At 70.3% G+C, this 55,830-nt stretch carries 54 protein-coding genes (1 of these 54 only partly in view); 27 read left to right on the top strand and 27 right to left on the bottom strand.

Going from position 1 to position 55,830, the window contains the following annotated elements; translation table 11 throughout:
• From KIK09_RS44605 to KIK09_RS44595, 3 genes are all read left to right on the top strand, one after another.
• Positions 1-22, top strand: the final stretch of a protein-coding gene (locus tag KIK09_RS44605) for a GNAT family N-acetyltransferase (RefSeq protein WP_214325605.1). The gene continues 470 nt to the left of window position 1, outside the view; 22 of the gene's 492 nt are visible here — the last part of the coding sequence; the start codon falls outside the window, past its left edge; it ends in the stop codon at positions 20-22.
• 468 nt (positions 23-490) lie between these two features.
• Complete coding sequence (locus KIK09_RS44600) at positions 491-1,693, top strand: DMT family transporter (RefSeq protein ID WP_214325604.1); 1,203 nt, start codon at positions 491-493, stop codon at positions 1,691-1,693.
• A gap of 273 nt (positions 1,694-1,966) precedes the next feature.
• A complete protein-coding gene (locus tag KIK09_RS44595) occupies positions 1,967-3,598 on the top strand; it encodes a tetratricopeptide repeat protein (RefSeq protein WP_214325603.1) in 1,632 nt (543 codons plus the stop codon).
• 132 nt (positions 3,599-3,730) lie between these two features.
• On the opposite strand, the gene KIK09_RS44590 is transcribed toward KIK09_RS44595, so the two are convergent.
• Genes KIK09_RS44590 through KIK09_RS44580 form a run of 3 tightly spaced genes read right to left on the bottom strand, consistent with a single transcriptional unit; the run spans position 3,731 to position 6,338 of the window.
• Positions 3,731-4,744, bottom strand: coding sequence for an ABC transporter ATP-binding protein (locus KIK09_RS44590; protein ID WP_214325602.1), 1,014 nt, complete (start codon positions 4,742-4,744; stop codon positions 3,731-3,733).
• The gene (locus tag KIK09_RS44585) at positions 4,741-5,559 is read right to left on the bottom strand and encodes an ABC transporter permease (RefSeq protein WP_214325601.1); all 819 of its coding nucleotides are present in this window, start codon (positions 5,557-5,559) and stop codon (positions 4,741-4,743) included. Before KIK09_RS44585 ends, KIK09_RS44590 begins: the two co-directional genes overlap by 4 nt.
• A complete protein-coding gene (locus KIK09_RS44580; protein WP_214325600.1) occupies positions 5,556-6,338 on the bottom strand; it encodes an ABC transporter permease subunit in 783 nt (260 codons plus the stop codon). The genes KIK09_RS44585 and KIK09_RS44580 overlap by 4 nt, the downstream gene beginning before the upstream one ends.
• 287 nt (positions 6,339-6,625) lie before the next feature.
• Between KIK09_RS44580 and KIK09_RS44575 the strand changes: the two genes are divergently transcribed.
• A complete protein-coding gene (locus KIK09_RS44575) occupies positions 6,626-7,819 on the top strand; it encodes an RNA-guided endonuclease InsQ/TnpB family protein (RefSeq protein ID WP_214325599.1) in 1,194 nt (397 codons plus the stop codon).
• 39 nt (positions 7,820-7,858) lie between these two features.
• On the opposite strand, the gene KIK09_RS44570 is transcribed toward KIK09_RS44575, so the two are convergent.
• Positions 7,859-8,938, bottom strand: coding sequence for an ABC transporter substrate-binding protein (locus KIK09_RS44570; RefSeq protein ID WP_214325598.1), 1,080 nt, complete (start codon positions 8,936-8,938; stop codon positions 7,859-7,861).
• A 290-nt stretch (positions 8,939-9,228) separates the two neighbouring features.
• On the opposite strand from KIK09_RS44570, the gene KIK09_RS44565 reads away from it, so the two are divergent.
• From KIK09_RS44565 to KIK09_RS44540, 6 genes are read left to right on the top strand one after another with little or no spacing between them, the layout of a single operon-like run.
• Positions 9,229-10,677: an aldehyde dehydrogenase family protein gene (locus KIK09_RS44565; protein WP_214325597.1), complete on the top strand. Its 1,449-nt coding sequence runs from the start codon at positions 9,229-9,231 to the stop codon at positions 10,675-10,677.
• A complete protein-coding gene (locus KIK09_RS44560) occupies positions 10,662-11,558 on the top strand; it encodes a CoA transferase subunit A (protein ID WP_214325596.1) in 897 nt (298 codons plus the stop codon). The genes KIK09_RS44565 and KIK09_RS44560 overlap by 16 nt, the downstream gene beginning before the upstream one ends.
• Positions 11,555-12,310, top strand: a complete 756-nt coding sequence (locus KIK09_RS44555) for a CoA-transferase subunit beta (RefSeq protein ID WP_214325595.1) — start codon at positions 11,555-11,557, stop codon at positions 12,308-12,310. Before KIK09_RS44560 ends, KIK09_RS44555 begins: the two co-directional genes overlap by 4 nt.
• The gene (locus tag KIK09_RS44550) at positions 12,307-13,122 is read left to right on the top strand and encodes a citrate/2-methylcitrate synthase (RefSeq protein ID WP_214325594.1); all 816 of its coding nucleotides are present in this window, start codon (positions 12,307-12,309) and stop codon (positions 13,120-13,122) included. The genes KIK09_RS44555 and KIK09_RS44550 overlap by 4 nt, the downstream gene beginning before the upstream one ends.
• A 51-nt stretch (positions 13,123-13,173) precedes the next feature.
• Positions 13,174-15,183 carry a WD40 repeat domain-containing protein gene (locus tag KIK09_RS60335; protein WP_214325593.1) on the top strand — a complete coding sequence of 670 codons (2,010 nt, stop codon included), beginning with the start codon at positions 13,174-13,176 and terminating at the stop codon, positions 15,181-15,183.
• Between the two features lie 51 nt (positions 15,184-15,234).
• The gene (locus tag KIK09_RS44540; protein ID WP_214325592.1) at positions 15,235-16,383 is read left to right on the top strand and encodes a pyridoxal phosphate-dependent aminotransferase; all 1,149 of its coding nucleotides are present in this window, start codon (positions 15,235-15,237) and stop codon (positions 16,381-16,383) included.
• On the opposite strand, the gene KIK09_RS60330 is transcribed toward KIK09_RS44540, so the two are convergent.
• Positions 16,337-16,864, bottom strand: coding sequence for an SET domain-containing protein (locus KIK09_RS60330; RefSeq protein ID WP_214325591.1), 528 nt, complete (start codon positions 16,862-16,864; stop codon positions 16,337-16,339). The genes KIK09_RS44540 and KIK09_RS60330 overlap by 47 nt on opposite strands.
• A 21-nt stretch (positions 16,865-16,885) precedes the next feature.
• Positions 16,886-17,818 (bottom strand): zinc-binding dehydrogenase, encoded by a 933-nt coding sequence (locus KIK09_RS44530; RefSeq protein ID WP_214325590.1) that lies wholly within the window; start codon positions 17,816-17,818, stop codon positions 16,886-16,888.
• A gap of 188 nt (positions 17,819-18,006) precedes the next feature.
• Here KIK09_RS44530 and KIK09_RS44525 point away from each other — a divergent pair, with 188 nt between their 5' ends.
• The gene (locus tag KIK09_RS44525) at positions 18,007-18,789 is read left to right on the top strand and encodes a hypothetical protein (protein ID WP_214325589.1); all 783 of its coding nucleotides are present in this window, start codon (positions 18,007-18,009) and stop codon (positions 18,787-18,789) included.
• 12 nt (positions 18,790-18,801) lie between these two features.
• Here the strand turns inward: KIK09_RS44525 and KIK09_RS44520 are convergent, their stop codons facing one another.
• Positions 18,802-19,221 carry a nuclear transport factor 2 family protein gene (locus KIK09_RS44520; protein WP_214325588.1) on the bottom strand — a complete coding sequence of 140 codons (420 nt, stop codon included), beginning with the start codon at positions 19,219-19,221 and terminating at the stop codon, positions 18,802-18,804.
• Positions 19,222-19,293: 72 nt separating this feature from the next.
• Here KIK09_RS44520 and KIK09_RS44515 point away from each other — a divergent pair, with 72 nt between their 5' ends.
• Genes KIK09_RS44515 through KIK09_RS44505 form a run of 3 tightly spaced genes read left to right on the top strand, consistent with a single transcriptional unit; the run spans position 19,294 to position 21,362 of the window.
• Complete coding sequence (locus KIK09_RS44515; protein ID WP_214325587.1) at positions 19,294-19,809, top strand: TetR/AcrR family transcriptional regulator; 516 nt, start codon at positions 19,294-19,296, stop codon at positions 19,807-19,809.
• Complete coding sequence (locus KIK09_RS44510) at positions 19,806-20,525, top strand: MBL fold metallo-hydrolase (protein WP_214325586.1); 720 nt, start codon at positions 19,806-19,808, stop codon at positions 20,523-20,525. The genes KIK09_RS44515 and KIK09_RS44510 overlap by 4 nt, the downstream gene beginning before the upstream one ends.
• Positions 20,526-21,362, top strand: coding sequence for an alpha/beta fold hydrolase (locus tag KIK09_RS44505; RefSeq protein WP_214325585.1), 837 nt, complete (start codon positions 20,526-20,528; stop codon positions 21,360-21,362). It begins immediately after the preceding gene.
• 94 nt (positions 21,363-21,456) lie between these two features.
• Here KIK09_RS44505 and KIK09_RS44500 read toward each other — a convergent pair whose 3' ends face one another.
• On the bottom strand, positions 21,457-21,693 hold the full coding sequence (locus KIK09_RS44500) for a DUF397 domain-containing protein (protein WP_214325584.1): 237 nt from the start codon (positions 21,691-21,693) through the stop codon (positions 21,457-21,459).
• Positions 21,690-22,508 carry a helix-turn-helix domain-containing protein gene (locus KIK09_RS44495; protein ID WP_275956498.1) on the bottom strand — a complete coding sequence of 273 codons (819 nt, stop codon included), beginning with the start codon at positions 22,506-22,508 and terminating at the stop codon, positions 21,690-21,692. The genes KIK09_RS44500 and KIK09_RS44495 overlap by 4 nt, the downstream gene beginning before the upstream one ends.
• Positions 22,509-22,663: 155 nt before the next feature.
• Between KIK09_RS44495 and KIK09_RS44490 the strand changes: the two genes are divergently transcribed.
• On the top strand, positions 22,664-22,963 hold the full coding sequence (locus KIK09_RS44490) for a hypothetical protein (RefSeq protein WP_214325582.1): 300 nt from the start codon (positions 22,664-22,666) through the stop codon (positions 22,961-22,963).
• Here KIK09_RS44490 and KIK09_RS44485 read toward each other — a convergent pair.
• Together KIK09_RS44485 and KIK09_RS44480 are read right to left on the bottom strand one after the other, a co-directional pair.
• On the bottom strand, positions 22,921-23,346 hold the full coding sequence (locus tag KIK09_RS44485; protein WP_308164685.1) for an NUDIX domain-containing protein: 426 nt from the start codon (positions 23,344-23,346) through the stop codon (positions 22,921-22,923). The two genes, KIK09_RS44490 and KIK09_RS44485, sit on opposite strands and share 43 nt — an antisense overlap.
• A 243-nt stretch (positions 23,347-23,589) precedes the next feature.
• A complete protein-coding gene (locus KIK09_RS44480; protein WP_214325580.1) occupies positions 23,590-23,937 on the bottom strand; it encodes an ArsR/SmtB family transcription factor in 348 nt (115 codons plus the stop codon).
• Positions 23,938-23,970: 33 nt separating this feature from the next.
• Between KIK09_RS44480 and KIK09_RS44475 the strand changes: the two genes are divergently transcribed.
• Positions 23,971-24,852 (top strand): LLM class F420-dependent oxidoreductase, encoded by an 882-nt coding sequence (locus tag KIK09_RS44475; RefSeq protein WP_214325579.1) that lies wholly within the window; start codon positions 23,971-23,973, stop codon positions 24,850-24,852.
• Between the two features lie 226 nt (positions 24,853-25,078).
• Here KIK09_RS44475 and KIK09_RS44470 read toward each other — a convergent pair whose 3' ends face one another.
• The 3 genes from KIK09_RS44470 to KIK09_RS44460 form a co-directional block, all read right to left on the bottom strand.
• Complete coding sequence (locus KIK09_RS44470) at positions 25,079-25,711, bottom strand: DUF47 domain-containing protein (RefSeq protein WP_214325578.1); 633 nt, start codon at positions 25,709-25,711, stop codon at positions 25,079-25,081.
• A 451-nt stretch (positions 25,712-26,162) separates the two neighbouring features.
• Positions 26,163-27,092 carry an inorganic phosphate transporter gene (locus tag KIK09_RS44465; RefSeq protein WP_372455776.1) on the bottom strand — a complete coding sequence of 310 codons (930 nt, stop codon included), beginning with the start codon at positions 27,090-27,092 and terminating at the stop codon, positions 26,163-26,165.
• Positions 27,093-27,251: 159 nt separating this feature from the next.
• A complete protein-coding gene (locus tag KIK09_RS44460) occupies positions 27,252-29,291 on the bottom strand; it encodes a phosphocholine-specific phospholipase C (protein WP_214325576.1) in 2,040 nt (679 codons plus the stop codon).
• 227 nt (positions 29,292-29,518) lie between these two features.
• On the opposite strand from KIK09_RS44460, the gene KIK09_RS44455 reads away from it, so the two are divergent.
• Genes KIK09_RS44455 through purU form a run of 4 tightly spaced genes read left to right on the top strand, consistent with a single transcriptional unit; the run spans position 29,519 to position 34,747 of the window.
• On the top strand, positions 29,519-30,619 hold the full coding sequence (locus KIK09_RS44455) for a pyridoxal-phosphate-dependent aminotransferase family protein (protein ID WP_214325575.1): 1,101 nt from the start codon (positions 29,519-29,521) through the stop codon (positions 30,617-30,619).
• Positions 30,620-30,624: 5 nt separating this feature from the next.
• Positions 30,625-31,542, top strand: a complete 918-nt coding sequence (locus KIK09_RS44450; RefSeq protein ID WP_214325574.1) for a LysR substrate-binding domain-containing protein — start codon at positions 30,625-30,627, stop codon at positions 31,540-31,542.
• Complete coding sequence (locus tag KIK09_RS44445) at positions 31,539-33,908, top strand: GcvT family protein (protein ID WP_214325573.1); 2,370 nt, start codon at positions 31,539-31,541, stop codon at positions 33,906-33,908. The genes KIK09_RS44450 and KIK09_RS44445 overlap by 4 nt, the downstream gene beginning before the upstream one ends.
• On the top strand, positions 33,905-34,747 hold the full coding sequence (gene purU, locus KIK09_RS44440) for a formyltetrahydrofolate deformylase (protein ID WP_214325572.1): 843 nt from the start codon (positions 33,905-33,907) through the stop codon (positions 34,745-34,747). The genes KIK09_RS44445 and purU overlap by 4 nt, the downstream gene beginning before the upstream one ends.
• Here purU and pip read toward each other — a convergent pair.
• From pip to KIK09_RS44420, 4 genes are all read right to left on the bottom strand, one after another.
• On the bottom strand, positions 34,744-35,694 hold the full coding sequence (gene pip / locus KIK09_RS44435) for a prolyl aminopeptidase (protein WP_214325571.1): 951 nt from the start codon (positions 35,692-35,694) through the stop codon (positions 34,744-34,746). The genes purU and pip overlap by 4 nt on opposite strands.
• A gap of 12 nt (positions 35,695-35,706) precedes the next feature.
• Entirely contained in the window at positions 35,707-36,039 is a 333-nt protein-coding gene (locus KIK09_RS44430) for an antibiotic biosynthesis monooxygenase family protein (RefSeq protein ID WP_214325570.1), read from the bottom strand.
• A gap of 25 nt (positions 36,040-36,064) precedes the next feature.
• Complete coding sequence (locus tag KIK09_RS44425) at positions 36,065-36,754, bottom strand: B3/B4 domain-containing protein (protein WP_214325569.1); 690 nt, start codon at positions 36,752-36,754, stop codon at positions 36,065-36,067.
• Between the two features lie 357 nt (positions 36,755-37,111).
• Positions 37,112-38,020, bottom strand: coding sequence for a LysR family transcriptional regulator (locus KIK09_RS44420; protein WP_214325568.1), 909 nt, complete (start codon positions 38,018-38,020; stop codon positions 37,112-37,114).
• A 76-nt stretch (positions 38,021-38,096) separates the two neighbouring features.
• Here KIK09_RS44420 and KIK09_RS44415 point away from each other — a divergent pair, with 76 nt between their 5' ends.
• Positions 38,097-38,906: an NmrA family NAD(P)-binding protein gene (locus KIK09_RS44415; protein WP_214325567.1), complete on the top strand. Its 810-nt coding sequence runs from the start codon at positions 38,097-38,099 to the stop codon at positions 38,904-38,906.
• Between the two features lie 2 nt (positions 38,907-38,908).
• The gene (locus KIK09_RS44410; protein WP_214325566.1) at positions 38,909-39,436 is read left to right on the top strand and encodes an anthrone oxygenase family protein; all 528 of its coding nucleotides are present in this window, start codon (positions 38,909-38,911) and stop codon (positions 39,434-39,436) included.
• On the opposite strand, the gene KIK09_RS44405 is transcribed toward KIK09_RS44410, so the two are convergent.
• Genes KIK09_RS44405 through KIK09_RS44390 form a run of 4 tightly spaced genes read right to left on the bottom strand, consistent with a single transcriptional unit; the run spans position 39,364 to position 42,968 of the window.
• On the bottom strand, positions 39,364-39,714 hold the full coding sequence (locus KIK09_RS44405) for a VOC family protein (RefSeq protein ID WP_214325565.1): 351 nt from the start codon (positions 39,712-39,714) through the stop codon (positions 39,364-39,366). The genes KIK09_RS44410 and KIK09_RS44405 overlap by 73 nt on opposite strands.
• A 4-nt stretch (positions 39,715-39,718) precedes the next feature.
• Positions 39,719-40,501, bottom strand: a complete 783-nt coding sequence (locus KIK09_RS44400; protein ID WP_214325564.1) for a helix-turn-helix domain-containing protein — start codon at positions 40,499-40,501, stop codon at positions 39,719-39,721.
• Between the two features lie 8 nt (positions 40,502-40,509).
• A complete protein-coding gene (locus KIK09_RS44395) occupies positions 40,510-40,923 on the bottom strand; it encodes an NUDIX hydrolase (RefSeq protein ID WP_214325563.1) in 414 nt (137 codons plus the stop codon).
• The gene (locus tag KIK09_RS44390) at positions 40,920-42,968 is read right to left on the bottom strand and encodes a prolyl oligopeptidase family serine peptidase (RefSeq protein ID WP_214325562.1); all 2,049 of its coding nucleotides are present in this window, start codon (positions 42,966-42,968) and stop codon (positions 40,920-40,922) included. The genes KIK09_RS44395 and KIK09_RS44390 overlap by 4 nt, the downstream gene beginning before the upstream one ends.
• Positions 42,969-43,260: 292 nt before the next feature.
• Here KIK09_RS44390 and KIK09_RS44385 point away from each other — a divergent pair, with 292 nt between their 5' ends.
• The 3 genes from KIK09_RS44385 to KIK09_RS44375 all read left to right on the top strand — a co-directional run bounded on the left by KIK09_RS44385 (position 43,261) and on the right by KIK09_RS44375 (position 44,872).
• Positions 43,261-43,767 carry an HNH endonuclease gene (locus KIK09_RS44385; RefSeq protein WP_214325797.1) on the top strand — a complete coding sequence of 169 codons (507 nt, stop codon included), beginning with the start codon at positions 43,261-43,263 and terminating at the stop codon, positions 43,765-43,767.
• A gap of 88 nt (positions 43,768-43,855) precedes the next feature.
• A complete protein-coding gene (locus KIK09_RS44380; protein ID WP_214325561.1) occupies positions 43,856-44,662 on the top strand; it encodes a GNAT family N-acetyltransferase in 807 nt (268 codons plus the stop codon).
• 9 nt (positions 44,663-44,671) lie between these two features.
• Positions 44,672-44,872, top strand: coding sequence for an FmdB family zinc ribbon protein (locus KIK09_RS44375; protein WP_214325560.1), 201 nt, complete (start codon positions 44,672-44,674; stop codon positions 44,870-44,872).
• 233 nt (positions 44,873-45,105) lie between these two features.
• Here the strand turns inward: KIK09_RS44375 and KIK09_RS44370 are convergent, their stop codons facing one another.
• From KIK09_RS44370 to KIK09_RS44355, 4 genes are all read right to left on the bottom strand, one after another.
• Positions 45,106-45,600 (bottom strand): helix-turn-helix transcriptional regulator, encoded by a 495-nt coding sequence (locus KIK09_RS44370; protein WP_214325559.1) that lies wholly within the window; start codon positions 45,598-45,600, stop codon positions 45,106-45,108.
• Between the two features lie 547 nt (positions 45,601-46,147).
• Entirely contained in the window at positions 46,148-49,525 is a 3,378-nt protein-coding gene (locus KIK09_RS44365; protein WP_214325558.1) for a S8 family serine peptidase, read from the bottom strand.
• A gap of 194 nt (positions 49,526-49,719) precedes the next feature.
• A complete protein-coding gene (ilvD, locus tag KIK09_RS44360; protein ID WP_214325557.1) occupies positions 49,720-51,558 on the bottom strand; it encodes a dihydroxy-acid dehydratase in 1,839 nt (612 codons plus the stop codon).
• A gap of 131 nt (positions 51,559-51,689) precedes the next feature.
• Complete coding sequence (locus tag KIK09_RS44355; RefSeq protein ID WP_250574771.1) at positions 51,690-52,472, bottom strand: thioesterase family protein; 783 nt, start codon at positions 52,470-52,472, stop codon at positions 51,690-51,692.
• 73 nt (positions 52,473-52,545) lie between these two features.
• On the opposite strand from KIK09_RS44355, the gene KIK09_RS44350 reads away from it, so the two are divergent.
• Positions 52,546-53,202: a TetR/AcrR family transcriptional regulator gene (locus tag KIK09_RS44350; RefSeq protein WP_214325555.1), complete on the top strand. Its 657-nt coding sequence runs from the start codon at positions 52,546-52,548 to the stop codon at positions 53,200-53,202.
• Between the two features lie 218 nt (positions 53,203-53,420).
• Here the strand turns inward: KIK09_RS44350 and KIK09_RS58525 are convergent, their stop codons facing one another.
• Positions 53,421-54,251: a nuclease-related domain-containing protein gene (locus tag KIK09_RS58525; RefSeq protein WP_214325554.1), complete on the bottom strand. Its 831-nt coding sequence runs from the start codon at positions 54,249-54,251 to the stop codon at positions 53,421-53,423.
• A 138-nt stretch (positions 54,252-54,389) separates the two neighbouring features.
• Between KIK09_RS58525 and KIK09_RS44340 the strand changes: the two genes are divergently transcribed.
• The gene (locus tag KIK09_RS44340; RefSeq protein ID WP_214325553.1) at positions 54,390-55,796 is read left to right on the top strand and encodes an amidase; all 1,407 of its coding nucleotides are present in this window, start codon (positions 54,390-54,392) and stop codon (positions 55,794-55,796) included.
• Positions 55,797-55,830: the final 34 nt, after the last annotated feature.

Genomic DNA, 55,830 nt, shown 5'->3' with positions numbered 1-55,830 from the left:
CCTCGCCCAGGACCTCAGATAGGGGCTTCTCCCGGTGGCGCCGGGAGAAAAATGCGGGCGCGGTCTTTTCCCCCGCCGAATCCACCGCGGTGACTTCTCGCTTTCGGACGGCGTCCGACCAATCCACGCCTCCACAAGTCGTAACGCTACGGCTGCCCCCTTCTCAGTAACGCACGACCGTTTTCCTGGGGCGGTAACACAATGTAGCGTTCATCCGATCACTCTCCGTGGTGCGATTCGGCGGGCGCCGGGCTTCCGGGTGGCGGTGCTCGGATCGGCAGGAAGCGCCAAGCGGCGGCGGGGGATATGTAGGGAATGGCCGATTCGGCGTTAACCGCGGATAGGGATGTTCGGACCTACGAGTGAGGCTCTTCACTCTGAGTGGTAGAGGAACATCACCGTGAGCTGGCTGTACACCAACGGCTGCTGATTGTAGTGAGATGCTTCCGCCATGGCAGTCGTGCCCGCTCCCCGACCCCTCCTGGGAGCCGTGCTTCTGTTGTTCGTCAGCGCCGCATGGGGGTCGGCGTTCCCGCTGATGAAGAATCTCATCCTCCGCATGCCGGTGGAGGACCTGCTCGCCGAGCGGTACCTGATCGCCGCGGTGACGCTGTTCCTCATCCGGCCGCAGAGCCTACGGGGGCTCAACCGCGAGACCTGGATCAACGGAATCGCCCTGGGGGTCATGTTCGGCATCGGGCAGAGCGCGCAGGCGGTGGCGCTCGACAGCCTGCCGTCGGCCGTGTCCGGCTTCGCCGTCGGGTGCAGCGTGGTGATCACGCCGATCCTGGCGCTGGTCCTGTTCCGGGTGAGGGTGCCGGGGCGGGTGTGGCTCGGGGTCGGGTTCGCGCTGCTGGGGATGACCGTCTTCACGCTGCTGAGGGGCATCAGCGGGCACGACTTCTCGCTGCTGGCGCTGGCGGCCACGCTGATGGCCGCGGGGCTGTACTCCGGGCACACGTTATTGCTGGCGCACCTGACCAGGGCGGGCCGGCGCTTCGACGCCTACGCGCTCACCGTGATCCAGCTGGGCACCATCGGGGTCCTGACCGGGGGAGTCGCGGTCCGCGACGGGATCGTCATCCCCGGCCAGGTGTCGGACTGGGCGATCCTCGCGCACCTGTCGGTGATCTCCTGCGCGCTGGGCTTCCTGGCCAGGTCCTACGGGCAGAAGCACGTGCCCGCGGTGCCCAGCGCCGTGCTCATGTCGTCGCAGCCGCTGTGGGTCACCGCGATCGCCGTCATCTGGTTCAACGAGCCGATCGGCTGGCCGATGGCCATCGGCGGCGGGCTGATGGCCGCCGCCATGCTGCTGGCCGTGCCGATGGGGGCTCCGCCACGGCGACCGCGAGCGCTGCCGCCGGCCGTACAGGTGTCGCGCAAGGCCTCCCGGGTCCTGGCCGATCTGCGGATCAAGCGCGACGACCCGCTCAAGTTCGAGGCGGCGCCGTTGCCGGTCGCCACGGGGAACGCCTGCGTCGACACCGAGTCCTGCCCGTGGAGCAATCGCGCGACCAAGGGCAACAGGGAGCCCAGCCTGGACCGCCTCATCGAGCGGGCCACGTCGATCGTCAGGGCGAAGAACCAGCCGGGTCCCGGCTGCTGCCAGTCGGTGACGCTGGTGGGGCGCTGCCTGTGCTCGCTGATGGAGGAATCAGACCAACAGCCGACGTCAGGCTGGTTTCGGGCCTGATAGGAACCTCGTCACCGGGTAAATACCAGCAGCTTATTATCCGTTAATCACGTACTTATTCAAGGCGAATCTTGATAATCGCTGGAGTGTCCGAATAATGGGTTCATTGTCCTCCAACGGAAGGTGCGCCATGAAGCGGATCGTCGTCCGAAAGCCCGGCACTGCCAAGCTCACCGGGACCTCCAGCGTCATACACAAGGGGTGACCGGGAAGGGATCCCACGTCAGGATTCAAGGCGCTCCACCTGGCCATTGGGAGAACATCCCGCTGCTGATGCCCGTGATCGACGGGCACCGCGGGCGGCACGGGCCCTACACCGTGGGGTCCGCGTTGGTGGAACACCTGCTCCCGATCACCTTGGAACGTTCCCGTGACCTGGCGGCCGCCCACGACATCGAGATCCGGGCGGCGGCACCCGGCGTCCGCGACCGGGTGCCGGCCAGGTATGAGGGCATCGAGCCCGGCCTGCCGGAGAACGAACGGATCCTGGTGCCCGCGCCCCGCCGCACGCTCAGGCTGGCCAACGGCCTGGCCGAGTTCGTCCGTACGGCGGTGCCGCCGGGCAGGGTGCTGGCCGTGTGCAACGTGGCCGAGGCCGATTTCACCGACGTCGAGCTGCTCGACGTCCTGATGCGCAGGATCCCGCCGGAGATCCTGCGCGTCGTCCTCTACAGCGACGGCCCGCCCGCGCCCCCCGACGACAGGGACGCGGGCGAGCTGTGGCAGGCCGTCGACCACTACGTGCGCGAGGGGTTCCTGCATGCCGTGGTCGAGCTGGGCGAGCGCGGCCTGGCGCTGGCCGAGCCCGGCGGCGACCTGTGGTGGCGCTTCGCGCAGCGCACCGCCACGGCGCTGGGCGCGCTCGGCCGTACGCGGGAGGCACGGGAGCTGTGGGAGCGGGTACGCAGGACCAGCCGGCTGCCCGCGGTGCACGCCGCCGCCGCGTACGGCACGGCCATGCTGGACGCCCGCCACCCGGATCCCGCCCAGCGGGACCTGGGCAGGGCCCGAGGCTGGATCAACCAGGCGATCGCGATCTCCACGCTGCTGCCAGATCCGCTCGAGCGCGCCTTCAAGCTGGGCTTCGACCGCAACGGCCTGGCCCTCGTCGAGCTGCGGCAGGGCCGGCCCGCGGCCGCGCTCGCGCTGGTGGAGTCGGCGCTGGCGCTGGCACGCGAGCTGGGCGAACACCACCCGGTGCACCGGATGGTGCTGCTGGCCAACCGGGCCCAGCTGCTCGGCGCGCTCGGGCACGTCAAGGAGGCGCTGGAGGACTACGCGGCGGCCATCGCGATCGACCCGTCCTTCCCCGACTACTACCTCGACCGGGGCAACCTGCACCTCAAGCTGGGCCTGCACGAGCAGGCGCTGGCCGACTACGAGCAGGCGATGCGGGTCAGCCCGCCGCTGCCCGAGGCCTACTACAACCGGGCCGAGCTGCGGATCGCCCGCGACGAGGCCGACGAGGCGCTGGCGGACCTGGGCTACGTGATCGAGCTCGACCCCGCCTACCTGGATGCCTACATCAACAGGGCCGGGCTGCTGGCCGGGCTGGAGCGCGACGCGGAGGCCCGCGCGGACGCGGAGGCCGGGCTGGCGCTGGCGCCCGGCAACCCGCACCTGCTGGCGGTGCTCGGCCAGCTGGAGACGTCCGCCGGGCGCTTCGACGCCGCCCGCGCCGCCTTCGACCAGGCCATCGAGACGGCTCCTACGCTGGCGGCCGCGTGGGCCAACCGCGGCATCCTGCGCTATTCGACCGGCGACCTGGAGGGAGCCGTCTCCGACCTCACCCAGGCGATCACCCTCGAACCACAACCGGATCTCTACGCCAACCGTGCCATCGCCCTCCGCGCGCTGGGGCGCGTTTCCGAGGCGCTCGCCGACGAACGCGCGGCTCTCCTCTGAAGTACGGCAAGCCACCCCACCGGCCGCCCGCCGCACTCCGGTCGAGGGCCCGCGGGCGGCGCTTGCGGCGAGTCGGTGATGGTGGCCCGCCGTCACGGCGCACGGATCCGGCCGAGGGGCCTGCCGTACGGGTCAAGCGGGAAATGTCTGGACGTGGTCGTCGGGGACGCGGATGTAGACCGCGTCCCCAGGGGAGAAGGCGGTGGCCGCGCGTGAGGGGATGTCGGCGAAGATGACGGCCTGGTCCGCCTGGGCGTACACGCGGGTGGTGGCGCCGAGGAAGACGGTGACGTCGACCGTGGCGCGAGCGCCGGGGCCCTCGGTGGAGAGCTCCACGTCCTCGGGGCGGAACATGCACAGCACCCGGTCCGAGGGCGCCGGCACGTCGAAGGCGCCGCCCGCGGTGACGCGGCCGCCGGTCGCCGACAGTTCCAGCGTGTTGCGGTTGCCGACGAAGCCGGCCGCGAAGCGGGTCGACGGCGCCGTGTAGATCTCCGCGGGCGGAGCGCACTGCTCGATGTCGCCGGAGTTCATCACCGCGACCCTGTCGGAGATCGCCAGCGCCTCCGCCTGGTCGTGGGTGACGAAGACGGTGGTGATCCCGATCTGGTGCTGGATGCGCCGCACCTCGTCGCGCAGGCGGTGCCGTACCTGGGCGTCCAGGGCCGACAGGGGCTCGTCGAGCAGCAGCACCTCGGGCCGCGGCGACAACGCGCGGGCCAGCGCGACGCGCTGCTGCTGCCCGCCGGACAGCTGGTTGGGCAGCCGGTCGCCCAGCTGCTCCAGTCCGACCAGCTCCAGCATCTCCTCCACCCGGTCCTTGACGTCGGGGGCCTTCCTGACCGTCAGCGGGAAGCCGATGTTGCCGCGCACGGTGAGGTTGGGGAACAGCGCGTAGGACTGGAAGACCATGCCGATGGGCCGCTTGCGCGCGGGCACGCCCGTCATGTCCGCCCCGCCGATCGTCAGCCGCCCGGTGTCGAAGCTGGTCAGCCCGGCGATGCAGCGCAGAAGTGTCGTCTTCCCGCAGCCCGAGGGCCCGAGCAGGGCGAGCATCTCGCCCTGCTCGACGCTGACGCACACCCCGTTGAGCGCGTTGTGTCCCGCGTAGCGCTTGGTGACGTGCTCGAGTACGACATGGCTCATGACGAGGCGTCCTTCGTGATGGCGGCCATGGACGCGCTCACCCGGCCGCGGCCGAGCCAGACGACCAGGGCGGACAGCGCGAACAGCAGGCCGAAGGTGAAGATGGTGACGACGGCGAGGGCGTTGGGGTCGCCGAGCGTGCGCGAGACGAACTGCCGCGCCGACCACAGCGGCAGCGTCTCGAAGCTGACCCCGACCAGGATCTTGGCCAGCGCGAACTCGTTCATGGCGGTCGCGATGACCAGCAGCGACCCGGACACCACGCCGTTGCGGATGACCGGGAAGATCACCCTGACCAGCGTCTGCGCCGGGTTCGCACCGCAGGTCGCCGCGGCCTCGCTGAGCTGTACAGCTCCCGCCGCGAGCAGCGAGCTCTCCACCGCGCGGTACATGAACGGGAAGGCGATCGCCGCGGTCGAGGCGGCCAGCAGCCAGAACGTGCCGAACAGCGCGGGCGCCACCGACTTGGTGACCAGCTGGATGCCGGCGCCCACGACCACCCACGGCACGGCGAACGGGATGACCGCGATCGTCTGCACCATCGAGCCGATCCGCGGGTTGTGCACCACCGACCAGTACGCCGCGGGCACCACCAGGAGCACGTCGATGGCCACCACGACCGCCGACAGCACCAGCGAGCGCCCGAGCGCGGCTACGACGTCGGGTTTGGTGAAGACGCTCACCCAGTGCGAGAGCGTGTAGCCGTCGGGCAGCGCGGTGTCGGTCCACCGGGTCGCCACCGAGTAGAGCAGCGCGGCGAGCAGCGGCAGCCCGAAGTAGACGGCCAGCAGGGCGAGGAAGACGCGACGGGTCACAGCCACCTCGCAGCGCGCTTGAGCGAGAGCCGGTAGAGCACGGTGGCCAGGACGGCCAGCAGCATCAGCAGTACCGACAGCACCGCGGCCCGGCCGAGCCCGAACACCGAGGTCTCCAGCGTGGTGCCGATCTGCAGCGTGATCAGCTTCATCGCGCTCGGCGAGGAGGCGACCGCGTAGGCCACCGCGTAGACGCCGATCGTCCAGGTGAACACCAGCAGCCACCCGGCCACGACGAACGGCGACAGCACCGGGATGCCGACGTGGCGCCAGAACTGCAGGCGGGTGGCGTGGCAGACCTCGGCGGCCTCCTGCCAGTCGTCCTTGAGCACGCTCAGCGCCGGCAGTGTGAGCAGCACGAACATCGGGACGTTGAAGTAGAGGTAGACCAGGTTCATCCCGCCGAACGAGCCGGTCGAGGGGAACGGGTTGCCGTCGATCCCGAGCAGCGCCCTGAGTATCAGGGTCAGCATGCCGGTCGAGCCGATCAGGGCCACGAACCCGAAGGCCAGCCCGATCCCGGCGAAGTTCGAGGCCACGTTCATCAGTGACAGCCAGAAGGCTCGCCCGCCCAGCCGCATCCGGGTGATCAGCCACGCGGCGGGGGCGCCGATCGCGGTGGCCAGCGTCGCCTGCACGAAGCCGAGCGCCAGCGAGGACCCGATGGCCTCCCGGTCGACGGGGTTCCGCACGACCTTGACGATGTGGTCGAACCCGTAGCCGCCGCCGGGCAGCGCGAACGTGTCGTGCAGGAGCCGCAGTGCCGGCAGCACCAGCATGACGAGCGTGAAGAGCAGCAGCGGCAGGGCAGGGCCCCAGGCCGCGAGGAATCCCCGGGTGGAGAATCTTCTCCCCGGAGTGGAGGTTGTTACGCCTGAGGTTGATGTTTCTTCTCCAGCGGATGCCGACTCCGGCACGGGCGCTGTGTCCCCTGCCAGCGGTTCCGGTGTGCGTGCAGTCATGAAATACCTACGGCTCGCATCGCCAAGCCTTCACTCGGGAAGAGTCCGTGGTGCGGCCACGAGCTCTCCGGGATTTGTCGGTGGGGTTGGATACTGTCTCCCGCGTGGCTCGCTACCGGCTTCAGCCGACACTCGCTCAGGAGAGTAAGTTGCTGGAGCACTGTGCACATGCGCGATATGTCTGGAACCTCGCAGTCGAGCAGCATCGGCACTGGCGACCCGGGCGGGCGAGCGCGCCGGGTTTTGCTGAGCAGTGTCGACAGCTCAGCGACGCGAGGCAGGAGACGCCCTGGCTGCGAGCCGGCTCGGTTGTCGTCCAGCAGCAGGCATTGCGGGATTTCGCGCAAGCCCTCGCTCGCTTCTTCATCGGATCCCAGGGCCGCCCGACGTGGCGGAAAGTAGGACGTAACGAGGGGTTCCGGATCGTCGCGATGCGTTCGACAGACGTGCGCCGGGTGTCCAGGCGAGTGGGCGAGCTGCGGATCCCCAAGGTGGGCTGGGTGCGCTTCCGTTGGTCGCGCCCTGTGCCCGAGGGAGTCAAGTCCTTCCGGGTCACACTCGATCGGGCGGGTCGCTGGCACGTGGGCTTTGCTGCCGTTCCGCAGGCGATTCGGGCTCCTGATACTGGAGAAGTCGTCGGACTCGACCGGGGGATCGTGGTGAGTGCGGCGCTGTCCACGGGAGAGTTGCTGACCACACCCCGGCCGCGTCCATGGGAGGTCAAACGACGTGCTCGACTGCAGCGTCGACTCGGTCGCGCCAAGCAGGGATCCAGGCGCCGGGCCGATGTCAGACAGGCCCGTGCCAGGCTGATGGCGCGTGGAGCCGACCGCCGTAAGGACTGGGTGGAGAAGACCAGCACAGATCTCGCCCGCCGATTCGATTTGATCGTTGTGGAGGATCTCGATGTCAGAGCCATGACTCGCGCGGTCAAGGGCACCCCGGAGGCCCCCGGCCGGAATGTCCGGCAGAAGGCCGGGCTGAACCGGGGCATCGCCGCCTCCGGTTGGGGGGCGCTCGTGGCGCGACTCGATGCGAAGGCGTCCGGGCGAGTGGTCCGGGTTGCCCCTCGATACACCTCGCAGACCTGCAATTCCTGCAAGCACGTCGCACGGGAGAATCGCAAGAGCCAAGCGCTCTTCTTGTGTGAGGTTTGCGGGCACCGCGACAACGCCGACGTGAACGCAGCGCGCAACATCAGGGACACGGCCGCCGGGCGGGCGGTTGCTGCGCGGGAAGGGCCTCGGGCTGCCGGGCCGGTGCACCGCGAACCTCAACCTGATCTCCTCGTCGTTTAGGAACGGGTTGAAATCCCTCGCCGAAGGCGGGGGAGGACGTCAAGCGAGAACCTTCGCCTCCCAGTCGGCGACGATCTGCTCCGGGTTGACCTTCGTGATCTCGATCTCCTTGACCGGCGCGTAGGCCGAGTCGGGCAGCCAGTTGGCCTTGGCGTCGGCGGGCAGCTGGAGGTCGCCGTTGAGCGCCCTGATGGGTCGGGCGCCGAACTTGGCGAACAGGTCCTGCGCCTGGTCCGACAGGACGAAGTCGAGGAAGCCCTTGAGGAAGTCGCCCTTGCTGGTGTTGTACTTGTTGATCATCAGGCCGGACGGCGACCAGATCGAGCCGTCACTGGGGATGATCACGTCGACGTTGACGTTCTTCTGCTTCAGCGCGGCCTTCTGCGCGATGCCGTTGAAGTCGTAGTTGATCTGGATCGGGGCCTCGCCCTTCTCCAGCGTCTCCTCGCTCATCTTGACGTCGCTGATGTTGCCGGTGTCCTTCAGCTTCTTGAAGTAGTCGAAGGCGGGGGCCAGGTTCTCCACCGAGCCGCCGTTGGCGACCGCCGCGGCCACGATCATCGCCTGGCCGGTGCCGGACGAGGTCGGGTTCTTGATGGCGATCTGGCCCTTGTACTCGGGCTTGAGCAGGTCCTGCCAGCTCTTGGGCGGGTTCTGCACCTTGTCGGTGTTCACCACGAAGGCGGGCGCGCCCACGAAGGTGGCGACCCAGCCCTTGCCTCGCTGCCAGTCCTTGAGCTTGCTCGCCGACGGCGGCCGGTAGTCGGGCACCACGCCCTTGGCCTCGGCGACCGGGCCCCACATCAGGCCGATGTCGCTGGCGGTGCCGATGGGGTTGTCCTTCTCCGCGTCGAACTTGACGATCTCCTCGGAGGAGGACATGTCGGTGTCCTTGTGCGCGCAGGTGGCGTTGTACTTGGCGCAGAACGCCTTGACGACCTCGCCGTAGTTGGCCCAGTCGGGGGCCAGGCCGTAGGTCGGCAGGTCCTTGCCCTGCTCAGCGATCTTGGCGGTGTCCGGTGCCTTCGACCAGTCGTAGTCCCCGGTGCCCGACCCGCCACACGCGGTGAGGACCAGAACAGACGACGCGGCGGCCACTCCTAAGCGGAGCTTTATCATCGTTTATGCCTTTCTGGGAGTTTCGTCACCGAACGATCGCGTATGTCGGATGTGCTAAACCGACGCGCAGGTGAATTCGGGGTGAACTCCGCGAACCGCCCGTGAGCAGGTCGCTTCCCGGCATGTCTAGTGCAGAGGTTCGGCCTGGCCAACGTGTGATTTGTCTATCGGCGCCATAGGCAGAGGCACATAGCGGCTGTCTATCGAAGGCATCGGCTTAATCCCTCTTGTCCGATAACTGCCGGTCAGTGAGGCTTTGCCGTACTAGAACATGACCGGAAAGGACCCCGATGGCGACGATCCCGAGTCGCTACCTGCTCAACCACATCGGTGGCGAATGGCGCGCCCCCGAGAGCGGGCAGACCCGGCCGAACATCAACCCCGGCGACCTCTCCGACCACCTCGGCGACTTCGCCGAGTCCGGCGGCGCGGACGTCGAGCTGGCCGTCGAGGCCGCCGATGCGGCGATGCCCGCGTGGAAGGCGCTGGGGCCGATCAAGCGGGCCGAGTACCTGCGGGCGGCCGAGCGGCTCATCGAGGAACGCGCCGAGGACTTCGCCCAGGCGATCACCCGCGAGCAGGGCAAACTGCTCAAGGAGGCGCGCGGCGAGGTCAAGCGGGCCCTGGCGATCCTCGACTTCACCGCCGGCGAGGGCAGGCGGCTGAAGGGCGAGACGCTGCCGGCCGAGGAGCCGCGCACGTTCTCCTACACCTTCCGCTCGCCGATCGGCGTCGTCGGGCTGATCACGCCGTGGAACTTCCCGCTGGCCATCCCGATGTGGAAGGTGGCGCCCGCGCTGCTGGCCGGGTGCGGCGCGGTGCTCAAGCCGTCGCCGTTCACGCCGCTGACCTCGGCGCTGCTGGTGGAGGCGTTCGTGGACGCGGGCGTGCCCGCCGGGGTGCTCAACCTCGTGCAGGGCGACATCGCCGCGGGTGAGGCGCTGGTCGGGCATCCACGGGTGGCCGGGATCAGCTTCACCGGCTCGCTGCCCGTGGGCCTGTCCATCCACACCGCGGGGGCGCCGCGGCTGCTGCGCACCCAGCTGGAGCTGGGCGGCAAGAACGCGGTGCTGGTGCTGGCCGACGCCGACCTGGACAAGGCGGCCAAGGCCGCCGCCTTCGGTGCCTTCGGTCAGTCCGGGCAGCGCTGCAGTGCCACCTCGCGGGTGGTGGTGGACAGGTCCGTCAAGGAAGCCTTCCTGGACAGGCTCGCCGGCGAGGTCTCGGCGCTCACGGTCGGCTACGGGTTCGACCCGGACGCGACGATCGGCCCGGTGATCAACGAGGCACGCATGCGGGCCTGCCTGGACGCGATCAAGTCCGCTCAGGAGATCGGGGCCAAGGTCGTCGTCGGCGGCGGGCGCGCCCCGGGCAACGGCTTCTACGTCGAGCCGACCGTGCTGCGCGACGTGCCGTGGGACAGCGAGATCGCCCAGGAGGAGATCTTCGGCCCGGTGCTGTCGGTGGTCGACTGCGACGGGTTCGACGACGCGATGCGCATCTCCAACTCCGTCAGGTACGGCATGAGTGGCACGATCTTCACGCAGGACCCGGCGACCATCTTCGAGGCGCTCGACCGGTTCGAGGCCGGGATGCTGCACGTCAACCGGCCCGGCGTGGGCGCCTACGCGCACCTGCCGCACATGGGCGCCAAGCTGTCGCAGTTCGGCCCGCCCGAGTGCTCGCCGCAGGTCTGGGACTTCTACACCGAGTGGCGGTCGGCGTGCATAAGTTACTGACCGCCGCCCAGGCCGTCACCCGGCATGTACGGCAGGGCGCCGTCGTGGGCATGGGAGGCCAGAACATCAACCGCTGCCCGATGGCGCTGGTGCACGAGGTGATCCGGCAGGGGATCGGCGGGCTCACCGTGGTGGGCTGCAACCTGTCGCTCCCGCTGGACATGCTGGTGGCCGCCGGGCTCGTGGTCAGGACCGAGCAGGGCACCGGCAACCTGGAGCGCTACGGCACGCTGTTCGCCTGGCGGCGGGCGGTCGAGCGGGGCGAGGTGAGCGTGGGCGACCACTCGCACCTGGCCATGGCCAGCCGGTTCGCCGCGGGAGCGCTCGGCCTGCCGTACCTGCCGACCAGGAGCCTGCTGGGCACGGACCTGCTCGGCGACCTGGTGTCTTCAGGGGTCGCGGTGGAGTCGGCCGATCCGTTCACCGGGAAGCCGGTGGTCCTGCTCAGGGCCATGACTCCCGACGTGGCCCTGATCCACGCGAACCGCGCCGACGCCTCCGGAAATGTCGTGATCGAAGGGGTCACCTCCCATGAGGTGGACATGGTGCGGGCCGCCCGGGTCGCCATCGTGTCGGCCGAGGAGGTGCTGCCCGCCGGGGCCTTCGCCGACCGGCCCGAGCAGGTGACGATCCCCGAGGCGTATGTCACGGCGGTGGTGGAGCAGCCCTGCGGGGCCTTTCCCACCTCCGTCTACCGGGCCTACGACTTCGCCGAGTCGGAGGTCAAGGAGTACCAGGCGCTCGGGCGGGCCGGGGACGGCGAGCTGCGGGAGTGGATCGCGGGCAATCTCGGCTCGTCCTTCGAGGACCACCTCAAGCTCCGCGATCCGGACGGCACGCTTCGCGCAGGGCTGGTGGAGCAGATGAGGAGGCTCGTATGAGCGGCGCTCTTCCACGGGAGATCCTCGTGGCCGAGGGGGCCAGGCAGATCCGTGACGGCGACCTGGTGATCGTCGGGACCGGGCTGCCGCTGCTCGCGGCCACGCTGGCGCAGCGGACGCACGCGCCGGACGCCAAGCTGGTCATCGAGTCGGGGGTGATCTTCCCGAAGGTCGTGCCGACTCCGGTGTCCGTGGTGGACCCGCGGCTCATGCACGGGGCGTCCAGGCACGGCTCGCTGTTCGAGGCCCTGGGCGGGCTCGTGCAGCGGGGGCTGGTGCGCACTGGGTTCCTGGGCGGAGCGCAGGTGGACGAGTTCGCCAACATCAACTCCACCTGGGTCTCCGGCAAGCGGCTGCCCGGCAGCGGCGGGGCCAACGACATCGCCAGCCACTGCTCGCAGGTCGTCATCCTGACAAATCATGAAAAAAGGCGCTTTCCAGCCCGATGTGACTACGTCACCAGCCCGGGGTTTCTGGGCGGTCCGGGGGAGCGGGCCAAGGTCGGGCTCGGGCCGCTGCACGTCAAGGTCGTCACCGATCTGTGCGTGATGGAGGCTTCCGACTCTGCCCTCGTGGTGACCGCCCTGATGCCGGGCGCCACCGCGGAAGCCGTACTGGAGAACACGGGCTTTGTCCCGAAATTTCGCGACGTATTGGACATCGTTGTGCCGCCGGATCCCGAGGAGCTGCGGCTCCTGCGCGAGGAGATCGATCCGGCGTGTGTGTACTTCCCTGAAAGGAAAAGTCGTTGACCGAGAAGAAGCCGTTCGCCTGGGAGACGGCGATCGCGTGGAAGAACAAGGACCGCATCGTCATCCGGGGCTACGACGTCAACGAGCTGACCGGCAACATCTCCTTCGCCGAGCACTTCCACCTGGTGCTCCGCGGCGAGTTGCCGACGCCCGAGGTCGGCAGGATGACCGACGCGATCATGGTGAACATGGCCGAGCACGCCATGTCGCCCTCCTCGGCCACCGTCCGCTTCGCGACGTCGGGCGGCGCCGAGCTCAACGCGGCGGTCGCGGCGGGCGTGGCCGGGATCGGCCGCCTGCATGGCACCGCCGACCGGCCCGCGGAGCTGTTCCTGAGCGTGGCCGAGCGGGCCGAGCGCGACGGGCTGAGCGATGAGGAGGCCGCCGCGAAGGTCGTCGCCGAGATGCGCGAGCGCCGCGAGCGGATGCCCGGATTCCACCACGCCCAGCACATCCGCGACCCGCGGACCGTCCGTCTGATGGAATTGGCGGATGAGCTGGGCATCACCGGGCGGTACGTCCGGATCGCCCGCGCCATGGAGGACGCCACCGAGGCGGTGTTCGGCCGCCGCGTCTGGATCAACGGGCCCGGCTCGATGGGCTGCATCGGCCTGGACATGGGCTACGAGCCGCTGCAGTTGAAGGCCTTGTTCATCGTCTGCCGCTCGCTGTCGCTGTGCGCGCACTCGATCGAGGAGATGACCAGGGAGAAGGGCTGGCGCGCCTCCGCCAACTCGGACATGGTCCAGCCGCTGTCGCTGGAGATGCAGGGACCCGACCACTACGACGGGCCCGCCGACCGCACTCTGTGAAAGCGGGGTCCGCAACCAGTTCCGGGACGCCGCCGTCCAATCGCGGTGAGAGTGATCAGACATTGGGCCCTGGTGTCCCTGTGCGCGGTGATCGCGGGCTGCTCCGGCGCGGCGGAGCCCGCGCCCGCGTGGGAGATCTCCAGGCCGTGCGCGACGCCCGGACGCGAGATCGAGCTCGCGGGTCCTGCCGAGCTGGACAGCGGCGGCCACACGGATGTCAACACTGTGGCGTTCGGCACTCTCGGCGGCGAACCGATCGCGGTCTCCGCGGGGGACGAGGGCAAGGTCAGGTTCTGGAGCCTGCCCGGGTTCCGTCCGGCGGCCGAACCGCTGGAGGGCACGGCTGCCACCTGGGTGGACCTGGGCGGCCACGGAGGGGTTCTCACCGAGGGCGCCTACGGCGGGCGGCTGTGGGATCTGAGCGGACGCAGGATCCTGATGCGGTTCCCGAAGAGCTCGAGGTACACCGTCGGAGCCTTTCGCGGGATTCAGGCGCTGTTCGTGAGCGATGGAGAGACAGTCCGCATCTGGAACCCGCGCACCCAGGCCCTCCTGGGCACGCTCCGTACCTACGGCGCGCAGACGATGGCCGTCGGGCAGCTCGACGGCCGTCCGATCATGGTGGCCTTCGAAGGAGCCGAGGGCACGCTCGATCTCTGGGACCTGGAGACCCGTCGCAGGCTTGATCGGACCCTCTACCTCGAGGACTGGGAGGAGGAGGATGCCTCGCCCGACGACATGGTCGTCCGGCAGATCGATGGCAGACCCTTCCTCTACGCCCTGCACGCGGGAGAGATCGTCGACCGCTGGGATCTGAGCGGCAAGCAGAAGCAGCAGACCATGACCCAGCATCCGGGGTACGGCGCCATCGCTGTCAGCGAGGTCGACGGCCGCCCGCTCCTCGCCGTGGGCGGAGCGGCGAGCGACGTCAACTCCACCACCAGCACCGTCCCGAACTCCATCGACCTGTTCGACGAGGCCAACGGGACACGGATCGCGGCAATGGAGGGCCACCAGGGAGCGATCACCGCTCTGGCCGCCGGTCTGCTCGACGGGCGGCCCGTGCTGATCAGCGGCAGCAGGGACAACACCGTCCGGCTGTGGGACCTCCAGACCCGTCGGCAGCTCGGCGGCCCCAGCCCGGCGGGTCCCGTCGACGGCGTCCAGACCGCGGCCACCGCCCAGGTCGACGGCAGGCCCGTGATCGTGACAGGCGAGGAGAAAGGCGCCGTGCGCATGTGGGACGCCGGCACGGGCAAGCTCGTGGGTGCCCCCATGCAGGACGGCCCGGGTGTCGGAACGCTGGCGACCACGGAGCTGGACGGCGTGCCAGTCGCGGTGGCCGGCGGGGCACGTGGCATCGGCATCTGGAATCTCAGGACTTCGGCCGAGGCGGGCCGCCTGGCCGTTCCCGGATCGCAGCCCGTGAACCGGCTGGTGCTCGTGCGGCGCGAGGCCCGGACGCTGGTCGTGGCCTCGACCGGCAGGATCGTGTACACCTGGGACCTCAGGACTCGCCGGTTGATCGACACGTTCGACCCCGGAGTCAGGGAGTCCGGGTCGTCGCTGTCACTGATCGATGACCGCGCCGTATTCGCCGCCTACGACAACTCGGGACATGTCCGGATCTGGGATGTCGCGGGGCGGCGACTGCTCTCCTCCTTCGCCGTCGCCTCACCGGGAGAGGACTTCTCCATCGGCCAGCTGGGGCAGTTCGCCTGCTCGCCCGCCGTCTTCACGATCCGCGGGCAGGACGTCCGGATCCTGGATGCGCGTACCGGTCGTGACCTCGTGACACCGCTCCCGGTCGAGGACCGCGACAGCTACTTCACGCCCTTCCTCCGTGACGGCCTGGTGGGGGAGGTCGGTGGCAGGACCGTGGCGCTCGTCGGCGCCACCGCCGAGGACGAGGGGGACTCCCGGCTGTGGGACCTGTCCGGGCGCAAGCCGATCTCGCCCCGCACCAAGGGCGTGCACGAGCCCGTGTTCGCGACGGACGGTCGGTTGATCCTGAACAGTGGGCCCGGGGAACGGCTGCAGCTGTGGCGCGTCGCGCCTTGACAGGGGGCAACGCCGCGGTGTTCCGTATATGGAACAACCCATGGAGGTGTCATGCGGCCCAACTCGCGATTCGCCGAGATCCAGTCCTTCGACATCGAAAAGGTCGCCGCGGCCGCCGGGGACGACCCCGACGTGCTGCGCATGGAGAACCTCGACACGGACGTACCGCCGCCGCGGGCCGCGGTGGAGGCCACGATGGCGGCGCTGGCCGCGGGCGAGGGCAACAGCTGGCTGCCGTTCACCGGGCTGCCCGTGCTGCGTGAGGCGATCGCGGCCGACCTGCGCGTGCGCACCGGGGTCGGCTACGACCCGATGCAACAGATCGTCGTCACCTCGGGCGGCACCTCGGCGGTCCTGCCGATGCTGCTGGCTGCCACCCAGCCTGGCGAGCGCGTCGTGCTCACCGACCCCACCTACGCCGGCCTGCTCCAGCGGGTACGGCTGGCGGGTGCGCAGCCGTGGCTCGTGCCGCTCCGGGTCGTCGACGGGTTCTGGCGGCTGGACAGGGAGGCGCTGTCGGCGGTGACGGAGGCGGCTGCGTTGCTCCTGATGAGCCCGTCGATGCCGTCGGGGATGATCCTCGACGCCGACGACTGGGCGGCGGTGGCCGAGGTCTGCGAGCGGACCGGCGCCCACCTGATCTACGACGCGGCCATGGAGCGGATCGTCTACGACGGTCAGCCACGGATCCACCCGTGCCACGTCGACGGGCTCGCCGACCGGACGATCGTGATCGGGTCGACGTCCAAGGAGTACCGGATGATCGGCTGGCGGATCGGGTGGATCGCCGGGCCGCCTGACATCATGCGGCTCGTGGGGGTGGCCACCACCTACAACACCACGGTCTCCAGCGGGTTCGCCCAGCTCGGGGCGGCCGCCGCGCTCACCGACCCGGCCGGCGGCGGGGTCGCGGAGGCGGCGGCCGAGTACCAGGCGCGCCACGACACCGTGATCGAGCAGCTGGCCGGGCTGCCGGTCGTGCGGGCGGGCGGCGGCTGGTCGTGCCTGGTCGACGCCGAGGCGCTCGGCCTTCCCGCGACGGAACTGTCGGCCCGGCTGCTGGAGCGCGGGCGGATCGCGGCTACGCCGATGACCGCCTGGGGCGGCGAGGTGGCCCGCCGCCACGTCCGCCTCGTCTACAGCAACGAGCCCGTCAAGCGTCTGTCGGACCTGCGGGCCCGCTTCGACGCCGCGCTCTGATCCGGTCGAGCAGCGGCGGGGTCCAGTGCTCGCCGTAGGCCTGCTGGAGGCCGGGGAGCCGCCAGTCGGCGCCCGTCACGCTGCCGCGGCAGGCCCGCGCGCCGCACGCGCACGGCATCGACCACGTCTCCACGCCGGTGTGGGTGGCGTAGTCGATGGTCAGCTCCTCGCCGGCGGGGATGTCGCGCCGCGCGACCAGGGTGACCGCGTCCTCGTGCCACAGGTTCGGCTCGCAGGAGTGGTTGCCGTACCTCGCCGGATGCGCGGGGTCGAGCAGCAGGTGCTCGCCCTCCGCCACGGTCAGGCTGCTGTAGGGCGGGGTCTGCGCGGCCAGCTCGGCGTCGCCGATCACGCGGCCGCCCAGGCGCAGGACGACCTCGCCCGCCCGGATGGGTTCGACGGCGAAGAGCCCCGTGCCCTCGATGGGCGAGGGGCGGGGCTCGGCGCTGGGGCTGAGGTGGCTCCGCGTGGGATAGGTCACGGATGATCAGCCTAAGGGCCGCTACGCGGGTGCGGGGAGCAGCAGGGATTTACCCGTGACCGTGCGGGCCTCCATCGCCGCGTGGGCGTCGGCGGCCCGCTCGAGCGGGAGGACCTGGCCGATCGTCGGGCGGAGACCGGCCTCGAGCGCCTCCTGGACCAGTTCCCGCAGGTCCGCCTGCGGGAAGCCGACCCTGGTGACGCGGTCGCCCGGCTCGGTCATGGGTCCGCCGGCCATGCCGTACACGCTGATCCTGCCGCCGTCGCGCAGCAGCGTCGCGGCGGCGGCGCCGATGTCGCCGCCCACGCCGTCGAAGACCACGTCAAGCCCGCCGGTCACCTCCCTGACCGTGTCCGCCCAGCCCGGGTCGGTGTAGTCGACGGTCAGCTCGGCGCCCAGGTCCGCGGCCCTGCGGCGTTTGTCCTGGCTGCTCGCCGCGCCGATCACCCGGGCTCCCGCGCGCACGGCCAACTGCACCAGCAGGCTCCCGACGCCGCCGCCCGCCGCCTCGACCAGCACCCATTCACCCGGCTTCGGAGCCGCCGCGCGCATCAGCCCCACCGCCGTGCGCCCGTCGGCCAGCAACGCCACCGCGTCCTCGAGTGACATGCCGTCGGGCGGCTCGACCAGGCCGGCCGCCTGGGCCACGGCCAGCTCGGCGTAGCCGCCCTTGCCGTCCAGCGAGCTGATCACCCGCCTGCCGACCAGAGCCTCGGGCACTCCCGCGCCCACGGCGACCACCGTGCCGCCCACACCGTTCCCCGGGACGTACGGCAGGCTCGGCCGGTGCGCGGGCACCGGCCCCTGCCCGGCCCGTGACTGCGTGTCCACGAACGTGATGGCGGCCACGCCCACCTCGATCAGCACCTGCCCGGGGCCGGGGACGGGGTCCGGGACCTCCTCGACGACCAGACGCTCGGGCCCGCCGAACTCCCTCACCACGACCACACGCATGTGCACTCCTTCGCTAATCGGAGCGAGTCGCTCCGGTATGAGGTCAAACCGTTCCGCGGGCGCGCTGATTCCTCGACCTTGGCGAGTCGATCCCCTGGGGCGATGGTTGGTGCCATCATGGCTGGTCAGAGTGCTCGCGCACGGGGAGGCGGGCGTTTGGGAGGCATTCGAACGGTTTGGGGGGTCGCATGAGTTTCGACGAGTTGCTGCGCCACCTGGAGCCGGGGGCCAGCGCCCAGGCGGCGGGCATCAGGCGCGGCTACGGCGGGCCGTCCGCCCGCACCGTCGGTGTGAGCTCCGGCCTGACCAGGCTGCGCTGCGCCTCCCTGCTCAAACCCCTGTACGCCTGGGTCACCGCGCCCCGCATCCCCGACGCGGAACGCTGGCGCCGCCACGCCCAGCCCGCCGTCGTCGTCTCCTCCAACGCCGACACGCTCAACCTGTGGCTGGCGGTCGGGCCCGCGGTCATCCTCGACGACCTCTGCCACCGCACGGGCGTCTCCTGGGCGGTCCCCAACGGCGACCCGTCGCGCTTCGGCTCGGTCGAGGTGGCGGCCACCGAGGTCGCCACCGCCTACGCGGCCCTGGCCCAGTCGGCCCTGGCGGGGGACCCCGTCGCCGAGACGATCATGGGCTGGATGCGGGAGGTGTCGGGGGAGCAGACCTTCGGCATCCGCGAGGCGGTCCGCGCGCCCAGCGCCGCCCTCAAGTGCGGCTGGTACGGCGGGGCGGACGAGACGTGCCTGCGTACCCACGCCGTCGCCATCCTCCCGCGCCGCGGCACGCGCACCACCGTGGCGGTCGCCATGACGGCCCAGCCGTACACGGACGAACGTGAACGCGAGATCTACCACGCCCGCGTGGCGGAAGGACTCCCGGTCGAAGCCGAGCACGAGAAGGTCGGCGGCGCCCTCCTCCGCGCGCTCCTCACCACCACCCTCACCGAACTCGGGCACAAACCCGGCCCCTAGGGGCCCGCCGTACTACCGCGAGAAGAGAGCTTTGGTCAGCTCTCCCGTGCGCGGTCCGAAGTAGTCGCGGAAGAGCACGATCTTCCCCTCGCGGATCCTGAACACCTGGATGTAGGGCAGGCGCAGCCGACCGGCAGGCGTGTCGACGTGCACCTCCGACTCGGCGATCAGCACCTCGGGATCGGTCGTCTCGTGGACGGTCAGCGAGGTGGCCGCCTCGTCGATGCGGATGTCGCCCGCCCGCGCGGTGTCGCCGATCAGGTCGAACATCGCCTCGATCTCCTGGCGCCCGGCGAAGCGCCGCTGCGATCCCTCCGGCGCGAACGGGAACTCGACCACCGCGTCGTCACCGAACAGCGCCGATCGGGCCGCGCGATCACCGTCGACGCCGGCGCGCAGGTAGCGCTGAAGGACGTCATGTTGCTCGGACATGGGTTGCCTCCCTAGAATCGGAGTCATGACTCCGGAAGAACGATACGGAGCGGCGACTCCGCTTGTCAATCGATGATCCGCGCCGACGCCGCCCGCAACCGGGCCAAGATCCTCGACGCCGCCGAGGCCGTGTTCGCCGAGCACGGCATCACCGCCTCCACCGAGGAGGTGGCCCGCATCGCGGGGGTCGGCATCGGCACCGTGTTCCGCCACTTCCCGACCAAGGAGTCGCTGGTCGAGGCGGTCTTCGCGGGCATCGTGCAGGGCTTCGTCGACCAGGCGCGCAGGCTGTGCGACGCGGAGGATCCCGGGCGGGCGCTGTTCGACTTCCTCGAGGGGATGGTCGAGGTGTCGGCCACCAAGGCGGCCTACGCCGATGCCGTCGCCGCCGCTGAAGACGCCCTCGCCGAGGGCCGCCGCGAGCTGCCGCGGGCGCTGGATACGCTGCTGACCCGGGCCCAGCAGGCCGGCGTGGTCAGGCGCGACGTCTCGATGCCCGAACTGCTCGCGCTCACCGCGGCCGTCGCCAGAACAGGCGAGCACGCGGCCACGTCCCTGCGAATCGTTATGGATGGACTCAAGGTATGAAACTCACGATTCTCGGCGGGTCGGGCGCCTGGCCGACCGCCACCCAGGCCTGCAGCGGCTACCTGGTGGAGCACGACGGCTACCGGGTCCTGATCGACCCCGGCTACGGCACGATGCAGGTGCTGCAGGAGTTCGCCGCTCCTGAGGACGTGGACGCCGTGGTGATCACCCACGGCCATCCCGACCACTGCGCCGACCTCAACCCGCTGCTGCGCGCCCGGGTGCTGGGGGAGCGGGGTCCCGCGCCGCTGGCCGTACACGCTCCCGAGGGCGCGCTCGACGCGGTGCTGAAGCTCGACAAACCCGCGATGCTGGCCGACGGCCTGACCTTCTCCGGGGAGCTCGGCCCCTTCAAGCTGGAGACCTGGCTGCTGCCGCATCACGTGCCCAACCACGGTGTACGGCTCAGCGCAGGCGGGACCGTGCTTGCCTACACCGGCGACACCGGGCCGACACCCGACCTGGTGGATCTGGCGCGCGACGCGGACGTCTTCCTGGCCGAGGCGACATATCCGGAAGAGGTCCCCGAAGAGGACGCGCCGTACCTGTCGACAGCCAGGCAGGCCGGGGCGAACGCGGCGCGAGCAGGAGTGGGGCGCCTGGTCCTGACGCATCCGTGGCCCGGGCTGCCGGTCGAGCGCTTCGTCACCGCCGCCGCCGAGGGCTTCTCCGGTACGATCGCCGTCGCATCCCCCCGCCTGGTCATGGAGCTCTGATTGCGCACGTTCTCCTCCTATGACGGCACCGAGCTGGCCTACCACGAGTACGGTCAGGGCGAGCCGCTGATCTGCCTGCCCGGTGGCCCCATGCGTGACTCGGCCTACCTGGGCGAGCTCGGCGGCCTGTCGGCGCACCGGCGGCTGATCGTGCTCGACCTGCGCGGCACTGGGCGGTCGGCCGTCCCTGAGGACCCGGCCACCTACCGCTGCAACCGGCTCGTCGACGACGTCGAGGCCCTGCGCGCCCACCTCGGGTTCGACCGGATGGACCTGCTCGGCCACTCGGCAGGCGCCAACCTCGCGGTCATGTACGCCGCCCGCCACCCCGGGCACGTCGCCAGGCTCGTCCTGGTCACGCCGGGCGCGGGGGCCGTCGGGATCGTCGTCACCGGGGAGGGCAGGCTCGAGGTCGCCCGCCTGCGCGCGGGCGAGCCGTGGTACCCGGAGGCGATGGCCGCCCTCGAGGCGATCGTGGCCGGCACCGGCACCGACTGGGACGCGATCGGGCCGTTCTTCCATGGCAGGTGGGACGAGGCGGCGCGGGCCCACCAGGCCGCCGACGGCCGGACACGCAACCACGAAGCGGCGGCGATCTTCGCGGGCGAGGGCGCCTTCGACCCCGGGGCGACCCGTGCCGCGCTCGCCAAGCTCGACGTGCCGGTGCTGCTCGTGGCGGGCGAGGTGGACGTCAACACGCTGCCGGGCGTGGCGGTCGAGTACGCCGGGTTCTTCCGTGACGCCGAGGTCGTCGTCCAGCAGGGGGCGGGACACTACCCGTGGCACGACGACGCCGACCGCTTCGCGACCACCGTCGCCACCTGGCTCGCCACGTGAAAAGCGCGGTGCCGGGGATTCCGGCACCGCGCTGGAACGATCTAGCGGACGAGGGACGACGAATCCCCCTGAGGCCGCGGCGACCCACCTCGCGCTAGGTCAGGTCGTCGAACTCGCCGTCCTTCATGCCGAGGCGGAATGCCTCCCACTCGGCAGGGGTGAAGAACAGCCGGGGCCCTTCCGGGTCCTTCGAGTCGCGCAGGACGTACAGCCTGTCGTGGCCGTGCTTGTGAACGGCGACATCCTCGGGTGCGGCGAGGACGGCCACTTCGACGCAGTCGCCGCCGTTGCTACCACTGCGACGGGCCTTGCGCCACTCAAGGTCGTTCATACGCTCTCCTCCACTGTTGACAGCAAATCTAGGCTCGCGTTGACAGGTAGGGCGAGAGACCGGATCACGTCGTATCTCTGAACGATCGATTCGATGTCGGCCGGTCGATCGGATACGTACCCCTCGCGAGCCGATTCCAGGTAAACGAGGTCGGGCTCTCCGGGGATTCTGGCGATCACGAACGCCCCCGTGAGCCCGGCGAGGGCCGGACTGCTCCTCGGGACCACCTGGATCGTGATGTTGGGCAGCTCGGCGCTCTCACGCAGGGCCCGGATCTGGCCCCGCATCGTGTCGGCCGATCCCACCGGGCGGTGCAGCACCCACTCGTCGAGCACCACCCAGTACATCGGCGGATCGGACCGCTGCAGGATCGCCTGCCTGGTCATGCGGGCGGCCACCGCCTCCTCCGCCTGCTCGGCGGTCGCCGCGGGCTCCTTGCGCAGCACCTCGCGCGCGTAGTCCTCGGTCTGCAGCAGGCCCGGCACCAGCAGCGGCTGCCACGTCTGCAGCGTGCGCGCCGTCTGCTCGATCTCCAGCCACGGGCGGAACCAGGCCGGGTAGGCGGCCTGCCGTACCAGGGGCCACAGTCGCGTCAGCGCGCCGCGCGTGTCGAGCACCTGATCGGCCCGCTCGGCGAAGTCGCGCGAGGGGGTCCGGTTGGCGAGCTCGACGGCGCACACGAGGGACAGCGAGTAGCTCAGGCGCTCGGCGAGCTGCTCTTGCGACAAACCCGCTCGAACGCGGTGTTCTCGCAGCTCGGAGCCGAAAAATGCGAGCGGACTTGAACCGGGTTCGAGTGCGCGAGCGGAAGGCATGATCCCTCCGTAGGAGAAACGTTCTACACGGGTTCTACAAACGACACCCGCTACGTACACAGTCGGCGTGTGCCACCGCTTGACGTACATAGAGTAGTCGCGCCAGTGCACTCTGATATCGGGGTGCAGAAATCCGGTAAAAGTAAGGACAAGTGGTGCCCATGTCCGCCCTGCACGCCGCACGAGTCCAGCAACTGTGTTGGGTTCAGGAACGGCTTGCCGCAGCAGGAATCCGCGCCATCCTGGTCAGCCGGGTCAGACTCACGCTCACGCAGAACACCTACCAGCCGCCGGTCAGCGACGACCCGGTGCTGGCGGCACGGCACGTGACGGTGAGCTACTCCGGTGACTACCTGGTCGAGCTGCCGGGCTGCCAGCCCGTCCGCTTCACCTCCGCCGAGGAGACCGCGTCCTACGTGAGCTCCCTGATCACCTCGGCCAGCTCCGGAGGCTGAACCCCTTCCGGTAGCACGTCGAACCACGCCGCGCCTTTGTACGAGTCGAGTTCCTCCCGGGTGACGGAACCGGGAGCAGCGACAGGCTCGACTTCGTCAAAGCAGGCCAGGTAGAACTGCTCGGTCTTGACGTAGTGGACGCCGAGCCACATGAAATCGCGGGGGACCGCGACAAAGCGGTCCTGTACGGCATCGCCCGGCAACCCCGTTTCCTCGGTCAATTCTCTTCTTGCGGCCTCCAGCGGGGTCTCTCCGGCAAGAAGCCCGCCTCCTGGCGGTTCCCAGAACGTCTCACCGCTCACGCGGTCGTGCCAGCGCAGCAGCAGCACCTTTCCCTCCCGATCCAGGCACACCACCCGTGCCGCGGGCCTGTCACTGCTCACGCGCCCACCTTCTCCTCCGTACGGCCTCGCCCGCCCCACAGCCAGGCGTTTCCCGGGTCCCATCCCAGCACTGCCTCCGTGGCACGGATCCCCCGCCCCACCCCCGGCGCCTTGGTCTCCGCCGTGCCACGTTGCGCGCCCTGCGTTTCCTGGTTCCGGGGCCTCGATCCGCGGTGCCATGTTGCGGCGCCCCCCGCGTACCCGGGTTCCGCGGTTGGGTGGGTTGGAGGGCGTGCCGTACCGCTAGTCCTGTTCGGTGAGGACGAGCTCGAGGAGGCCGGGGAAGCGTTCGGCGAACTCCTGTCTGCGCAGGCGGTTGAGGCGGCGGGAGCCTTCGTCGCGCTGCTCGAGGAGGCCGACGTTGCGCAGGACGCCGAAGTGGTGGCTGAGCGTCGACTTGGCCGTCAGGTGGGTGAACGTGCCGCACGGGCGCGTCCAGTCGGGCACCTCGGCCAACTCCCTGACGATGCGGCGGCGCACGGGGTCGCCGAGCGCGTCGAGGGCGGCCTGGAGCGTCACCTCGCAGGGGGAGGCGTGGGTCAGCGAGCGCGTCCTGTTCGACGACGGTCGAACATTGCTGTAGTGTTCCATCTCGATCGAACAGCTTACCCGGAAGGAGCAGCCATGGACACCGGACAGATAGGCGTGTGGCACCCGGCGATCGGCAAGGCCCCTGCCGCCGTGGCGCGCAGGGCGGCCGTCGAGATCGAGAAGCTCGGCTACGCCTCCGTGTGGGTGAACGAGGGGCCGGGGTCCAGGGACCCGTTCGTGGCGGCCAGCCTGCTGCTGTCGGCCACCAGCCGCGTCGCCGTGGGCACCGGCATCGCCAACCTGTGGGGCCGCGACGCCACGGCCATGGCCGCGAGCAGGGCCACGCTCGGTGAGGCGTTCCCCGGGCGCTTCCTGCTGGGCATCGGCGTGAGCCACAGCACCCTGGTCGGCAGCCGCGGCCACTCCTACGGCAAGCCGCTGACCGCGATGCGCGAGTATCTCGACGGCATGGACCAGGCCCAGCCCGGCCTGCTCGAGGGCGACGCGCCGCGCCTGCTCGCCGCGCTGCGGCCCAAGATGCTGGAGCTCTCCCGTGACCGCGCCGCCGGGGCCCACACGTACTTCGTCCCGCCGGAGCACACCGCGCTGGCCCGCGAGGTCCTGGGTCACGACCGCCTCCTGGTGCCCGAGCAGGCCGTACTCCTGGAGACCGACCCCGCCAGGGCCCGCCAGATCGCCCGCACCCACATGGCCTACTACCTGACGCTCCCCAACTACGTGAACAACCTGCTGGCGCTCGGCTACACCGACGACGACTTGGCCGACGGGGGCAGCGACCGCCTCGCGGACGCCATCGTCGCCTGGGGCGACCCGGAGTCCGTCGTCAAGCGCGTCCGCGCCCACCTCGACGCCGGCGCCGACCACGTCGCCCTCCAACCCCTGTCCCCCTCGGTCCCCGACCTCACCGACGCCCTCACCCAACTCCGAACCCTCGCCCCCACCCTCTCCCTCTGACCAACCGCGGGTGAAGGGCGGTGCCCTGTGCGGTGGGGAAGCGGGGACCCGGGTGCCACGATTACGAGGCGTCGTAGCGGTGGCCGGCCACGTCCTGCTAGCCGTGGCGTCTCCCTGGACAGAGGCCAGCCATGTGCGGCGGGTGGCGGTGGGGCGGCTCGCCGTACGAGAAGGAAACGCGGGTGGCAATAGGGGTGGGCTGCCTTACGAAGGAGTCGGGGGCGGGTTAGCGTTTCATGGCGCCGTCGGCGATGGCGTCGGCGGCTTCGCCGATGGCCATGCCGACGATCTCGAGGCGGCGGACCAGTTCGCGTTCCTTCATCGCGTCGGGGGTGAGTTCGCCGGAGAAGATGCGGGAGATCTCGTACTGGTACATGCGGCGGATCGCGCTGCCGACCTTCTTGGCCTCCAGGGCGTCCTGGACGACGGCCGAGGGGCGGGAGGCGAGGTCCTTGACGGCGTTCTCGAGGGCGTCGATGCCGACGATGACCTGGTCGAGCAGCGGTGAGAAGCGGATCTGGTCCGGCACCCTGTACAGGTGCGACTCCCGGACGAAGTCGCGCAACGAGTCGAGCACGTCGTCGATCGAGCGTGACAGCCGGAAGAGGTCCTCCCGGTCGATGGGCGTGACCAGGGCGTTCTTGAGCTCCTCGACCAGCCGGCGGCGCTCCTCGTCACCGAGGTGCTCGATGGCGCGCATCTGCTCGTGCGCGCCCGTCCTGCCCACCTCGCCCCCGATCATCGCCATCGCCAGCCAGGCGCCCTCCTTGGTCGCCTCGAGCTGCCCGAGCAACGCCTCGGTCAGCGCGCTGTCCATCCGCCCGGACAGCAGATCCCGCACCCGCCGCAGCCGCTTCATCGCCCCTCCCACCATGCCCTCTCATCTCCCATTCCTTCCCCGCCCGTGCTTCCCTGGTCGAAGCCACCTCTCAGCCGCGCCTCCGGCCGCGACGGTCTTTCGTACGGCAAGCCACCCCACCGCTTCCAGCCCAGGCCCAACGAGCCCACGTCCCAGGGGAGCGAGGTAGGCGGCCAGGGCGGAGCGGTGGCAGCGGGGCTACGGGCGTGGCCGTGGCGGGAAGGCGGCCAGGGTGGGGCCGTGATAGCGGGGATCCGGGCGTCGTTGCGGCGGTTAGCCGGCGTCCGGTCAGCGGGCGTGTCCCTGGAGGTCCCTGGCCGAAGTGCGGCGACTGGCGGAGGGGCGGCTTGCCGTACAGGAGAGCAGCCCGGCAGAGAGCAGCCCGGCAGAGAGGAGACCGGTACGGAGGAGGGTCGCACTGAGGAGGTCGGCGCAGGGCGGGTGGGGTGGTTCATGAGGTGGCTCCTTGGACCAGCCAGGCGATGATGGCGGCGGATACGGCGCTGGCGGGGAGGGTCAGGAGCCAGGCGATGACGATCTTGGCGGCGGCGTACCAGCGGACGCGGCCGCCGCCCTGGGAGACGCCGGCACCGATGAGGCCGCCGGCGATGGCCTGGGTCATGCTGACCGGCATTCCGATCAGGGCCGAGGCCATGACCGCGAGGCCCGAGCCGAACTCCGCCGCCACCCCGTGCAGCGGGCGCGAGACGATGATCTCCCGGCTGAGCGTGCGTCCCGCCTTGGGCAGGCCGTAGAGGGCGCCGAGGCCGAACAGGACCGCCACCAGCGACGTCACGCCGATCGGGGCCCCGGTGAAACCCAGTGCGATCATGAAGACGGCGAGCATCTTCTGGGCGTCGTTGGCCGCGTAGGCCAGGCATTGCAGCAGGAAGCCGGCCCAGTGCCAGCGCGACAGGCCCGGCCAGTCGGTCACCAGCAGGAGTGTCCGGATCGCCGCCCACGAGGCGAGCCCGCCGACGAACGGGGCGATGAGCCCGACCGTCAGGACGAGCGCCACCCACCCGTACGACACGGGCAGCCCCCAGCCGATGCCCGCGCCGGTGACGCCGCCGACGACGGCCAGCGTGAGGCTGGTGGGGCGGCCGCGCGAGCTGAGTACGGTGACCACGCCCAGGGCGCAGATCACCGCGATCGTCATGGCGCTGCGGCCGCCGGGGCCCGAGAAGGTCGCCAGCCGGGTCACGAACGTCAGCGCCACCTGGTTGGTGGCCAGCGGCACGACGGCCACCAGCACCACGAGGATGAGCAGGCCGACGGCCGGGCGGACAGTGGGCAGCTTCAGGCCGGTCGCGAGGAGGGAGCCGCCGTCGTTCATGCCGGAGACGACCGCGAAGAGCCCGGCGACCACGATCACAAACACGGCGTTCAACGGCACGCGCTCCATCCCAGCCCGCTCGCGTCGAGCGAGGCAAGTTCGATTCCCTGATGTTCCCTATAGACGCCCCTACCCGCAGCCCCGGGTGCCGTCCTGGACCAGCTCCGCCGCCCCTCCCGAGAGCGGGGCGGCGGGCTCATGAGGTCAGGTCGTGAGGATGGCGGGGTCGGAGAGGCTCGGCCGGCCGGTTTCCACGTGGCCCGCCAGGCGGCGGAGCCAGCCGCCGTCGGTGCTGGAGGTGACCGTGAGGTCGTACCAGCCGTCGCTGCCGCCTAGCGTGGCCGTGTGCGTAACGGTCGCGCCGGGCGCCACGTCGTGGGACGCGGTGGCCCCGCCGTAGGCGTTGACGACGGTGACGGTGCAGGCCGCGCCGCCGCTGTTGGTGATGGTCAGGACGACGTCGCCGCCCGAGTAGGCCGCGGCGACCTCGGGGTTGGCGGGTTGCGCGCCGCGGGTCGGAGGCACCTTCCCCTTGAAGCGGCGCAGGTATCCGGCGGGTCCGGAGACCGCCAGGTCGTACAGGCGGGTCTTCTTCGCCGTGGACCACGTCGCTGAGAGGGATTTGCCCGCTTCGCAGGTGTAGCTCCACGGCCCGAAGGTGCCCGCGGCCGACGAGACGAGGAACGTGGCGCCCGCCGCGCCCGCGCTGGCGAAGGTCAGCCCGTACGTGCCGGCGGAGGCGTCGGTGGCGCCGGAAACCCGCAGGTCGTACGGCAGGGCCCGCGCGGGACGCCGGCCCGGTTCCTGGCGCGGCATCGACCCGGGCGACGGCGCGGAGGGCACGTAGTCGGGGTGCCGGTTGTGGTCCGGCGGCGCGTACCCCGACGTGCTCGGCAGGGCGGGAACCGACGGGTCCTGCTGGGCGAAGTCGAACGCCGAGGTCAGGTCGCCGCTGACCGCGCGGCGCCAGGGCGAGATGTTCGTCTCGGCGACCCCGAAGCGCTTCTCCATGAACTGCAGGATCGAGGTGTGGTCGAAGGTCTGCGAGCACACCCAGCCGCCGCGGCTCCAGGGGGACAGGACCAGCAGGGGGACCCGGGGGCCGAGGCCGTACGGCCCCTTCGCGTAGCTGCTGGATTTCGTGTAGAGGTCGAGGGTCGTGGGCGTCGTCGACGTTCCGGGGAACGGCGGGGGCACGTGGTCGAAGAACCCGTCGTTCTCGTCGTAGGTGATCAGGAGCACGGTCGAGGCCCACACGGCGGGGTTGGCGGTCAGCGCGTCCAGGACCCGCGCGATGTACCAGGCCCCGTAGTTGGCCGGCCAGTTCGGGTGCTCGGTGTAGGCCTCGGGCGCCGCGATCCAGGAGATCTGCGGCAGCTGCCCGTTCATGACGTCGGCCTTGAGCACGTCGAAGAACGTCCCGCCGTTCTTGACGGCCGTCCCCGTCCGCGCCCGGTCGTAGAGCGGGTTCCCCGGCGTGGCGTTGCGGTAGTTGTTGAAGTACAGCAGCGAGTTGTCGCCGTAGTTCCCGATGTACGGGTCGCCGGTCCAGCCCCAGGACCCGGCCGCGTCCAGGCCGTCTCCCGTGTCCTGGTAGATCTTCCAGGAGATGCCGGCCGCCTGTAACCGCTCGGGGTAGGTGGTCCAGCCGTATCCGGCTTCCTGGTTGCCGAGGACGGGGCCGCCGCCGGTGCCGTCGTTGCCGGTGTACCCGGTCCACATGTAGTACCGGTTCGGGTCCGTCGCGCCCAGGAACGAGCAGTGGTAGCCGTCGCAGACGGTGAACGCGTCGGCCAGCGCGTAGTGGAAGGGGATGTCGTCCCTGGTGAGGTAGGCCATCGTGGTGGCCGACTTGGCGGGGACCCAGTTGTCGTACTTGCCGGAGTTCCAGGCCGAGTGCGTGCCGTTCCAGTCGTGGTCGAGGTCCTGCAGGAACTGCAGGCCCAGGTTGGCCGCGGTCGGGTGGAAGGGCAGCACGCCGGACTGGTTGAAGACCGGCTGGCCGCTTGGCTGCGTGAACGGGCGCGGGTCACCGAAGCCCCTGACGCCCTTCAGCGTGCCGAAGTAGTGGTCGAAGGAACGGTTCTCCTGCATGAGGACGACGATGTGCTGGACGTCCTGCAGGGTTCCCGTGACGACGGCGGGCTCGATCGACGCGGCGCGGGCGATGCTCTCGGGGAGAAGGGAAAGTGCGGCGGTTCCTCCCGCCAGTTGTAAGAAACGACGCCGGTTGACCTCGGACATGCGCGGCTCCCTCCGCTCGTTGCGTATAGCGCAACTAGTTGCGCTTGCGCTGACCGGACCATAGGACGGCGGCAGGCCCTGGTCAACCACGGGAGGGTGTCGAACGGGGGTACGTTCCGGGTCAACCTCGGATGCGGCTATGGGGCGTATAGGGGAAACGCGCCTGTCGTCCGCCGTGGGTCCCGGATAGCGTCCGTTATGCCTGATAACTACCCAAGATCGAGTGGATGATGGACGAAGAGCTCATTCTGCTGAACCCCGGTCCGGCCTGTACGTCGAAGCGGGTCAAGGACGCCCTGCTTCGCGGCGACCTCTGCCACCGCGAGCCGGAGTTCACGCAGTTGCTGTTCAGGATCCGTGAGGCGCTGCCCCGCTGCCTGAACCTCGGCGACACGCACGAGGCGCTGCTGGTGACGGGGTCGGGAACCTCGGCCATGGAGATGGCGGTCATCAGCTCCGTCCGCGAGGGACGAAGCGTGCTCATCGTGAACAACGGCGTTTACGGCGAGCGGATGATCAAGATCGCCAAGGCGAACGGCATCCCGTTCCACGAGGTCAGGAGCGAGTGGACGGTCCCGGCCGACCCGGCGGAGGTCGAGCGGGCGCTGGCCGCGCACGACGACGTCGACGCGGTCGTGGCCGTCCACCACGAGACCACCACCGGCCTCATCAACCCGATCAAGGAGATCGGGGAGGTCGTGGCGCGGCATGACCGGCTCTTCGTGATCGACGCGATCTCCGGCACCGCCATCGAGGACCAGGACCTCGCCGAGGTCAAGGTCGACGTGGTCTGCGGCACCGCGAACAAGGGGCTGCACGGACTGCCGGGGATGTCATTCATCCTGTGCGGCGAGCGCTCCGTCGAACGCCTCCAGGAGGTGCCCGAGCGCAGCCTCTACCTCAACGCCGCCAGCTACCTCAAGGGCCAGCGCAAGGGCGACGTGCCCTTCACGCCCGCCGTACAGGTCTGCTACTCCCTCGACGAGGCGATCAAGGAGTATGAGGAGGGCGGCGGCTTCGCGGCGCGCACCAAGCTCTACCGCGAGCGCGCGGCGCTGGTGCGCGGCCAGTTCGAGCGGCTCGGCCTGCGGATCCTGGTCGACGAGCCGTACCGCGCCAACACCGTCACGATGCTCCACCTGCCGGATGGTGTGACGTACCAGGCGCTTCACGACGAGTTGAAGCAGCGCGGATATGTTATCTACGCCGGTCAGGGGCAGCTTTCCGCTGATTTCTTCCGCATCTGCACGATGGGGGAGATCCCCTGGCACCGGCTCGAGCAGCTGGAGGACGCGCTGCGCGAATCGATCGAGGCAGCTAGGGGTTAAGGCAGATGCAGCTCAACCTGCACCGGCTCTGGATCTTCATGACGGTCGTGGAGTGCGGTGGCTTCTCGGCCGCGGCGCAGAAGCTCTACCTGAGCCAGCCGTCCGTGTCGCACCAGGTCAGGCAGCTTGAGCAGTCGCTGCGCAGCACGCTGATCGACCGCAGTGGCGCCAGGATCCGGCTCACGCCCGAGGGCGAGGTCATGCTGGAGTACGCCAAGCGCGTCTTCCTGCTGGCCGACGAGGCGGTGGCCGCGATCCGCCAGGTCTCGGGCCTGCAGACGGGCAAGCTGGTCGCCGGCGGCACCACCACGGTCGGCACGTATCTGCTGCCGCCGCTGCTCGCGGCCTTCCGCGACCGGCATCCCGGCATCGAGATCGGCATCCAGGTCGCCAACGCCCAGCAGGTCGAGCGCGGGCTGGTCGACGGCGAGATCGGCGTGGCCGTGCTCGCGGGCCAGCCCGGCGCCGCCCAGCTGGTCAGCGAGCCCATCCTGGAGGATCGCCTCGTCGTCATCACCCAGCCGGGCCACAGACTGTCGAGCAAGGGTACGGCGGAGCCGTACGAGCTGGCCGGGGAGCCGTTCCTCATCAGGGAGCCGGGCTCCTCCACCCGTGACCTGCAGGAACAGGCCCTGGAGACGTGGGGCCTGGAGCAGCGCACGGAGATCTGGGGCCCGGAGACGATCAAGCAGGCGGTGGCCGCGGGGCTGGGCATCTCGCTGGTCTCCGAGCACTGCGTCGAGCAGGAGCTCGCCGACGGCCGCCTGTGCGCTGTCGAGGTCAACCCTGCCCCCAAGCCCCGCCCCATCGTCCTCGCCCACCGGCGCGACCGCCTCCTTGGTCCCGCCGAACAGGCTTTCATCGCCATGCTGCGAAATGTGCGCAGCTGGCCGGGTATCAATCGCTTGAGGAGCATCTCTTGAGCAAGGCGCTGCCCTCCCGAGCCCAGGTTGTGATCATCGGTGGTGGCATCGTCGGCTGCAGCGTGGCCTACCACCTGGCCGAGCTCGGCTGGACCGACGTCGTCGTGCTCGAGCAGGGGCAGCTCTCCTGCGGCACCACCTGGCACGCGGCCGGCCTGGTCGGCCAGCTGCGCAGCACGGAGAGCATGACGAAGCTGATCCGGTACAGCACCGACCTGTACGGCAGGCTGGAGGCGGAAACCGGCTTCGGCACCGGCTGGAAGCAGTGCGGAAGCGTGAGCGTGGCACGCACGCCGGAACGGATGACCCAGCTCAGGCGGACCGCCGCGCAGGCACGCAACTACGGCATCACCGCCGAGATCATCACCCCGGCCGAGGCGGGCGAGTTGTGGCCCGTGATGCGGACCGACGACCTGGTGGGCGGGGTGTGGCTGCCGGGCGACGGCAAGGCCAACCCGTCCGACCTGACCCAGGCGCTGGCGCGCGGGGCGCAGCGGCGCGGGGTGCAGGTCCTGGAGCGGGTCCGCGTGACCGGGATCTCCGTCGTCAACGGACGCGTGCGCAAGATCACGACGACCGAGGGCGAGATCGAGACCGAGATCCTCGTCAACTGCGCCGGGCAGTGGGCCAAGCAGCTCGGCAGGATGGCCGGGGTCACCGTACCGCTGCACTCGGCCGAGCACTTCTACGTCGTGACCGAGCAGATCGCGGGTGTCAGGCCGGACCTGCCCGTCATGCGCGACCCGGATGGCTATGCCTACTTCAAGGAGGAGGTCGGCGGCCTGGTGGTGGGTGGGTTCGAGCCCGACGCCAAGCCGTGGGGCATGGACGGCATCCCGCACCCGTTCGAGTTCCAGCTCCTTGAGGAGGACTGGGACCAGTTCTCGATCATCATGGAGAACGCCGTCCAGCGCGTGCCCGCCCTGGAGACCACCGGGGTGCGGATGTTCTACAACGGGCCGGAGTCGTTCACCCCGGACAACATGTTCCTGCTCGGCGAGGCTCCGGAGGTTTCTGGATACTTCGTGGCGGCGGGCTTCAACTCCGCCGGGATCGCCTCGGCCGGGGGAGCGGGCAGGGCGCTGGCCGAATGGATCGTGAACGGCTCGCCGACCACCGACCTGTGGCCGGCCGACCTGCGCCGCTTCGCCCGCTGGGCGGACAACGACACCTGGCTCAGAGACCGGGTCACCGAGACCCTGGGCCTGCACTACGCGATGTCGTGGCCGAACAAGGAGCTCGAGACCGCCAGGCCGCTGCGGCGCTCGCCCGTCCACCACCTGCTCGAGGCGGGCGGTGCGTGCTTCGGGTCGAAGATGGGCTGGGAGCGGGTCAACTACTTCGGCGCCCCGCAGCCGTACACCTTCGCCAGGCCCGGCTGGCAGGAGCAGGTCAACGCGGAGGTGAACGCCTGCCGTACCGGAGCGGCGCTCTTCGACCAGACCTCGTTCTCGAAGTTCACCCTCAAAGGCCGCGAGGCCGTCGACGTGCTGCAGTGGCTGTGCACGGCGGACGTGGACGTCGAGGTGGGCGGGGTCGTCTACACCGGGTTGCTCAACGACCGGGGCGGCTACGAGTCCGACCTGACCGTGACGCGGGTGGCGCACGACGAGTACCTGATCGTGACCGGGTCCGCGCAGACCACGCGCGACTTCGACCACATCTCCAAGGGCATCGGGGAACGGCGGGCCGCCCTGGTGGACGTGACCGGGGCATACGCCGTCCTCAGCATCATGGGCCCCGAGTCCCGAAATATCCTGAAGAAGGTGTCGAAGGCGGACTTCGATGACTTCCCTTTCGGCACGTCCAGGCTGATCGACCTCGGATATGCCACCGTGCGAGCCACCAGGATGACCTACGTCGGAGAACTGGGCTGGGAACTGTACGTCCCCGCCGAGTTCGCCGTCACCGTGTACGAGACCCTCCGTGGCACGGGCGTCGCCGAGGCCGGCTACTACGCCATCGAGGCCATGCGGATCGAGAAGGGCTACCGCGCCTGGAGCAGGGAACTGGGCCCCGAGGTCACCCCCGCCGAGGCGGGCCTCGGCTTCACCTGCAAGAAGAGCGGAGGCTTCCGCGGCGCGGACAGGGCGCTAGAGCCCCCGGCCAGGCGGGTCGTGTCGATCGTGCTCGACGACCCGGACGCCCACCTGTGGGGCGGCGAGTCGCTGCTGGCCGACGGAACTCCCGTCGGTTACGTCACCTCGGCCGCCTACAGTCCCACGCTCGGCCGGGCGGTGGCGCTCGGGTTCGTGTCCGACGCGTCGACAGGCAAGTGTTCGGTGGATGTCGCCGGTGAACTGTACTCTGCCCAGATCAGCCTCAAGGCGCCCTACGATCCCACCTCGGCGAGAGTGAAAGCATGACCGACTCCGAGTACGTCCTGACCCTTGCGTGCCCTGACCGCCCTGGCGTCGTGGCCGCCGTCTCCGGCCTGCTCGCCGGCCGGGGCTGCAACATCATCGAGAGCCAGCAGTTCGGCGACCGGGTCGCGGAGCGCTTCTTCATGCGCGTGCAGTTCTCGGCGCCCGAGGATCTCACCTCCGCCTTCGCCGCGCTCGCCCCCGACTTCGGCATGGAGTTCAAGCTGCGCGACACGGCGGTCAAGCCGCGCGTGCTCATCATGGTCAGCAAGTTCGACCACTGCCTGAACGACCTGCTCTACCGGGTCCGCTCCGGCGCGCTCGACATCGAGGTCGTCGCGGTCGCCTCCAACCACCCCGACCTGCGGCCGCTGACCCAGTCCTACGGCATCGACTACCACCACCTGCCGGTCACGCCGGAGACCAAGCAGAAGCAGGAGGCCGAGGTGCTCGCGCTGGTCGAGCACTACCAGGTCGACCTGGTGGTGCTGGCCCGCTACATGCAGGTGCTGTCGCAGGAGCTGTGCGAGAAGCTGGCCGGCCGGGCGATCAACATCCACCACTCGTTCCTGCCGTCGTTCAAGGGCGCCAAGCCCTACCACCAGGCCCACGCCCGGGGCGTCAAGCTCATCGGCGCCACAGCCCACTACGTCACCTCCGACCTGGACGAGGGCCCGATCATCGAGCAGGAGGTGGTCCGGGTCAATCACAGCCACTCGTCCGAGGACCTGGTCGCCATGGGCCGCGACGTCGAGCGCATCACCCTGGCCAGGGCGGTGAGGTGGCACGCCGAGCAGCGCGTCCTGCTCGACGGCCACAAGACCGTCGTCTTCCCCCGCTAGCGACGTCCGGCGTAGCCGTCCAGCGCCTTGACGATCTCCTTGCGGTAGGTGTCGCTGCCGGTGTGGCCGGAGTCGTCCACGACCACCAGGCGGGCGTCCGGCCAGGCCTGAGCCAGGTCCCAGGCATACTCCAGTGGTGCGCCGAGGTCGAAACGGCCGTGCAGGAGGACGCCGGGGATCCCGGCCAGCTTGTGCGCCTCGCGCAGCAGGACGCCCTCCTCCAGCCAGGCGGCGTTGGAGAAGTAGTGGGCGCAGATGCGGACGAAGGCCGCCAGCGCGTCGCTCGGGCGGTCGCTGTAGGCGTTGGGCTTGCCGTTCACCTCCAGGGAGATGACCGTGTCCTCCCACGTCGTCCAGTCGTGGGCGGCCTTGGCTCTGACGGCGGGATCAGGGTCGGCCATGAGCCTGGCGTAGGCGGCCAGCACGTCGTCGCGCTCGGCCTCGGGGACGCCCTCGCGGAAGCGCTGCCGCTGCTGGGGGAAGAAACGGCCGACGCCGTCGTAGAGCCAGTCGATCTCCGAGCGCCGGGTCATGGTGACCCCGGTGATGACGATCTCCGACACCCGCTCGGGGTGCGCCTCGGCGTAGGCCAGGATCAGCGTCGAACCCCACGAACCGCCGTAGAGCAGCCACTTGTCCACGCCCAGGTGCTCGCGCAGCCGCTCCATGTCGGCCACCAGGTGGTGGGTGGTGTTGGCGGACAGGTCGACGGCCGGGTCGCTGGCGTGGGGCAGGCTGCGGCCGCAGTTGCGCTGGTCGAACAGGATGACGCGGTAGCGCTCGGGGTCGAAGGCGCGGCGCTGGCCCGGGGTGCATCCCGACCCCGGGCCGCCGTGCACCACGAGCGCGGGCTTGCCGTCGGGGTTGCCGCACGCCTCCCAGTAGACGAGGTTGCCGTCGCCGACGTCGAGATGGCCGTGGTCATAAGGTTCGATCGCAGGATGCACCCGGACACGGTACTAGGCGTCGTCGCCGGGGTGCAGTTCGATTTCCACGCGGTAGGTCGACGGGCGCGGGGTGATGTGCAGCTCGGGATCCTCCAGCATGACCTTGACCGAGGCCTGCCATTCCGGGTTGCGCAGGGCGGCGTCGAAGGCCTCCTCGCTGGCCCACTCGGCCACGTTGACGAAGCGCAGCTCGGCGTCGTCGGAGATCGCGCGGTGCAGCCGGGCCCTGATGAAGCCCGGCTGCTTGGTCATGATGCTCGCGTTCTCCTTCCAGCGCAGCAGGAAGCGGTCCGACTCGGCCGGAGGGACGGAGAACGCGTTGATCAGGGTGATGGAGTCGCTCATACCCCTTTGACGGAGCGCTGATCGGCTATGTGACCGGGAACTCCGGCTCCGCGCGGGTCAGGATCGCCGTCCTCGCCGTGACCGGCCAGACCGCGGCCAGCTCGTCGGCGATCGTGGCAACCAGCTTGGGCACGTCGCTCTCCGCCGACTCGTGCAGCGCCTCGGCCACGATCAGCACGGACGACGAGGTGTCGCGGATGGCCGACAGGCCGCTCTGGCGGTTCGTCCAGCGGCGGGCGTGCGCCTGCCTGGCGTCGTCGGCGAAGATCACTTCTTGGGGGTCGGGGTGCTCGATCTCCCCGGAGAACGTCTCATACGACTCGTCGCCCACCGCATACCTGACCCGCAGGCTTCCCGAAATTTCGGACAGATCCAGGGCGGCCACCGGGATCGCGAACGCCATCGAAATCGCGTTGCACAGATCGATCAGCGGATGGATCCGCGGCAGCACCCCCTCCTTGCGGAAACGCCGCAGCAACGCCTCGGACGCGCACCGGTACTGGGTCGGCTTCAACCCCATCCGCGAGAACGCCCGCCGCCACGCCTGGATCTCGGGCAGCTCACTCTCGGCCGCCCCCGCCAGCCTCGCCCGCGCGATCTCCAGGAACGGCTCGACCTCGGGCACGCCATCCTTCGTGATCCCCTCGACATGCACCACCCCGGGGACCAGCTCAGGAAAATCCCGCCACATCTCATCCGCATGACCGAACAACATGCCCGCCATCCTGCCCCCTCCCGCCCTCCCCCCGCAGGACCAAACCACCCCCGATCACCAGGTCCAAATCCCCTCCCCTACGCCAGGCCCCGGCCGGGAAGCCCGGGGTGGGAAGTCCCGGGGGTATTCACAGGCGCCGGGTCGGCGGGATGTGGGTCGGCGGAGATCGGCGCCTCGGTACGGCGGGGCACCCGGGACCGTGGTGCCCGGAGGACGAAGCGCCGTGGCGGCGAGTGACCACCATCGACTCGCCGGGAGCGCCGGGCGCGGGTCCTCAGCCGAAGTGCGGCGGGCGGCCGGGGGCGGGGGCTCGCCGTACGGGAGCAAAAAGAACTCGCCGTACAAGATCAATAGGGGTCAGGAGGCGAGGAGGGGATCCGGGTGGTGGTGGACGTAGTCGGTGGCGGCGCGGACGAAGGCGCGGATTCGGGCGTTCTCTCCAGAGGTGAGCCACAGCAGGCGCCAGCCGAACGGCTGCCCGTCGTGGATCGGGACGTAGGCGACGTCCGGCCGCGCGTCGTAGCGGCGGGCGTGCGTGGGCACCACGAAGACGCCCTTCCCGGCCCCGATCAGGGCGAGCATCTCCTGGATCGTCCCGAACGTGGTGCCCCGCTCGATGGTCCTGCCGCCGGGCGTGGTGGGGGGCACGACCAGCGCGTCCTCCTCGTCGGCGAACGAGCGCGGGCGCAGCACCTTGTCCCTGGCCAGGTCGTCCATGGAGACCGACTCGCGGCGGGCGAAGGGATGCCGGGAGGACACCGCCAGCACCGGCGGCTCGCGGAACAGGATCGCGCTCTCGGTGACGTCGGGCTTGAGCGACGGCGCGCCCACCAGCATCACGTCGACTTGGTCGGAATGCAGGTACGTGATGCCCTCGGAGTAGCGGCACTCGACGATCTGGACCTCGCAGTCGGGATGGCGCCCGTGGAAGAGGTCGGCCACCTCGATGACGAACTGCCCGACCGCCGTGCCGATGAACCCCACCCGCAGCACGCCGTCGACGCCCCGCCCCGCGGCGACGGCCCGGGCGATGCCCTCCTCGATCTGCTGGAACGCCGGCCCCACGTCGTCGAAGAAGCGCTGCCCGACCGGGGTGAGGGTGACCTGGCGGCTGGTGCGTTCGAACAGCGGCACGCCGATGCGGCGCTCCATCTTCTTGATCGTCTGACTGACGCGAGCGGTCGAGACATGCAGGCGCTCCGCGGTGCGGCCGAAATGGAGCTCCTCGGCGAGCGTGAGGAAGATCTCGAGGTCTCGCCGTTCCACTTCGTGAACCCCCAGGTTAACGATCGTTGCTGATGCTCTCATTGTTGCCGATCCCCGGCAACGCGATCGTAGAGGCATGACGAACAACACGATGACCCTGGTCACCGGGGGTACGGGCAAGACCGGACGGCGCGTCGTCGAGAGGCTGACGGCGATGGACAGGCCGGTGCGGATCGGCACTCGCAAGGGTGGCGTCCCCTTCGACTGGGAGGACCGCTCGACGTGGGAGCCCGCCCTGGCCGGTACCTCCGCCGCCTACGTCGCCTACTACCCCGACCTGGCCGTTCCCGGCGCGGGCGAGGCGATCGAGGCCTTCTCCGAGCTCGCGGTCTCGACCGGGACGCGCCGCCTGGTGCTGCTGTCGGGCCGTGGCGAGGAGGAGGCGCAGCACGCCGAGCAGGTCCTGGCCGGCTCCGGCGCCGAGTGGACGGTCGTGCGCTGCAGCTGGTTCAACCAGAACTTCACCGAGAACTTCCTGCTCGAGCCCATCCAGGAGGGGCACCTCGTGCTGCCCGCCGGAGACGTGGGCGAGCCGTTCGTGGACGCCGACGACATCGCCGACGTGGCCGTGGCCGCCCTCACCCAGGACGGGCACGCCGGGGAGATCTACGAGATGACCGGGCCGCGCCTGCTCACCTTCGCACAGGCCGCCGCCGAGATCGGCGCCGCCACCGGCCGCGAGATCGGCTACACGCAGATCCCTGTCGAGGCCTACGTGGAGCACGTCCCCGCCGAGTACTCCGACTTCCTCACCTACCTGTTCACCACCGTGCTCGACGGCCGCAACGCACACCTCGGCGACGGGGTGCAGCGGGCGCTCGGCCGCGAGCCGCGCGACTTCGCCGACTTCGCCCGCGAGAGCGCGGCCGCGGGAATCTGGGGCTGACGATGAGATCCGCAGTGCTGCTGGCAGCCACCCTTGCCGCCGGCCTGATGGCCGGCCTGTTCGCCGCCTTCTCCTACGCGGTGATGCCGGCGCTGGGCATGGCCGGCGACAAGACCTTCGTCGAGGCGATGCGCGACATCAACGTCGCCATCCTGAACCCGTGGTTCATGACCTGCTTCATGGGCGGGCTGGTGGTCGGCGTCGCGGCGCTGATCGTCCACCGCCGCTCCGGGCGGCCCGTCCTGATCTGGGCGGCCGCCGGGCTGGCCCTGTTCGTGGTGATGTTCCTGATCACCAGCGCCTTCAACGTGCCGCTCAACGACCAGCTCGCCAAGGCGGGCAACGCCCACCTGGCGGCGGTGCGGCAGCACTTCGAAGGGCCGTGGAACACCTGGAACCTGGTCCGCACCATCGCCAGCGTGGGCTCGTTCGCCGCCTTCAGCTGGGCGCTCGTCCTCTACGGGCGGTACGTGCCGAAGAACCAGGGGTTGCCCTCCGGGTCGGTGCAGGCGTACTCGCGCGAGCCGTAGGGCTGGTCGGTCAGCGCCATCGTGATCTCGGCCCCCGCGGCCTTCGCCCGGTCGTGGTGGGCATCGGGATCCTCGACGGCGATGTAGATGCCGGGCCCGCCCGGCTTGCCCTGCCCAATCATGATCATGTCGTTCTCGACGAAGAGCTCGGCGTGGTTGACCACGCCCTCGTCGTTCTTGGACACCTCGTGCGGCTCGAAACCGAAGGCGGCGGTCAGGAACCCGATGGCCGCCGCGCAGTCCTGGTACCTGGCCAGAGCGTAAACCGTTCGCGTCATGCTCTCAGTGTGCGACGCCGCTCACCTGGGGTCTTGGATAAATCTGACCGGGCGTGGTGTCGCCGAGCGTCCTGAATTCGCGGTTCATGTGCGCCTGGTCGTAGTAGCCGCACTCCAGCGCCGCGTCCGCGATGGGCCGGCCTTCCTGCAAGAGCCGTACGGCACGGCCGAACCTGATCACCCGGCCCACCACCTTGGGCGCGAGCCCCACCTGGTCGTGGAAGCGGGAGACCAGATGCCGGTGGCTCCAGCCCAGCCCCTCGGCCAGCGCCTGCGACCTGACCGTGCCGCCGCTGCCCAGCAGCTCGCCCCACGCCCAGGCGATCTCCGGCCCTACCTCCTGGCCCTGCCGGATCCTCCCGGCCAGCAGCGCGTCGGTCACCGCGAGCCGGACGTCCCAGTCCTTGATCTCGCCGACCCGCTCGAGCAGGTCCCGCCCCCAGGTGCCGAGCACGTCCTCGACGGGGATCATCAGGTTGGCCAGCTCCCGCATCGGCATCCCGAACAGCCGCCGCGCCCCGAACGGGGTCAGGAACACCTCGATCCCCTCGGTGGCCCCGGTCACCCGGGTGGCGGCGAACCGGTCGCCCAGCCCGCCGGTGAACGACGTCATCCGGACCCCGTTCACCTCCATCGGCCCGCCGAGCCCCAGGATCAGCACCGCCCCGGGCATGGCCATCTCGGACCGTGCCACGGGTGCGCTGTAGTTCTCCCGGTAGGCGGTCAGCCTGGTCACATAGGGTGCGAGCGCCCCGCTGGGCGCCGCGTCCACCATGACCAGGCTCACCTCTCCGACTATAGGTGGCCGGTAATGGGACGCACCTGGTACAGCTCCAGCGCCCGGTCGATGACCTCCGACCGCGCCAGTTCCTTCACCTCGCCCAGCGGGAACCACGCCGCCTGGTCGGTGGACCCGCCGACCTCGTGCCGCAGCTCGCCGCCCACCACGGTCGCGACGTAGAAGACGCGCACGGCGTGGAACTCCTCGCGCGGGTGGTAGCTGTCGATCCCCAGCAGCCCGTCGACCTCGATGTGGTAGCCCGTCTCCTCCTCGACCTCGCGCACCACCGCGTCGAAGGGATCCTCGCCGTGCTCGACCCCGCCGCCCGGCATCGTCCACAGCGGAGTATGGCCCTCGATCCAGCGGGCCAGCAGCAGGTCGTCCCCGCGCACGCAGATCGCGTACGCGGAGACCCGCTGGCGCCTCAAAGGCCCGTGTGTTTGGCGAGGAAGGTGAGCGTGTCGGCGGACAGGTCCACCGAGCGGCTGATCGAGCGGGCGCCGTGGCCGACCTCCGTCTCGTTGCGCAGCAGGACGGGCCTGTCGCCGGTCGAGGAGTGCTGCAGCGCCGCGCACATCTTCCACGCGTGCAGCGGGTGCACCCGCGTGTCCGACTGGAACACCGTGAAGAGCGTCGCCGGGTACGGCACGCCCTCGCGGACGTGGTGGTAGGGCGAGTAGGCCGACAGCCAGCCGAACTCCTCCGGCACGTCGGCCGAGCCGTACTCCACGTTCCACGTCGCCCCGAGGCCGAACTTCTCGTAGCGGATCATGTCCAGCAGCGGCGCCGAGCAGGCGACCGCGGCGTAGAGGTCGGGCCGCTGCGTGAGCGCCGCGCCGACCAGCAGGCCGCCGTTGGAGCCGCCGGAGATCGCCAGGTGCTCGGACGTGGTGACGCCGGTGGCGATCAGGTGCTCGGCCGCGGCGTGGAAGTCGTCGAAGACGTTCTGCTTGTTGGCCAGCATGCCGGCGCGGTGCCAGTTCTCGCCCTCCTCGCCGCCGCCGCGCAGGTTGGCGATCGCGTAGACGCCGCCCGCCTCGACCCAGGCCAGGACGGAGGCCGCGTATCCCGGCGTCATCGACACGCCGAAACCGCCGTAGCCGTACAGGATCGTCGGGCGCGGCCCGTCGCCGTCGACCGGGGAGATGATCAGCATGCGCACGTCGGTGCCGTCCTTGGACTGGTAGACGACCTGCTCGGTGCGCACCGGCGGCACCTCGACCGCGCCGGGAGAGCTCGCCCACAGGGTGGTCTCGCCGGTGCCGGCGTCGTAGCGCTGGATCGTGGGCGGGGTGGTGTTGTCGGTGTAGCCGAACCACGCCTCGTGGCCGCCCTCGGGCCGCTCGGAGATGCCGCCGATCGTGCCCAGCCCGGGCGAGGGGACCTCGCCGACGCGCTCGCCCGTGCTGAGGTCGTGGACGGAGATCTCGGAGATGGCGTGACGGGTCCAGCCGACCAGCATGACCGGCCTGTCCAGATCGTCGAGGATCGCGTAGTCCGACAGGACTGCCTCCGGGTCCTCGGGGATCAGGTCCCGCCATTCCGTCGGCGTCTCCGGGTCCGCCACGCAGACCCTCCCGCGGGACGCGTCACGGTCGGTGTGCACGTAGACCAGCCCGTCGCGGCCGAAGTGCAGCCCGGTCTGGGCGTCCACGCCCTCCTGGACCACCTTCAGCGCCGGGGCCTCGATGGGCGAGGCCGTCAGGTCGGCCACCCAGAGGTCGTTCCGCGGCGCCGTACCCTCACTGGCCGAGACCTGCAGCCAGCGGCCGTCACGCGAGACCGACACCCCGTAGTAGTTGGTCATCTTCAGGCCCTCGCCGAAGATCATCACATCGGCGTCGGTGGAGGCTCCGACCCGGTGCAGGTAGACGCGGCGGTGGAACTGCGACTCGCCCTCCGGCACCTGGTCGCTCGGCAGCCGCCGCACGTAGTAGAACGCCTCGCCGCCCGGCAGCCACGCGATGGGGGAGTAGCGGCAGCGGTCGATCGGACCCTCGACGTTCTCGCCGGTCGCCACGTCCATGACGTAGAGCTTCGACTCCTCGTCGCCGCCCACCGACAGCTGGTAGGCCAGCAGGCGGCCCTCCTTGTCGGGCTGCACCGCGTCCAGCGTGGTCAGGCCGCTGGAGTCGAGAGCCATTGGGTCGATCAGCGCCCGCTCGGTGCCGTCGCCGTCGACCACGTAGTACACCGCGTGCTCCTGGTCGGGCGTGCGGCGCGAGAAGAAGTGCCGCTCACCGCGCCAGGCCGGGACGCCGACCGAACCCGACCGCAGCAGCTCCGCGATCCGCTCCTTGAAGCGCTGCGGCTCGCTCTCGCGCTTGAACAGGTCCTGCTGCGCGAGCAGCCACTCCGCGGTCTCGGCGCCCTCGGCGTCTTCGAGCCAGCGGTAGGGGTCGGGGACAGGCGTGCCGTGCAGATCGTCGACTGTTTCCGTACGGCGGGCGGTGGGATACGGCTCTCGCGTCATGACCCGAACCCTATGGCAAGCCAGATGCCGGCCGGGGCGCGTAAAGGCCTGGTGATGCGGGCATAAAACGTAACGTGTGCCCCTCTGGTCATATCGGCTGGAGGTTATGGGGTGGCGTGAACCGGTCGGGAAACGCCAGACTTGGGTGAGGACGGTGCCGTGGTGACCATCCGCTGGGCCGTCCGGCGGAGGTCCACGTGACGGAAGCGACAGTCCCCCAGGAGGGACCGACAGCCGGGACATGCCGCGGCATGTCCCCTTTGATACCCGTGCAGCGGGAAGAGGCACGATGATGCGCCAGGTCCTGCTGCTCAACGCAACCTACGAGCCACTCACCACCCTCTCCCTGCACCGGGCGATCGTTCTGGTGCTGCGGGAGAAGGCCGACGTCGTCCACCGTGACGGGCGGGGCGCCGTGCTCCGCTCGGCCAGCTGCACGCTGGACGTGCCGTCGGTGATCCGGCTCCGAAGATACGTCCGCATCCCCTACCGGTCGCGCATCCCGCTCACCAGGGCGGCGCTCATGCGGCGCGACGACTTCCGCTGCGCCTACTGCGGCCAGCGGGCCGAGACCATCGACCATGTCATCCCGCGGTCCCGCGGTGGTGCGCACACCTGGGAGAACTGCGTCGCCTCCTGCACACCGTGCAACCATCGCAAGGCGGACAAGTTCCTGGAGGAACTGGGGTGGGCGCTGCGCTTCGCTCCTGCGGTGCCACGAGGGGCCCATTGGCGGCTGATCGGGGCGTCGCAGGTGGGTGACCCGCAGTGGGCTCCCTACCTGGAGGCCGCGGCCTGAGCCTGATGTCATATTTTTGCCCGGACCCTTGGTGGGGTCCGGGCAAAAACCTTTGTGCTGAAATTTGGGGAGCTGCCACCATTTGGGCATGTGGACCTTCTCCCAGGACGTCGCCGAATACGCCGCGGCCGCCGAGACTTTTCTGACCGTTGACCCGGTCGGCAACACGGTGCCGCTCACCGTCCTGGTGGGGATGAAGGCGGGCATGCGCGTGGAGGGCGCCTACTTCGGCTGGTGGAGGCCCGGCGACCAGGTCCTCGGCGCCGTCTTCCGCACGCCGCCGCACCCGCTCGGGCTGGCCAGGATGCCGGTCGAGGCGATACCCGCCCTCGTCGAGGCCCTGGGCGACCGCGAGATCCCCGAGGTCGTGGGCCCCGTCGACCTCACCGACGCCTTCACCGCGGCCTCAGGCAGGCAGGTCGATCGCGTGCTGTCGGAGCGCCTGTACCGGCTGGGCACGCTCAAGATCCCATCGGTCCCCGGCCGCGGCAGGCTCGCCACGGCCGGCGACTTCGCGCTGCTGGTGGCCTGGTGTCAGGACTTCCACGAGGAGGTCGAGCTGAACCCGGGCGACGTGGTCGCCTACGTCGAGCGCCGCCTGGCCGGGCGCGAGTTCTTCCTCTGGGAGGACGACGACGCGCCGGTCTCGCTGGCCGGCCTCCAGTCGCCCGCCGGAGGGGTCTGCCGGGTCGGTCCTGTCTACACGCCGCCCTCGCGCCGCCGCCGCGGATACGGCGCCGCGGTCACCGCCTTCGCCAGCCGTACCGGGCTGGAGGAGAGGTGTGAGCAGGTCGTGCTCTTCACCGACCTGGCCAACCCCACCAGCAATGCCGTCTACCAGTCGATCGGGTACGAGCCGCTGACCGACTATGCCCATGTCATGTACAGGCCGTAATCTGTGGTCATGCCGCGTTACGACTTCCGCTGCCGCGCCTGCGGGTCCACGTTCGAGGTGTCGCGCCCGATGGCGTCCTCCGACGACCCCGCGGTGTGCCCCGAGGGCCACGCCGACACGGTCAAGCTGCTCACCACGGTCGCCATGACCGGGTCCGCCTCCGCCCCCCGCCCGTCCGGCGGTTGCTGCGGCGGCGGCTGCTGCTCCTGACTCCCCGGGTACGGCGAGACAACCGCCGACCGTGACGGACCCCGCCGCGACCTGGGAGGACCCCGCAGCCCCTCTCAAGCGTCCCCCTGTATCGGCGCGCCCTCGCCAGGCACAACGCGAGGCGACATGCCTGAGGGCGCGCCGCACGACGTGGGACCGGGGGTGCGCTGCGACGCCCGGCCTGAAGGCGAGCGAGGCGGCACACCCCGACGGCAGACCCCGAGAGCCGGGACTTATGCGGCGCGGGAGCGCTTGCGGCGTTGGAAGGGGAGGAAGCGGTCGGCCAGGTGGGGGCGGGACGGTGTCAGGGTGGGCTCGACGGCGATGATCCGGTCGAAGCGGAAGGCGCGGATCGCCCGGCGCATCCGGCAGATCCCGACCAGGTACCAGTATTCGCGGTGCACCAGGCACGTCACCGGCTCCACGTCACGCGAGGTGACGTGCCCGGCGGCGTCGCGGTAGTGCAGGCGTACGACGAGACGGCTGGTGATGGCATCGGCCGCCACCCGCGCCCGTGCGGCGACGTCGGCGGGAAGCGGATCGGTGAGGGTCGCGAGCGTTGAGGTGATGACGTCGTCGTCGATCTCGAGGTGCTCGAGCGCGAGCCGCAGCCCGCGGCGCGCCGTCACGGCCTGCGGCCCCGTGCCCAGATGGGCCAGGGACAGCGCCAGCGCGGCGATCTCGGCGGTCGTCAGGAGCTGGGAGGAGGGCTTCACGACTGTAGCCATACCCCGACATTACGCTCCACCACCGACAGTTTTCGAACGCGCTGACGATATCCTCCCCCTCCGCCCAGGCCACACTCTCCCGCGCGACGCCTCGTTCCCGCGCGCCGTCCAGCCCGCGCAGCGCCTTGCTCTCCTGCGCCTTCTTGCGCCCGTACGGCAAGCCGCCGCCACCGGCCGCCCGCCGCACTCCGGCTGAGGGCCCGCGACCGGCGTCTTGTTCTCCTGCGACTTCTTGCGTCTGTACGGCAAGCCGCCGCCACCGGCCGCCCGCCGTACTCCGGCTGAGGGCCCGCGACCGGCGCTTCCGGCGAGTCGGGGATCCTTGCTCGCCGTCACGACGCTGCGAAACCCGGGCACCGCGGTCTCGCCCTGCCGTATCCGGGCACCGCGGTCTCGCCCCGCCGTGCCCGGGGCGCCGACCTTCGCCGCACCCCGCCTCGCCGACCTGGCGCCTGAAAGGTTGGCGTGGGAGCGCGAACGGCTGCGTGGGGGCGGCGGTGAGATGGGTGCCGCCCGCACCGTGGGGGGTGCGGGCGGCGGGTGGGTGTTAGCCGATGAGGACGGTTCTGGTTGCGGTGTTGTTGGTGGTCGTGGGGTCGTGGGTGGGGCTTGTGGCCGAGGCCGAGGTTGTGACCTGGCCCTTCTTGCCCTTCACCACGACGTGGACGTTGAACGTGCGCCGCTCCCCGGCGGGCAGCACCCCGATCGGGCAGGTGAGCGTGAGGTTCGACAGCGTGCAGCCGCCGGTGTCGAACACGTAGTTCGCCTGCTTGACGGCCGGCAGGTTGACGGTCGCCACGACGCCAGCGGCGTCCGAAGGTCCGCCGTTGGCCACCGCCACCGTGTAGACGATCGTCGAACTGGGCTTGTACACGTCATGGTCGCTGGTGAGTGTCGTGGCCAGGTCGGCGTCCCGCTTGACGGTGGTCGAGGCGGTCGCCGAGTTGTTGCCCGGGTTCGGGTCGCCGGTGGTGCCCGCGACGGTCGCCGTGTTGGAGATCGTGCTGTCCGCCGGCGTGGCGCTCTTCACCGTCGTGGAGATCACGACGACGGCCGGGGATCCTGGGTTCGGCGCCATGGTGCCCAACTGGCAGTCGACCCGCTTGGACGGCGGCGCGGTGGGAACCTCGATGAGGACGCAGGTGCCCGATCCGCTCGTGACCTCGGCCGAGGCGAAGTCCACCTGGTCGGGCAGCGTGTCGGTGAGCCGGACGCCTTCCGCCACGGACGGGCCGAGGTTGCTGACGTTGACGGTGTAGGACAGCCTGCGGCCCGCCAGCACCGGGTCAGGGCTGTCGACCTTGGTCACCGCCAGGTTGGCGGCGGCCGACAGGGCGGTCGATGCCGTGGCGGCGTTGTTCGAGGTGTCCGGGTCGGTGGTGTCCGATGCGATCGACGCGTCGTTGATGATGGCGCCGGTGGCATCCGGCGCGATCTTCGCGGTGATCTGCATGGTGGGTGCGGGGCCGCCCGGTGCGACGGAACCGAACTGGCACCTGGCGGGCGGGCCCGCCGTACAGGTCGCCCCGAGGTTGCCCGTCACCGACTGCACGGTCACCTTGGCCGGGAGCCGGTCGGTGATGACGACATTGCTCGCGGTCGAAGGCCCGGCGTTGGAGCCGGTCAGGGTGTAGGTGATGACCTCGCCCGCGTTGGCCGTGGCCGGCCCGCTCTTGGTCAGCGACAGGTCGGCGCGGCCCACGACCCTGACGGTGTCGGACGCCTTGTTGTCGTCGACGTCCGGGTCGATGGTCCCGCTCGTGACCTCGGCCGTGTCGGCGATGTCCTGCGGCTCGTCGGCGGTCCCGGTCACGGTGATCACCCGGGTGGCGCCGGAGGCCAGGGCTCCCAGGGAGCAGTGGACCTCTGCACCGCTCGCCGTACAGCCCGACGTGCTGCTGGCCAGGGAGACGGAGCCGCTGGAGATCGCGGTGTCCGTGACCTTGACCGCCCTGGCCACGGCCGGGCCCGCGTTGCCCACCGTGATCGTGCAGGTGAAGGTCGAACCCGCCGGCACGGGGTCGTTGGGCAGGCAGTTCTTGTCGACGTTCAGGTCGGCGCGGTTGCTGACCGCGGAGAACGCGTCGAGCACCCCGGCGCCGAACTGGTTGTCAGGGCCCGCGGAAGCCCTGTCCGTGGCGTTGGCGTTGAGCACCGCGGTCAGCTGCGCGGGGGTCGGCGAGCCGCCCAGCGCCTGGCGGACCAGCGCGGCGACGCCCGCCGCGCTCGGTGTGGCGGCCGAGGTGCCGAAGAACCGGCACTGCCCCTGGGTGGTGGCCGGGCACACGCCCGCGCCGAACCCGCCTGCCCCGCTGACCGACACCCCGTCGGCGGCGGCGTGCGTCGGGCCGATGACGGTCCTGCCGTTGCCTCCGCTCACCCCCGTGCACGGCGGCGTGTCGCCGTCGGCGCAGATCGTTGTGCTGAGCAGCCGTACGGGGCCTCCGGCGCTGAAGCTCTCCAGCGGCACCGTGGCGGGATCCTGGTCGGCCCCGGCGTTCACGGCCGCGGCCGACGTGGCGTCGCCGACGTAGTTGGAGTCCGGGTTGAGCGCGCCGGCCCTGGCGGGCGTGTCGAGCGACTGGGTGTTGCCACGCCAGCGGAGGTCGATCGTCGGCGCGGCGACCGCGCCGGTGCCGCCGAAGGCGTTGACGACGAGCTTCACATCGAGGTTGTTGGTGGCGCTCGGGTTGGTGAAGCTGATCTGCTCGATCGTGTCGCCCTGGCCGCCGCCCTGGGTCGCGGTGCTCATGGCGAGGCAGTTGTTCGAGCCGTCCACGAGGAACAGGTCCAGGTCGGTGAAGCCGCCCAGCCCGGCGGTCGGGAAGATGGCGCGGGGCTCGCTCCACTGGAGCGTCCCGTCGAGTGTGGCACCGGGGCGGATCCGGACGTCGAACGTGGTGTCGGTGCCTCCCGCGATGGCCACCGTGTTGGTCGGCGGGCGGGTGCCGCAGCCCGAGCCCACCGCGTTGCCGTCGGGGTTGGTCCCGGTGCCGGTGGCCGCCACCCGCGCGGCGTGGGAGTCGCCCAGGTTGCCCGCGGAGGAGCTGACCCAGACGCCCGAGGTCGCGAGCGTCTCCGCGGTCGTGGCGGCCATGCCCTGCTGGAAGGCGGGCTCGCCGTCGAAGGGGATGTCCTCGCTGATGATGTCGGCCCCGTTGGCCGCCAGGTTGTTCAGCGCCGCCACGTGCGAGGCCACCCCGCCCCCTGTGGCGTCGAACATCAGCGGCGCCCCCGGCGCGAGGTCGTGGACGATCTCCAGCATCGCCGTGCCCTCGTTACCGCTGCCCTGGTTGAACACCGTCAACGACGTGGGGAGCTCACCGGTCGCCTGCGCGTCCGCGCGGTTGACCACGCCGTCGGAGATCACCCCGACGGTCTGGCCGGCGCCGTTGACGCCGAGGGCCTGCACCTCGTCGGCGCGGTGCAGCTGGGTGCCTTCGGCCAGGATGGAGCCCGCGTCCGGAGTCGCGTGCTCGGTCGGCCGCACCGCCGCGACCCACGGCAGCGCGCCGACCGCGTCCACGGCGTCGTAGGGCACCAGCGCCCGGAAGACGCCGATGGGCGGCTGCTTCTTCACCTTGGGCGGCTTCTTGAAGTCGGCCGAGCTCACCAGGACCCGGGCCCCGAGCTTCACCAGGTCCGCCCGCTCCTTCGCGCCGACCGGGGCCAGCGCGTGGATCTCGAGGTCGAGCATCGCATCCGTGTTCACCGACAGATACGGGCTGGACAGGTCGTCCGCCTGCTTCTTGGACAGCCCCCTGCCCTTGCCCACCGCCTTCTTCACCTTGTCCGCCCGGTCCTTGACCAGCCAGGCCACCTTCGACGGCGGCTCAGGGGCGGTGCGTGCCGATGTCGGTGGCGCCGGCAGTGACAGCGTCAGTACGGCTGCCGCGACGAGGATTCCCCATCCACGGAATGCCATATTTCCTCCTGGAATTGTTAGAAATGATGCCGGGAGGGTTCGGCGGCGATAGACCAGCTTGATCAACGAACCAGCCGGGGGACGTTCTTGTTGTAGCACCCGGCGGCGTTTTTCCAGGTCAGCGACATGCCGAGGGGAAATGGCGAAAGGGCGGCCACGCCGTACGGAACAGCGGGCCGCCCTTCGGCGGAAGGTCAGTGCGAGAGCTGGGACAGGTCGCGGGAGGCGCCGGTGGAGGCGGAGGTGGTCATGGCGGCGTAGGCCTGCAGGGCGGCGCTGACGGGGCGCTGGCGGTCCTTCGGGCGGTAGCCGCCGAGGTCCGCCAGCAGGCGCTCGCGGCGTGCCGCCAGCTCCGCCTCCGGGACCCGGAGCTCCATCGAGCGGTTCGGGATGTCGATGTCGATGAGGTCGCCGTCCTCGACCAGGGCGATCGCGCCGCCCTCGGCCGCCTCGGGCGAGGCGTGGCCGATCGACAGGCCCGACGTGCCGCCGGAGAAGCGGCCGTCGGTGATCAGGGCGCACACCTTGCCCAGGCCCTTGCCCTTGAGGAACGAGGTCGGGTACAGCATCTCCTGCATGCCGGGCCCGCCCTTGGGACCCTCGTAGCGGATGACGACCACGTCGCCGGCCTTGACGGCGCCGCCGAGGATGCCCTCGACCGCCTGCTCCTGCGACTCGAAGACCACGGCGGGGCCGGAGAACTTCCAGATCGACTCGTCGACCCCGGCGGTCTTCACGACCGCCCCGTCGCGGGAGATGTTGCCGTACAGCACGGCCAGCCCGCCGTCGGTGCTGTAGGCGTGCTCGAGGTCGCGGATGCAGCCCTCGGCGCGGTCGACGTCGAGCGAGTCCCACCGGTTGTCCTGGGAGTACGCCTTGACGGTGCGGACGTTGCCCGGCGCGGCGTGCCACAGGTCGACGGCCTCGGGCAGGGCGGCGGGCGAGCGGACGTCCCAGTCGGACAGCATGGACGCCAGCGTTCCGCCGGTGACCGTGGGCACGTCGCGGTGCAGCAGCCCGGCGCGGTCCAGCTCGCCGAGGATGGCGGGGATGCCGCCGGCGCGGTGGACGTCCTCGATGTGGTACTTGTTCGTGGCCGGGGCCACCTTGCACACGCACGGCACCCGCAGCGAGATCTCGTTGATCTCCTTGAGCCCGAAGTCGACGCCCGCCTCGCGGGCGGCGGCCAGGATGTGCAGGATCGTGTTGGTCGAGCCGCCCATCGCCACGTCCAGCGTCATCGCGTTCTCGAAGGCGTCCTTCGTCGCGATCGCCCTGGGCAGCGCCGAGGCGTCGTCCTGCTCGTAGTAGCGCCTGGTCAGCTCGACGATGGTACGGCCGGCATCCTCGAACAGCTGCTTGCGCCGCTTGTGCGTGGCCAGGATCGTGCCGTTGCCGGGCAGCGCCAGGCCGATCGCCTCGGCCAGGCAGTTCATGGAGTTGGCTGTGAACATGCCCGAGCACGAACCGCAGGTCGGGCAGGCGTTCTCCTCCATCTCCAGCAGTTCGGCGTCCGACACCGACTCGTCCGCGGCGGCGATCATCGGGTCGATCAGATCGAGCTTCTTGCCCGGCGTCTTGCCGGCCTCCATCGGGCCGCCGGAGACGAAGATCGTGGGGATGTTCAGCCGGAACGCGGCGAGCAGCATGCCCGGGGTGATCTTGTCGCAGTTGGAGATGCAGATCAGCGCGTCGGCACAGTGGGCGTTGACCATGTACTCCACGGAGTCGGCGATCAGCTCGCGCGACGGCAGCGAGTACAGCATGCCGCCGTGGCCCATCGCGATCCCGTCGTCGACGGCGATCGTGTTGAACTCGCGCGCGATCGCCCCCGCCTCGCGGATCGCGGCCGACACCACGTCGCCCACATCACGCAGATGCACGTGCCCGGGGACGAACTGGGTGAAGCTGTTGGCCACGGCGATGATGGGTTTGCCGAGGTCGCTCCCGGCTACACCAGTCGCCCGGAGCAGCGCCCGGGCTCCGGCCATGTTCCTGCCGTGAGTAACCGTACGAGACCTGAGGGCGGGCATGGTGGTTCTCCCATCGCTGTCGAGTCTTCACATGGTACGGCCATCGCCCGGTAACTGAGACGCCTGTCCACAGCTCGGACACGTGGCACCACGTGATGGCTCACTACCCAGCCTCCCACCCGCCCCCGGTCTCATGTGCTCCGGGGGAGGCGGACGGCGGCCAGTTGGGTGGCCTGGGCGACGAGGCGGCCCTTGTCATCCCAGATGTGGGCGGTCTCATCCATGCGGTCGCTCGTGACGTCCGTGGCACGGAGGCGCACGCGCACCGGGCCCGGGGCGGGGAGGCGACGGATGTAGGCGGTGAGCTGGATCGTGGGCACCCAGCCCGGCGCGCCGAGGTCGAAGGACACCGGCGGGACCGGGTCGAGGGCGACCAGGAGGCTGAGCGGGTCCCAGTCCGAGCCGTCCGCCAGGCGCTGCCAGGAGGCGATCTCGCCGCGCCGCGACGGGTTGCCGAAGGCGAAGGCCAGGTGGGCGGGGTTGATGTGCTCCTCGACGACGTCCATGAGCGGGACGGGGAACTCGGCGCCCGGCGGGTCGGTGGGGGCCAGGAAGCAGGAGTCCCTGTCGGGCAGCTCGACCGGCTCCTCGCCGGACCACCACGGGTCGGCCTCGTCCAGCACGCCCAGCGTGATCAGGGCGACCAGCCGCGTCCTGCCCTCCTGCGCCAGCTCCGCCTGGACCTGGGCCACGGTCCTGCCCACCCGCAGCGTCCTGACGTGCACGTCCGCCCTGCCCGGCTCGGGCGGCTCGATGAAGGTCCCGCTGACCGCGGTCACGTGCGGGTGCCCCTCGCCTGCGGTCTCGACCGCCGCCCTGCCGAGTACGGCGAGCAGGTAGCCGCCGTGCAGGCGGGTGCCGACGCTCCACTGCGCGTCCAGGTTCGCCTCGAAGCCGCCATCGCGCGCAGTCAAAGCGGTCGCTTCATGAAATGTCCCCATTTGATCAGATTGACATCGTTAACCTGACGGCGTCAACCTATTGTTCATGACCATCAGACGCACGCGTGCCCGCAAGGGCGAGGGTGCTCTGCTGCGCGAGGAGATCCTGCGCGCGGCCGAGTCGCTGCTGGCCGAGTCGGGCAGCGAGGACGCGCTCACGCTGCGCGCGGTGGCCGAGCGGGCCGGTGTCTCCACGCCGTCGGTCTACCTGCACTTCGCCGACAAGGACGCGCTGGTGGAGGCGGTCTGCCTGCGCGTGTGGGACGAGCTGGGCCGCCTGGTCCAGCAGAACGCGGGCGGCGACCCGTTCCACGCCCTCGGCCGGTGCGCGCGGGCCTACGTCCGCTTCGCCCTCGACCATCCGGTGCAGTACCGGGTCCTGATGATGCGCCCGGCAACCCAGGAGGCGGCCTCGGCCTGCTTCCGCCACATCGTCACGGCCGTGTCGGCCTGCGTCGAGACCGGCGTGCTTCGCGGCGACCCGCAGGACCTGGCCCTGGCCATGTGGACGGCCGTGCACGGCTGCGCCTCACTGGTCATCGCCCAGCCGTCCTTCCCGTGGCCGGACGACCTCATCGACAACGCCATCCGCATGGCCGGCTACGGCACCGCCATCCTCCCCAGGCTCCCCAGCGAGGCCCCGCCGAGCGACGTCATCGCCGCGGAACTCGACGAGCTTGGCGTACGGCTAGCGCAGGCATGAACCGGCGTACGGCGGGCACCGTGAACCTGGTGTCTGGTCAACGCAACGCCGTGGCGGCGGGCGACCGTCACCGACTCGCCGGAAGCGCCGCTCACGGGCCCTCAGCCGAAGTGTGGCGGGCGGCCGGCGGGGCGGCCTTGCCGTAAATGAGCAACATGAAGATCGGGCCGCTGGCCGAAGTGCGGCGGGCGGCCGGTGGTGCGGCTTGCCGTAAAGGACTATCCGTCTCCGTAACGAGCAGGAAGCACCTGGGCGGCGATGTCGTAGAGGCGGTCGATCTCGGCGTTGGTCAGCGCGCGCTCGCGCTTGGTGATCCACTTGCGGGCGCGGCCGCCCTCGTAGACGTCCACCCCGCGGATCGTCATGATCTTCCAGGGCACCGGCGGCCCGTAGATCGCCAGGGAGGGGACGACCGAGACCTCGCGGCCGTAGGCCTTGCTGATCAGCTCGCTGGCCTGCGAGGCTTCCCAGCTGGCCTCCGTGAGGCGGGGTTTCATGTCGAACGGCCCGTGGAAGAGCTTCTTGCCCATCTGCACGCGGACGGGCAGCCGCTTGTCCCACTTCTCCGAGTCGACCGCGTACACCCCGGTCGGCCCGACGACCAGGTGGTCGATCTGGGCTTCGCTGCCCGGGATCGCCCTGGCGTGCAGTGTGCGGTAGCCGCTGCGTTCGAGCTTGCGCAGTTGGGCCTCGGTGCGCCGCTCGGCCACCGAGGCGCGCCGCCACGCGGGCACGGTTGAGGCCTGGCGCGCACGGTAAACGGTGTCGAGGATCGCCGCGATGACCGCAGCCGTGGCGCCCACCCGCCAGTCGCGCACGAGGAAGCCCACGACCAGCCCGACGCCGAGGGCGATGAGCGCCCGGTTGCGCAGCCGGAGGAAGCGGGGTTGTTGCAGCAGGGTTCGCAGTGATGCGCGCTCGACGGGCGCGTATGTCGATGTGGGCGCTGCCGGCGTGCTGGTGGTCGCACGCCTGTCGCCTTCCGGCCTGTCGCTCACCCAGATCGGTGACGTTGTGTGACCGTCTTCGCGCTGAGGGTCGGAGTCCACGTAACTCACCGTAGCTTGATGGTCGGAACGATAACTAGTCTTGCCGTGTCCATACTTTTATGGCCCAGCTCATCGTGTTCTACGCCCGTTTTTCGGGTATCTATTACGTTCATCTCTAGAGATCCCTAGTGTGCAGACGTGCGAGAACTTCACGAGCTTTCCGCCCTCGAACAAGCCCGTGCCGTCCGCGAGCGGGAGATCTCCCCGGTCGAGCTCACCCGGCACTATCTCGACCGGATCGAGCGCATCGATCCGCAGGTCGGCGCGTACGTGACCGTGACCGCCGAGCTGGCTCTGGATCAGGCGCGTGACCTGGAGAAACAGCTGCCGGACGGACCCCTGGCCGGAGTGCCGATCCCGATCAAAGATCTTAACCTGGTGAAGGACGTTCCGATCATGTTCGGGTCCAACGCCTATCGGGGTTTCGTGTCGCCCGTTGACGACACGGTGGTCGAGCGGCTGCGCGAGGCGGGCACGGTCATGCTCGGGAAGACCGCCACCCCGGAGTTCGGACTGCCTTGCTACACGGAGACGTACCTGTCACCACCGACGCGCAGCCCCTGGGACCTGGCCCTGTCGGCGGGCGGGTCGAGCGGCGGGGCCGCGGCGGCGGTGGCGGCCGGGCTGGCCCCCGCGGCGCAGGGCAGCGACGGCGCCGGCTCGATCAGGATCCCGGCGGCGGTCTGCGGGCTGTTCGGCATCAAGCCCACGCGCGGCAGGATCAGCTTCGCCCCGATCATCCCCGACCTGGTGGGCATGTCCACCAACGGCCCGATCGCCCGCACCGTGGCCGACGCCGCCGCGCTGCTCGACGTGATGACGCACAACAACCCGGGCGACGTGTTCGTCGCGCCGCCGCACGAGGGCACGTTCCTGGAGTGCGTCACCCGCGATCCCGGCCGGCTGCGCATCGCCCGCTACGCCCAGCCCGTCGTGCCGGGCGCCGTGGTGGCGCCCGAGGTGCTGGCCGCCTACGAGGAGGCCGCCAAGACGCTGGCCGCGCTCGGCCACGAGGTCGAGGAGATCCCCCCGCCGTTCGGGCCCGAGGTGGTGCCGGAGTTCTCGACGCTGTGGTTCGCCTTCGCCTGCATGCATCCCGTCGCCGACCACCAGGTGGGGGAGCTGCGCCCGATCACCGCGCGGCTGCGCGAGCGCGGCTTCGCCACCAGCGCGCCCGCCTTCCTGCAGGCGCACGCCGCGCTGCAGCTGGCGGTCAGGGAGGCCCTGACGATCACGGACGGTTACGACGCGGTGCTCACCCCGACGGTCACGCAGCCGCCCCGGCCCATCGGCTGGTTCGAGGACGTCGATGACGTGGACGAGACCTTCGAGCGGATGAAGCACTTCGCCGCCTTCCCCGCGATCTACAACGTGAGCGGCCAGCCCGCCGTCAACCTGCCGCTGTACTGGACCGACGAGGGCCTGCCGATCGGTGTCATGCTGGGTGGGCGGATCGGCGGGGAGGGCACGCTGATCTCGCTCTCGGCGCAGGTCGAGGCGTACAGGGGGAGCTTCTGGGGAGCCCGGCGCCCGCCCGTGTGGTGATCCCCTGCAAGATTACAGATGGTCCGACAGGCGG

The sequence above is a fragment of the Nonomuraea sediminis genome, from assembly GCF_018531495.1.
GTDB classification, from domain to species: domain Bacteria; phylum Actinomycetota; class Actinomycetes; order Streptosporangiales; family Streptosporangiaceae; genus Nonomuraea; species Nonomuraea sediminis.
The sequence above is the reverse complement of the archived record's forward strand: the minus strand, read 5'-3'. Positions and strand labels throughout refer to the sequence as shown.

What these genes read in the sequence shown, in the direction of transcription:
- KIK09_RS44390 (WP_214325562.1), bottom strand. Translation starts at nt 42,968, where the DNA reads ATGACGCGAGAGCCGTATCCCACCGCCCGCCGTACGGAAACAGTCGAC.
- KIK09_RS44385 (WP_214325797.1), top strand. Translation starts at nt 43,261, where the DNA reads ATGCGCCAGGTCCTGCTGCTCAACGCAACCTACGAGCCACTCACCACC.
- KIK09_RS44565 (WP_214325597.1), top strand. Translation starts at nt 9,229, where the DNA reads ATGGCGACGATCCCGAGTCGCTACCTGCTCAACCACATCGGTGGCGAA.
- KIK09_RS44460 (WP_214325576.1), bottom strand. Translation starts at nt 29,291, where the DNA reads ATGTCCGAGGTCAACCGGCGTCGTTTCTTACAACTGGCGGGAGGAACC.
- KIK09_RS44405 (WP_214325565.1), bottom strand. Translation starts at nt 39,714, where the DNA reads ATGACGCGAACGGTTTACGCTCTGGCCAGGTACCAGGACTGCGCGGCG.
- KIK09_RS44430 (WP_214325570.1), bottom strand. Translation starts at nt 36,039, where the DNA reads ATGAGCGACTCCATCACCCTGATCAACGCGTTCTCCGTCCCTCCGGCC.
- KIK09_RS44570 (WP_214325598.1), bottom strand. Translation starts at nt 8,938, where the DNA reads ATGATAAAGCTCCGCTTAGGAGTGGCCGCCGCGTCGTCTGTTCTGGTC.
- ilvD (WP_214325557.1), bottom strand. Translation starts at nt 51,558, where the DNA reads ATGCCCGCCCTCAGGTCTCGTACGGTTACTCACGGCAGGAACATGGCC.
- KIK09_RS44540 (WP_214325592.1), top strand. Translation starts at nt 15,235, where the DNA reads ATGCGGCCCAACTCGCGATTCGCCGAGATCCAGTCCTTCGACATCGAA.
- KIK09_RS44580 (WP_214325600.1), bottom strand. Translation starts at nt 6,338, where the DNA reads ATGCTGGTGCTGCCGGCACTGCGGCTCCTGCACGACACGTTCGCGCTG.
- KIK09_RS44410 (WP_214325566.1), top strand. Translation starts at nt 38,909, where the DNA reads ATGAGATCCGCAGTGCTGCTGGCAGCCACCCTTGCCGCCGGCCTGATG.
- KIK09_RS44590 (WP_214325602.1), bottom strand. Translation starts at nt 4,744, where the DNA reads ATGAGCCATGTCGTACTCGAGCACGTCACCAAGCGCTACGCGGGACAC.
- KIK09_RS44595 (WP_214325603.1), top strand. Translation starts at nt 1,967, where the DNA reads ATGCCCGTGATCGACGGGCACCGCGGGCGGCACGGGCCCTACACCGTG.
- KIK09_RS44365 (WP_214325558.1), bottom strand. Translation starts at nt 49,525, where the DNA reads ATGGCATTCCGTGGATGGGGAATCCTCGTCGCGGCAGCCGTACTGACG.
- KIK09_RS44350 (WP_214325555.1), top strand. Translation starts at nt 52,546, where the DNA reads ATGACCATCAGACGCACGCGTGCCCGCAAGGGCGAGGGTGCTCTGCTG.
- KIK09_RS44380 (WP_214325561.1), top strand. Translation starts at nt 43,856, where the DNA reads ATGTGGACCTTCTCCCAGGACGTCGCCGAATACGCCGCGGCCGCCGAG.
- KIK09_RS44525 (WP_214325589.1), top strand. Translation starts at nt 18,007, where the DNA reads ATGAGTTTCGACGAGTTGCTGCGCCACCTGGAGCCGGGGGCCAGCGCC.
- KIK09_RS44370 (WP_214325559.1), bottom strand. Translation starts at nt 45,600, where the DNA reads ATGGCTACAGTCGTGAAGCCCTCCTCCCAGCTCCTGACGACCGCCGAG.
- KIK09_RS44470 (WP_214325578.1), bottom strand. Translation starts at nt 25,711, where the DNA reads ATGAAGCGGCTGCGGCGGGTGCGGGATCTGCTGTCCGGGCGGATGGAC.
- KIK09_RS44555 (WP_214325595.1), top strand. Translation starts at nt 11,555, where the DNA reads ATGAGCGGCGCTCTTCCACGGGAGATCCTCGTGGCCGAGGGGGCCAGG.
- KIK09_RS44425 (WP_214325569.1), bottom strand. Translation starts at nt 36,754, where the DNA reads ATGTTGTTCGGTCATGCGGATGAGATGTGGCGGGATTTTCCTGAGCTG.
- KIK09_RS44375 (WP_214325560.1), top strand. Translation starts at nt 44,672, where the DNA reads ATGCCGCGTTACGACTTCCGCTGCCGCGCCTGCGGGTCCACGTTCGAG.
- KIK09_RS44515 (WP_214325587.1), top strand. Translation starts at nt 19,294, where the DNA reads ATGATCCGCGCCGACGCCGCCCGCAACCGGGCCAAGATCCTCGACGCC.
- KIK09_RS44455 (WP_214325575.1), top strand. Translation starts at nt 29,519, where the DNA reads ATGATGGACGAAGAGCTCATTCTGCTGAACCCCGGTCCGGCCTGTACG.
- KIK09_RS44500 (WP_214325584.1), bottom strand. Translation starts at nt 21,693, where the DNA reads ATGAACGACCTTGAGTGGCGCAAGGCCCGTCGCAGTGGTAGCAACGGC.
- KIK09_RS44520 (WP_214325588.1), bottom strand. Translation starts at nt 19,221, where the DNA reads ATGTCCGAGCAACATGACGTCCTTCAGCGCTACCTGCGCGCCGGCGTC.
- KIK09_RS44415 (WP_214325567.1), top strand. Translation starts at nt 38,097, where the DNA reads ATGACGAACAACACGATGACCCTGGTCACCGGGGGTACGGGCAAGACC.
- KIK09_RS44475 (WP_214325579.1), top strand. Translation starts at nt 23,971, where the DNA reads ATGGACACCGGACAGATAGGCGTGTGGCACCCGGCGATCGGCAAGGCC.
- KIK09_RS44495 (WP_275956498.1), bottom strand. Translation starts at nt 22,508, where the DNA reads ATGCCTTCCGCTCGCGCACTCGAACCCGGTTCAAGTCCGCTCGCATTT.
- purU (WP_214325572.1), top strand. Translation starts at nt 33,905, where the DNA reads ATGACCGACTCCGAGTACGTCCTGACCCTTGCGTGCCCTGACCGCCCT.
- KIK09_RS44450 (WP_214325574.1), top strand. Translation starts at nt 30,625, where the DNA reads ATGCAGCTCAACCTGCACCGGCTCTGGATCTTCATGACGGTCGTGGAG.
- KIK09_RS44510 (WP_214325586.1), top strand. Translation starts at nt 19,806, where the DNA reads ATGAAACTCACGATTCTCGGCGGGTCGGGCGCCTGGCCGACCGCCACC.
- KIK09_RS44530 (WP_214325590.1), bottom strand. Translation starts at nt 17,818, where the DNA reads ATGCGTGTGGTCGTGGTGAGGGAGTTCGGCGGGCCCGAGCGTCTGGTC.
- KIK09_RS44480 (WP_214325580.1), bottom strand. Translation starts at nt 23,937, where the DNA reads ATGGAACACTACAGCAATGTTCGACCGTCGTCGAACAGGACGCGCTCG.